Raw genomic sequence first — 54,500 nt, 5'->3', positions numbered from 1 at the left:
ACCTGATCCCATCCCGAACTCAGAAGTGAAAAGCGCCATCGCCGATGGTAGTGTGGGGGATCCCATGTGAGAGTAGGTCGTCGTCAAGCTTTAAATACTAAGAAGCCCTGATAGGTTATCCTGTCAGGGCTTTTTTACGTCTGTCGGAAAGTCAAACCTAGGATCTTGCAAGGGCTCAGTTCCCTAAGCCGCTTGCACAGGCAAGAACCAGATGATCCCAACCAGCGACGCCTTGCGTCACTGCCGTCGTCAGCGGCTTACGCTGCTTGGGATCTTGCTCATCTAGTCAGATGGGCGCAAGCTATCCGATATGATGTTTTGTCGACAAACCAAGTCTCTTGTTCCTTCCCCTTATGTCTTCAAGGGGAAGGTTAGGATGGGGTTAGTCCAGCAACCTCTATCCAATCAGATTAACTGCAAGACTTGGTTATTCTGATAGCCTAGCCCGTTTTGTTCTTTCCCAAACAGCAACCCCTTGCGTCACTGCCGTCGTAAGCGGCTTACGCTGCTTGGTATCTTGCTCATCTAGTCACATGCATAAGTCTTATAGGCTCAAGCTATCCGATATGATGTTTTGTCGACAAACCAAGTATCTTGTTCCTTCCCCTTATGTCTTCAAGGGGAAGGTTAGGATGGGGTTAGTCCAGCAACCTCTATCCAATCAGATTAACTGCAAGACTCGGTTATTTTGATAGCCTAGCCCGTTTTGTTCTTTCCCAACCAGCGATGCCTTGCGTCACTGCCGTCGTCAGCGGCTTACGCTGCTTGGGATCTGCCCCCTGAGATACCATCGACGATGGTAGTGTGGGCCTCATGATGAAAGGAAAGCATGTGAGAGTAGGTCGCCGTCAAGCTTTAAATACTAAGAAGCCCTGATAGGTTATCCTGTCAGGGCTTTTTTACGCCTGTAGGAAAATCAAACCTAGGATCTTGCAAGGAGTCAGACCCCTAAGTCGTTGGCAGTAGTAAGAACCTGATGTACGTATAGGGATCTGCCCCCTGAGATGGTAGAAGTAGAACTCGTTTGACTTTAAGTCTATCCCCTCAAAATGATTTTTAAATTAATAGAGACTTAAACATCCTCAAACTCTTAGCGCTCAATTTTTTTGTTTTATGTGGGCGTGATTACTGGCATACGTTTCTAGTGCTTTACAGGCATCCTTCCATATTTTCTCATCGTCGTATAAAGCCGATTTCAAATAAGCAGCAGTCATTTTTTGAGTGATGGCGAGACGATCAGGGTCTTCGTCATCGGTTTCTTTAGCATCATAACCTGCAACACCGCCTAGCCCATGTTTGCCGCCTATTAACGTCAGCAAAAAATTACTTCCTGGAGCAATGTAATATGGGTCCGCATGCCAATCAGCATCTCTTTCTGTAAAGTGGGGGCTAAGATCTTGATCACCATATATCACTAAATTTTTTGTGATCATTGATGAGTAGTCTGGATTAATTTCAGGGAACCTTTCTCTTGCTGATTCAACTAAATCATCTCCCCCTTTGCCCACAGCTGCTAACAGAGCTCCCACTTTGATGCGCTGATCTAATACGCTGCTTATATGTGGTAGCGTCATGCCCATTAGCATAGCTGCTGTCATCGCCCCTGCAGAATGCCCCACGATCGCGATACGCTCTTTATCTAAACGGCCAGAAAGACAGACGGTATCACGCTCAATTTGCGTCAAACTGTCTAATATCGTTTTTATTTCAAGCACTCTTTGATTAAGAAAGAGTGGCGCATCTGGGTGGTTATTGCCTAGACCTCCGACTTTTGAGCTTGCATGAGTTGGTTGTATAACGGCAAAACCCTGCTCTGCGTAATAGTTTACGAGAGGAGCATAACCATCTTTAGAGGGTAAGTACGACGACGGGCCATGACCATGAGAAAGTAAGATAACTGGGATGTTATCTCCACTTACAGGCAGTGTAACCCTTAGTTCAAGTGGTGTTTCACGGTCTTCAATAGTTAAGGTGATCGGACTAATAGACTGGGTAAGTTGTCGATTAGATCCTGGAATGTTTTTGGATTCAGTAACGAGATTATTCATAGAAGTTCCTCACATGGTTGAGGTGTTAACTCTATTTAAAGATGGCTGTACAATATATAATGTAAAGTCCATATTACATTATCAATAGTATTCAAATGATGGATCCTCTTTCGAGTATAGTGACCTTGTTAAAGCCCAAAGCGGATTTTTCCAAGGTGGTGCAAGCTGCAGGTACATGGCGAATTAGGCATGAAGAAATCGGCAACCCTTTTTTTTGTGTTGTACTAAAGGGAAGTTGTGAGTTCACCTTAAAAGGCGATGAACCGATTTGTTTAACCTCTGGCGATTTTGTTCTCGTTCCAGAAGCGCATGCTTTTATTGTAACAAGTAGCCAACCACCTTCGTTGGAAGAAGCTGATACTGTGCCCATTAAAACCGCGGCCAGTACCTATTTTGTCGGTGAAACAGAATGTGAGTTGAATGCTCATTTACTCATTGGGCATTGTCAATTTGAAGCGCCTGATTCAAAAATATTGGTATCGCTTCTCCCTAATCTTGTTCATATCCGTGAAGCTACAAGGCTCACTACCTTGGTCGAGCTTGTTATTGAGGAGTCCTTGACGCAGCGTCCTGGTCGAGAATCTGTCTTAGCTCGATTATTAGAAGTTCTGCTTATTGAAGCCTTTAGAACTAAGATGGATACACCGGATGTGCCTGGTTTATTGGTGGGTTTAGCCGATGAACGACTTGCTATCGCAATTCGAAAAATCCACCAAGATGTAAGTCAATCATGGACGGTTAATCAATTAGCAAAAGAGGCCTCGTTATCTCGTTCTACTTTTTTTCAACGTTTTAGTAAAGCAGTAGGTTGTACGCCAATGGAGTATGTAATTACATGGCGCATGGCTGTTGCAAAAGATCTTTTGCGGCGTCAAACCTATACTATGGCAACTATTGCGGAGCGGGTTGGTTATCAGTCTGCAAGTGCTTTTAGCACTGCTTTTAGCAAACATACGGGCCAGCCGCCATCGAAGTTTTTGCTTGAGGCTAACCTCGCCAGCAATGAATAACGGTTAACGGTAAGAAGATATAATCATTGCACTAAAGCAGGGGAGGATAGTATTTAAAGGCCCACCAGACCAGGTGTTAACGCCCAACAACGTTCAGAGCGTTCCTAACCATCCCTCCCTCACCACTATAAACTCAAAGCCAGACGGAAAAAGCATTCTTCATCTGGCTTCTAATCCTAAAAAACGCTCAAAACTTACCCCAACAAATGTTCCGCTAAGGTGTTACCGTGGTAGTCCTCACGAAACCAGCCTTGTTCCACGAGGGAGGGAATGATCTTTTCAAAGAATAATTGAGCGGATTGTATGTGGCCGCCGGGAATGGCGATGAAGCCGTCTGCAGCGCCAGCCGATAAACGCTCGATAATGCTGTCTACCGCATCTTCCGCTGTTCCGATGACTAACCAGTGAGATGAACCGCAGACTTCGGGGCGTTGTAGAAAGGTGTTTACACTGGGGTGTTCTCGGATGATGTATTGACGCATAAGGTTACTGTGGGTTTGGCTGCGGACTGGTCTGGTTAATTCAGGTAGATCGGTTTCCGTTAGGACATGGTGATCGTCATAGTCCCTCAGGTTTAAACCAATGGCTTCTTCAACATAAGCATAGCGACGCTCAAGGTCGAAACCAGTATGTGTGTCGCGGTAACAGTTTTCGGCTTCTTTGCGTGTTTCGGCGAGGTATAAGCTTAACCCAGGTAATACTTTGATTTCGTTTGGATCTCGGCCCAATTGTGCGGCTCTCTTCCTTAAGTCCTGTCGTAGTTCTATGCCGGCTTCTAAATCGGGTGTCGCGGCAAACACCGCGCTGGCGACTTTGGCAGCAAAGGCACGTCCTTCATCGGAGGCACCTGCTTGAAATAATGGAATGTCACCGAAAGGTGTGGCAGGTGTACTAAGTGGTCCTGCGACATGGAAGTATTCGCCAGTGTGCCGAATGGGGTGAATCTGTTCAATATCGGCAAATTGCTTGGTTTGTTTGTCCATTTTGAGGCTGCTATTTGGGTAGCTGTGCCAGAGTTTCTGAACCACTTTTAGATGTTCTTGCGCTTTTTCATAACGCTGCTTTGAAGGCGATAATGGGGTTTCACCGAAGTTTTGTTGTCCTTCAATGGCCGTGACGAGGTTCCAGCCAGCACGACCTTGGCTTAACCAATGGAGTGATTGTAATTGTCGTGCGACAACATAAGGCGGTAAGAAGGTGGTAGACGCGGTGGCGACTAAGCCGATTTTTTGAGTATGGCTGGCGATCGCGGACAGTAAGACAAAAGGGTCGAGATTGCTAAAGCCGGGTTCGGTTGCCAAAGGGGTAGTTTTTAAAAAGAGTGTATCGGGGCGAAAAACGAAATCGAGTTTGGCTTGTTCGGCTTGCTTAGCAAGATCAAGGTAAGGTTGGAGGTTGAATAGTTGCTCGACTTGGCTGTTGTCTCGTCGCCAGCCATTTGCGCTTAGCCAGCCCATGACTAAGGCGAGACCGATATGGATACTAGATTGACTCATAATGCCTTTATCGGTCTCATATTACCCTATGAGACCGATACCTTAGTGATTAAAATTGATAGCGGATAGTGGCTTTCGCGGCGCGCTCTGCCCCTGGGATATTGAATTGACCTGAATCACCAACGCGAGCGTAGTACTTCTCATTGAGTAGGTTATCAATATTTAGCTGTGCGCTTAGTTCTGGGGTGAATTGGTAGGACATCATGGCGTTGACCACTTCGTAAGCACTGGCATCAGCACCGGAATCGTTTTCGATTTTGCTTAAGGTGTTCAAACCAAGACCCACATTCAATTTTTCATTTACCTGATAGCTGCCCCATAGGTTGAACATGTGCTCTGGCATATAACTAATCAGTACGTCATATGAGCTTTCTTCAATAATGTCCGTATCAATGTAGCTGTACCCCGCAATGACTTTAAAGTCTTCTGTTACCTGACCAATGATTTCAATTTCAGCACCTTGCATTCGGCGTTTACCGGTTGCGATGAATTCTCGTGAAGAATTAACACCCCAGGCGTTTTTATCATCAATTTGATAGAGACTAAAGCGTGCTTGAATGGCGTCATCTAGATAGCTTGATTTGATGCCCAACTCGACTTGCTTGCCTTCACGTGGGTCAAGTACGTCGCCATTCGCATCGACATATTCTTGAGGAACGTACAATTCGGAAGCACTGGCGTATAGGCTATGAGAGTCATCGAGATCGTATACTGCACCACCGTACCAGATGGCTTTGTTGTCACTGCGTGTTGTGGTTGAGTCAGTGAGTTTGTTGGTGTTGGTAATGTCCCATTGGCTTGCTCTGGCCCCTGCAATGATAGCCAAATTGGCGATCGGACGAAGGGTTAACTTGCCATATAAGCCAGTCTCTTCTCGTTGAACATTGCTATAAGAGCTTGCACCATTGGTTGCTAGGATATCGTAATAAGCAATGCTACTGAGGTCTGACACGGCGTAAGTGGTGCCTGCTCGACTTTTGTATTCGCGTCGGTCATCTTCAAATTTTTTATAATCCGCGCCCATCACGAATTCGGAAATCGTTCCCATAAAGTCAAAGGGTTGGCTGTAGCTGGCATCGACAACAAAGGCTTTTTGTTCGACATCGCCTGCGTAAGGGAGCATGGAAACGGTATCTGTCGAGCTAATGGCGGAACCCGCATACATATAGTTCCAGTCACTGGTGTTTTCTCGGTAACGCATCCCCACTTTGCCATAGCCACCATTAGCAAAAGAGTGAGTGATATCGGCAAAGAAGTCATCACTTTCCATGGTGAAACTGTTCCAACTTGGGGCGTAGTAATCGTGATTTGGCAGGCTTAATAAATTGCCGTTTGCATCTAGTGGTAAGCCATTGTTGGGCGTAACATCGCGGGCTTGATGAAGGAATCCCAACCCCAATGTGGTGTTGTCGTTTAAGTCGATGTCGATCGCTGTGTACAAGGTTTCGTGATGTTCCGACTTGTCAGTTTCTTCCGGTGTTTCACCAAAACCGTTGATGACTAAGCGGCCACGGACGCTGCCGTCGTCATTGAGTGGTGACCCAATGTCCAGCCCTGCCTCATATTGCTCATTGGTGCCTAGGCTGACTTCAGCGTTGCCTTGAAACTCATCTGTGCCACGTTTTCGAATGAGGTTAATGATTCCCCCCATTTCTCCGCTGGCATCGAATAAGCCTGATGGGCCTCGCATAATTTCGATGCGATCAAACGCCGCTAGGTTAGGCATGGTTCCCAATCGGCTTTCCATCTGAGCGGGAAGACCGTCCACATTGTACTCAGAATATTTATAGCCACGCGCAATGACCGAAGAACGACCTCTTTCGTTAGGCAGCATTCGTAAACCAGGGGTGTTTTCGGCGATTTCTTCCAAAGTATCGGCATTTTGATCTTTGATACTTTGATGAGTAATGACGCTCACAGATTGAGGAATGTCACGTAGGGTAGCGGGGGTTTTGCTACCAACGGTTGCACCATCCACAGTGTAGGATTCAGACTCTTCGGATGCTTCTTCTTGGTAGAGCTCATTCCCTTCAACAGTCAGGGTTGATAAGCGAATTTGGTTTTCGGCCCAAGTAAATGAACTAAAGACCATGCAAGAGAAAAGCGTAGTAAATGCAAACTTAGGGTATTTTGACATTTTTATTCCTTGTATAATTTTTTCTCATTGCTAATGAGAAGAGTTATCGTTTACATTTATTATATGCCAAGTGAATTTTTGTCTGATGTCGAAATTTTGCCAATCTACTTGGAAAATCTGCCAACACCTTTAGAGAGGGGATAACAGTGTTCTATACTGGCTCACTGCACGATAATGATTCTTATGACGATGCGTTAATTCGTGACTATTACTCAGGGGATTATCGTTTTGATTCACTCAAAAGTGGTGTGGCGATTCATGGTGGGCGTAATACCTATCGTCGTAGTGTGGATAACACAGTGAATGTGAACCCGCACATTACCTTTGTCTTTTTGTTAAAAGGTGAGCTGCAGTTCTCCCTAGGGAAGCAGGACTACCACTTTTCGGCGACGGATCAAGGCCGCTGCATCATGATCAGTTTGAGTGACAAAACCTTGTTTCGCCGAGTGACGTTTGCGGGTCAATGTGATGAAAAAGTGGTCTTGCGAGGCATGGAGCGTTGGTTAAAAGATCATGATGCTCAAGGTACCTTGTCTGTTGATGTTTACCGTCAGGCAGTTAGGGATTGGCCTTTGACACTGGCGATGCAAACAGGCTGTGAGCAATGGTTAGCAGCGTGTGATGATGACAACCTTCTGCATAAAGACATGTTGGGGTTATTGTTATTAAATACCACGTGGCAACACTTTATGGGTTTAGAGCAAGGTAACACGACGCCATTACAGCAAAGTCTAGAACGACTTTTGGATCAGGGAATATTTGATATTCAAGCCATGGCGGAGGCGTTACATACGAGCGTTCGAACTCTCCAACGTCGTGCGGTTGAGCAGCTAGGAAGACCTCTGGGAAACTGGGTCACTGAACAGCGTTTAGCCCGAGCCAAAGTGATTATGTTAGAGCAACAGAAGTCCATTTCAGAAGCCGCATGGCTTGTGGGTTATCAACATGCTTCGAGTTTTATTCATGCTTTTCGTCGAGCTTATGGTATGACGCCAAAAGCATTCTTAGAAGATTATTTGGCGCAGACATAAATTTTGAATGATATAGGTATCAAAAAATGTGCTCAGCAATGCGTTTTAGCGTGATTTTTACGGTGTTAGTTTTAATGTCATTTAGTGTGAAAGCGACTGACATTGAGACGTATCGAGGTGTCGTTGATGTGGCCGGAACACCGCAGCGAATCATTGCGTTTCCGGCCGGTGTGGTGGATACACTGGATGCGCTTGGCGTTAAATTAGTCGGCATGCCAGCCGGTATACACCTCAATTACATAGACCAGAATCAGGCGTCAGAGGTGGGGACATTATTTACCGCCGATTTAGAAGCGATTCATCGTCTTCAGCCCGATTTTGTTGTCGTAGGAACGCGCTCCGCGAAACAATTTGAGTCGGTTTCTGAAATCGCCCCGACAGTGGACTTGTCTTTGGCCAGAGGCAACACATACCAAGCTGCCATTCAGCGGATGAACGATTTGGCACGGCTGTTTGATAAAGTTGAGCAAGCTAAGAGCATCGAACATGAGTTAACACAATTGCGTGATCAGGTCGCCGCCTCCGTGTCGAAGACAGGTTCTGTGATGGTGGTGATGGTGATTGGCCGCTCGTTAAATATGTTAACCGCGAAAACTCGCATAGATTGGTTTCAGTCCGAGTTAGGCATGACGCTAGTCGGTGATGACAGTAAGCAATTAGGTGAGTTAGCGCCCATTTCTTTTGAGTATATTTTGGCACAAAACCCAGATTGGTTAATTGTGATGGATCGTGACGCAGCGGTCGGGAAACCTTCTTCAAACGTTCAGCAGCAAATGAATAACCCTCTAGTGAATGCTACGGCGGCCGCTCGAAAAGGACAGATTGTGTATTTGGATGGTGTCGGGACATTGAATGCCGTCGGTGGTGTGCAAGGATTGAAAAACACATTACAGCAACTGGAACAGGTCTTTAACGATCCTTCCCGTTTTTAAAATGGTTGATGAATGAGTAATGGAACATGTTAAAAAATACTAGGATTGAAATCCCGCTTAAGCCACGTTCCGCTAAGGTGATAAGGATCATGGATATCTCACCCACTTTAAGACGCGTTAGACTGCAAGGGTCTGAATTGGAAGGCTTTGGCTTTCATCCTTTGGCACCAGAAGCACACGTGAAATTGTTTTTCCCTCAATCGCCCAACCACTTACGTATGCCGAATGTGATGGAAAATGGTTCGGCTGATTGGCAAGGGGCTAAGGAGGGGCGTTTTTCACCTTTTCGTGATTACACCATTCGTGCTTTTGATAAGCACACATGCACTTTAGACATTGACTTTGTTTTACACGACGAAGGTGTGGGCGGCCCTTGGGCAAAGCAAGCGAAAGTAGGGGACGTTTTGGGCATTTTTGGCCCTAGATCGGTTAAGTTGCCGCCGACCAATGCCGCTAACTATGTATTTTTTGTGGATGAAACCAGCTTGCCAGCTTTCGCGAGATGGTTGGAGATTTTACCAAATGATGCTCACATTGATGCTTGGATTGAAGTGGCCAGTGCAGACAGTGAAATTCCTCTTTCCCACGGTGATAATACAAAACTGAACTGGCTATACCGAGATTCAGACGGCGGTCAGCCGTATGGGGCTCTGTTATATCATGCGGTAGAAACCTTACCGATTTTGTCACTAAGTGATGCCACGTGGTTATGGGCCGCGACGGAAGCGCATGTCATCGCGCAAATGAAACGTCGTTTGATGACCTTGAAGTCGCTCATTAATCCTGCCCATCTTGATTTAGTGGCTTATTGGAAAACCTCTTCATGACACGGTTTGTTATGTTGATGTGTGTATCTTTGGAGCCGTATGAGGCCATTTAGTTATTGGCTCTTGGCGTTATTAAGCTTACTGATGCTAGCGCTTGTTAGTTTGTTGGTTGGGGCTTATGCCATCTCTTTGGAGGACATTTTTCGTCAACCCGACATGGCGAATGTGATGATGTCGAGCCGTATCCCAAGAACTCTAGCGGTGTTAATTGTGGGCAGTATTTTAGGCATCGTAGGTTGTTTGTCGCAATCGGTTATGAACAATGTTTTTGCTGAACCAACCACCTTAGGCACGCCCCAAGGCATTGCTCTTGGGTTATTGCTCACCAGCGTGTTCTTGCCAGAGGTTGGCTTGGTGGGGACCATGCTGCTTGGTGCAGGTATGGGGCTGTTGAGCTTGTTGGTGTTCTTCGCATTATTGCAGAAACTGACCTTATCGGACCCATTACAACTGCCTTTAATTGGTTTGGTTTACAGTGCCATTTGGGGGGCTGGCGTGACATTCTTAGCGTTTGAATTTGACCGCATGCAAATGCTGGCGGTATGGCTCAATGGTGACTTTGCGACCATTATCCAAGGGCGTTATGAGCTGCTATGGGGAGCCTTTATCATTGGCCTAATCGTGTATTGGATGGCGAATCAGTTCAGCATGTTGGGCATGGGGGAAGCGTTGGCGAAAACACTAGGCGTGCCATATCGTGCATTAGTTGTCGTTGCCTTGATGATGATTGCTCTGGCGACGTCTTTGGTGGTGGCAACGGTCGGTATGATCAGCTTTCTTGGACTGGTTATCCCGAACATTGTGAGACAGTACTGTGGTGATAACTTAAAGCATAGCTTGCCATGGTGTGCGTGGATGGGGGCCAGTTCGCTGCTGCTTTGTGATGTGATCGGTCGCTTGCTTACTCATCCATTGGAGGTACCTGCTAATTTAGTGTTTGCGGTATTTGCCGGCACTGTGTTTTTAGTGATGTTATGGCGAGGAGATCGCCGTGCTTTCTAATCGATTTCAGAAACGTGTTTTGCAAGGTTTAATCAGCGTTTGGTTATTGTCTTCTTTCTTGTTTATTACTTGGGGGTTAACACCAGATGATCACTTTTTTCTCGTGCTGCGTTTTGAAAAATGGTTGGCATTGAATGCCGTTGGTGTGTCAGTAGCCGTTTCTACTTATGTTTTTCAAACCCTGACTCATAGCCGTATTTTGACCCCATCAATTATGGGCTTGGACGCCATTTACTTATTGATTAGCCTAGTCATTATCTCGGTGTTAGGCACAGGAAGTTACTTAGCCATGAACGCCATTCATTTGTTCTTAATGAATAGTCTCGTGATGATTGGTTTTGCTTTGCTCATTTTTGGTGGGTTGATTCTGCGGTTTCATCGAGATATGAATCGATTGTTACTGATTGGCATTGTGATTGGTTTATTAGTACAAGCGTTGAATGAGTTTCTGGGGCGGATGATTTCACCAGAAGACTTCGTCGTGTTTCAAGGGGCCGCCTTTGCTCGATTCGATCAGCTTGATCGACAAGTGCTTTGGATTGCTGTTGTCGTATTGGCCGTCTGTTTAGGTTTGGTTTGGCGCTTGCACGCGGTTTTGGATATTTTCCGTTTGGGTCGAAATCATGTGATCAATTTAGGCATTGCTTATGTGCCAATGACCTGTTTATTTCTAATGCTAGTGGCAGCGTTAGTGAGTGTTTCAACCGCCTTGGTTGGGCCAATTTTATTTTTTGGTTTATTGGTTGTTGCCTTGGTACAACAATGTTTTCCCGATGGTAAGTCTGGTTATCATTTATTACTGGTGGCGATAGTAGGGGCGTTGATTTTGGTAGCTGGTCAGACTTTGTTTGAGCATGTTCTCTCAATGAAGGCAACATTGAGTGTGGTGATTGAAGTCATTGGTGGTAGTGTTTTTTTTATGTTGTTATTAAAGCGAGGTCGGCAGTGATTCAAATTCAAAATGTGAGTTTTGATCGAGCGGGGAAAAACATATTAGACGTTACTGAGCTCACACTGGAGGCGAAACAAACCATCGCGTTGATTGGCCCAAACGGGGCTGGGAAGTCCACTTTATTATCTCTTATGGCGCGTTTATTGCCTTTGCAAACTGGCCAGATTCGTTATGATTACTTAGATATTTCCAGCACATCTAGCCGAGTAATGGCTAGGAAAGTCGGTATTTTACAGCAGCATAGCCACTTTATGAGCCGGCTAACGGTGCAAGATTTATTGCTCTACGCGAGGTACCCATATCATAAGGGGCGACCGACGGCAGACGATCACAAGGTGGTGGAGCAAATGTTGGCGTATTTTGAACTGTTAACATTCCGCACAACTTTTTTGGATGAATTGTCAGGTGGTCAGCGTCAGATGGCATTGGTGGCCATGGTGTTTTGCCAAGGAACAGACTACATCCTATTGGATGAGCCTTTAAACAACTTGGATATGTATCATGCTCGACATTTGATGACGACACTAAGGCGTGCCATTGTTGACTGGAACAAAACCATCGTTGTTGTGTTGCATGATATTAACTATGCCAGTTTGTATGCGGATCAGATCGTTGCACTAAAGCAGGGGAGGATAGTATTTAAAGGCCCACCAGACCAGGTGTTAACGCCCGATAGTATCAAAGCACTTTATGGTGTTGAGGTGGATATTATCGAACATCAAGGTAAACGGTTGAGTTTGCATTTTTGAAGGCTTGGATTTGACGCTATGTTTTATGGTAATGACCTCTTATACAAGGCCATTACCCATTTTTACTTGATTTAGGCAAGATCAAACAACAGGGCTTTGACTCTTTTGTCTGATAACTTGGTAAAGTCTATTTGGCTAATGCTCTGTAATTTGGCACCGTCGCCAGGTTTCATATTAATACCATCTGCCAAGCTCAGTTCACCTTCAATTAAGTGAATATAGTAGCGTCGTTTGGCATCAGCTTGCCATGTCAACTGTGTTTGCTCTGACATAATAAGCTGGTGTAAACGCATGTCTTGTTTGATGGCTAAGGTGCCACTTTCACCATCCGGTGTGATGATGTTGGTTAAACCTTCTTCTTCTCCAAACGCTTTTTGTTGATAACCTGGCTCGCCACCCAAGCGATTAGGTTGAATCCAAATCTGCAAGAATTTTAGGGTTTCTTGGTCAGACGCATTAAATTCACTGTGATAAATCCCTTTGCCTGCCGACATTAATTGATATTCACCTGCAGGCAATTCTTCAATGTTGCCAGTGCTATCTTTATGGGCAATGGTACCTTGTAACACTAGGCTAAGAATTTCCATGTCTTTGTGGCCGTGGGTTTCAAATCCGGCGCTTGGGCTGACGGTATCATCATTAATCACTCGTAGATGAGAAAACCCCATATGCTGCGGGTCAAAATAACTGCCAAAGGAAAAGCTGTGGTAGCTGTTGAGCCAGCCAAAATTAGCATGACCGCGATCATTTGCTGAGCGTAACTGAATCATAATCTGTCTCCTAAAATGGTGTAGAGAAGTCTCTATAAGAATAGGGTCAGTTTAGATGCGGCTAAAAAGAAAGAAAATCGGAAGCTTTTGAGCTAGTATTTCAAAAAATTTGAATAAAAGGTGAAGCATGGCTCATGCCGTTACATTAGAAGCATTGCGAGTAATTGATGCCATTCATCAGCTTGGCAGTTTTTCTGCTGCTGCAGAGGCTTTGTTCAAAGTACCGTCAGCTCTGACTTATACCGTGAAAAAGTTAGAAGAAGATTTGGGGGTTGCCTTATTTGATCGATCGCGTCAAAGAGCGGTATTAACAACGGCTGGTCACATGGTGTTGGAGCAAGGTCGTAGCATTTTGGATGCCGCCACACGTCTAGAAGATTCCATCAAACAGATGGAATCTGGGTGGGAGCCAAGGTTGAGAATTGCTCGAGATACAGCAATTTTGTCAGCGCCACTAATGAGCGTAGTCGGCAGTTTTTTGGACCAAAATCGACCAGTCGAGTTAAGCCTGTCTGAAGAGGCCGTAGGTGGCGCTTGGGATGCTCTGCAAGATGATAGGGCAGATTTGGTCATTGGTGCGACAGGAGAGTTGCCAAAGGGGCAAGTACAGATTCGTCCGTTGGGTGAACTAGAATTTGTCTTCGCCGTTGCGCCGACTCATCCACTAGCCTTGCTAGATGGTAAGATCACCGCACAGCATTTACGCCAGTATCCCGCCATTGTTGTGGCAGACAGTTCAAAAATTTTGCCGGCTCGCAGTAGTGGTGTGTTTGACGCGCGTCAGGTGGTGCGTGTGGACTCAATGCAAAGCAAAATTGAGGCGCAATGTTTGGGGTTAGGGGTGGGGTATTTACCCAAACATAGAATTCAAGAAGAACTCAACAATGGTCGTTTAGTGATACGTCAGTGTGAATTACCAAGACCGAATCAAATGGCCTATTTAGCGTGGCGTAATGAACAGCCTGGACGTGGCCTTAGTTGGTTTGTTGAGCAATTAATGCTGCAAGATTGGCAGTTGGTTCCCAGTATATCGGTTGAACCCTAATTTAATAACACTAAGGAGTCTGTGTGTTTTCCATTTCACTTTCCATTTTACCGATTTTTGCTTTGTTAATGTTAGGTGCGTTTTGTCAGCGTTGGCGTTTCCCTATGGAAGGTTTTTGGCAAGGTGTGGATAAGCTGACGTATTGGTTGCTGTTCCCCGCTTTATTGTTTGCTAATACCTCTCAAATCGATTTTTCGAATGGTATGTTAGCCAGTTATGCCTTGATTTTATTGTTGGCTCTTGCGGTCACAGCGGTCTTTGTTTTTTCGATTACCTGGTTAATGCAGATTGAGGCGCCCACCGCCTCTTCTATGTTGCAAGCAGGCGTTCGCTTTAACACCTTTATCGTATTAGCTGTAGCGGGCAGTGTGTATGGCGATGAGGGTTTAGTGTTGGCGGTGTTAGGTGGCGCTATTCTGGTACCGTCGATTAATGTTTTTTTGGTGATTTCCATGGTGATTATGCATGGTTCCTCTTCAGGTAAAGATCATAGCTTGCCTAAATTATTAACTGGTGCCTTGATTCGTAATCCACTGATCCTTGCCATTGCTCTGGGTGTCAGTTTGAATTTAATGGGGCTAACGCCGATTTTAGTCATTTCTGATGTGGCGAATATGTTGGCAAAATCTGCTTTGCCTATGGTGTTGTTGGCGGTGGGTGCCAGTGTGAGAATGGATGCGATTCGTTCGGTAGGAGCGACTTTTTGGTTGTCAGCTGGTGCAAGATTTTTCGTTTTCCCTGCGAGCATTATTTTAGCGTGCTGGTGGTTAGACGTGACCGGCCTTCCTGCGCTAGTGGCTGTATTGTTTGGCTTTGTGCCAACCGCCACATCGGCATACGCTCTAGCCAGACAGCTGGGCGGCGATGCGGATAAAATGGCTGCTTATATTACGTTGCAAATTCTGATGTCAATTTTGACCTTGCCAATCTGTATTTGGTTGAGTCAGTTATTGATTCAATCCTAAAGGATGAAATAAGAGCGATAATAAAAAAAGCCAGTGCACTGTTTTTGTGCGCTGGCTTGTTTTGTCGTATTTAGCGGTTCTTTTTAGATTAGGACTCTGTTGGGTCTTTGTAGATGTTTTGGTAGCAGAAGTTGGTTGCATCAACGAAACCATCGACGCTACCACAGTCAAAACGTTTGCCTTTAAACTTATACGCTAAAACACAGCCTTCTTTTGCTTGTTGCATAATAGCGTCTGTAATTTGCACTTCGCCGTTACGACCAGGTGGCGTGTTGCGAATTTTATCGAAGATATCGGGAGTAAGAATGTAGCGACCGATAATAGCAAGGTTGGATGGCGCGTCTTCTTTCGCTGGTTTTTCAACCATGTCCGTCACTCGGAAAAGCCCTTCCATCATGGATTCACCTTTAATCACGCCGTATTTGTGTACTTCGTCTTCAGGTACTTCTTCAATCGCGACAATAGTACAACGGAATTGGTTGTAGAGTTTTACCATTTGCGCCATGACACCATCATCTTCACCGAAGCAAAGGTCATCAGCTAAGACAACGCCGAAGGCTTCGTCGCCGATTAAAGGTTCGCCGGTCAAAATGGCATGACCAAGGCCTAACATGTTGTTTTGACGTGTAAAAGAGAAGTTAACATTGTCGATAAGGTGACGAATGCCTTCAAGGTATTTTTCTTTGCTGGAGCCTGAGATTTGGTGTTCCAACTCGTAACTGATATCAAAGTGATCAGCAATGGCTCGTTTGCCTCGACCAGTAACAAAAGTCACATTGTTAAGGCCTGCTGCTGTTGCTTCTTCCACACCGTATTGCACTAGAGGTTTGTTAACAATAGGAAGCATTTCTTTGGGCATGGACTTAGTGGCTGGCAAAAAACGGGTGCCGTAGCCTGCAACAGGGAATAGACATTTGCGTATCATAGTTTTTCCTTAAAATGGCTGTGTAAAGTGGCTGTCCAAACGTGGGCATAGCCAGCCTGTTTCTCTAATGGCCTTTAGTATAGGACATCTTGTGTGACAGTTTTTATCACCTTAGTTAAGCGATCCAATATTGGGGCGTTAAGTTTGTACCAATGCCAATAAAGTGGCAAGGCGATTTTGTCACTTGGAAACAGGGAAATCAGCTGCCCGTTTTCTAACTGCTGTTTAACCTGGACACTAGGGACTAAAGCACAGACTGTGCCACCCATGACAAGTTCTACGAAACCGTGTGAAGATGGGTACCAATGACTGTTAATGACATCCGCTTTTATTTTTAAACATTCCGTTTGATAACGCTCCCACAACTCATCGTTTTCGTTATAGACCAGAGAAGGGGAGTTAGCAACGGAATGGACACTGACGTCACCGTGCAGATAGTCATTAATAAAAGATTGAGTTGCGACCAACTCGTAACTCATATTACCCAAAAATACCACATCACCACCTGCGACGGGTGTACCTACTTGGCTTAAACAAGCCACTACTTGCCCACTCTGCAGCATGCTGCGAGTTTGGAGTTGGTCAGCCGCTTTGATGTGTAATTTGGTGGTGCTGATGTTAGCAAACTCTTGCATTACCTGAATAAACCATGTGGCCAGCACGTCATTGTTGGTCGCAATATTAAGTGGTTGGTGACTAACTTCCCCTTGAATGCTCTCCTGTAAGCCCTCTTCTAGCAAACTCACCTTATTTAAATGGGCAAGAAGCTTTTCTCCTAACGGGGTTGCCACTACGGGTCTGGCGCGAATCAATAAAGGGCGCCCATACTCCAACTCTAGACGTTTGATGTTTTGCGATACCGCTGATTGTGTGATGTGAAGTGCCGTGGCTGCCTTGTCAAAGCTTTGGTATTTCACCACCGCCTGTAAGCTGATCAGTGCTTTATAATCGAACATAAGTTTTAGTAATGCAGTTTAAATTTAATTAATTTTAATTTAGTGGTCTCTTTGCATAAGATCAAGTCAATTATTAGGAGATGAACTTATGTTAGCTTTAATGAGTGGTGCAATCACAGGTGGTGGTTTGATTATTGCGGTGGGTGCGCAGAACAGTTTTTTATTAGAGCAAGCACTAAAACGTCATTATGCGTTTCCCTTGGCATTGTTGTTTATTGTGAGTGATGCGATTTCCATGATGCTGGGTGCCTTTGGGCTTGGGTTATTGTTGCAAACGCATGACTGGTTACTGGCGATTTCTCGTTGGGGCGGTGTCGCATTTTTGGTCTGGTTTGCTTACGGTAAATGGCGAGCGTCTTTTCTAGAAGAGCATTTAATTTTGGAGCTGTACACCAAAAAACTCGCTATTTGGCCTCTGTTTATGATGGCCTTAGCTGTGACTTGGTTAAACCCACATTTTTATTTAGACACTATGATTTTGATCGGCAGTTTGGCTAATCAATGGCAAGAAGCGAAATGGCAGTTTGTCATGGGTGGTGTATTGGCCTCCATTGCGTGGTTTCTATCCTTAGCGTTTGTTGGACGATTGTGTGCCGCCTTACTAGAGAAAGCGAGCTTTTGGCGTTGGTTTAATCGCATCAATGCGTTATTGATTTGGTTTATTGCCTTTCAAATTGCCACCCAGCCTTTATAAGGAGGGTGGCTTGAAAAAACGGAGTAGTTAGAGCTTGATTTCCACCTCGTGGCTTTTCTCTTCGGTTTGAATGGATGAGTCGGCTTCGACCAGCATCTCTGCGGTGGCAACGGACGATACGGTCAGCGCCACTGGAATCTGATCCCCTTGTTCTTCGATAACCATCGCAGGTTGCGCATTAATTCGGTACAAGGCCATTAGAATGACAAAAATATTCATGAAAGACACGAACCAGAAAAGCGCGTTTAAGCTGATCCAATCCATCAAAATAGCGGCCACCAAAGGACCAATCATCCCGCCGACGCCATTTAGCAAGATAATGCCGCTACTGGCAGATAAAATTTGCTCCGGTCTAAGCTGATCATTAATGTGTGATGATGCCAGTGAATACATGGGAAAGATAAAGGCACCAATCATAAACATCCCGACCATCATGATGATCTGGTTATCCATGTTGTAGCCAAACGGCACAATCAGCGCGGTTACGCCTCCGACAATGGCAACCCACAAAATGGTGACCCGTCGATCTTGTCGGTCTGATAATAAGCCAATTGGCCATTGTAATAACATGCCACCTATGTAGCTGGCACCCGTAAAAAGGGATATTTGGATGATGTTCATACCTATGCTTTTGGCATACAAAGCCCCTAAGCTGAGCATCGCCCCCGATGTAATACCAGCAATAGTGACTCCTGTTACACCCAGTGGTGCGGTTCGAACCAACCCCATGATGTTGAGCTTTTCTGGAATATCAATGGTCGGCGATGGGGTTCTGACCAATAATAAGGGGACCAAAGCCAAAGAAATCAATACGGACGTTAGAATGAAAAGTCCGTAACCTCCTGGCGAAGCAATGTTCAGCAGTGCTTGGCCAAATGTCTGGCAAGCCCAAATCTCAATAATATAAATGGAAAATAAGCGACCACGTGTGGTGTTGGTGGAAATTTCATTTAGCCAACTTTCGGTGACAATAAACAAGGCGGCGTAGCATAATCCAGTACACATACGCATAAAGATCCAAAACCAAGGGTTAACCAATACGGACTGCATAAGGATGGTGATTGAGGCGAGAGAAGCCACCGCCGCGAAAACTCGAATGTGACCAACGTTCTTGATCCAGTTTGGCACAATCAAGGAACCCACAATGAAACCTAAATAATAGGCCGACATGATTAACCCTGTCGCGGACGTATTGAACTCTTCAATGGACGCACGGATACCGATAAGCGAGCTTTGCAGGGCGCTGGCTATGGTTAAAATCGCAATGCCAAAGAGTAAGCTCCAGATAGGCAGCAGGGTTTGCTTTAACATGTCATGTCCTTGTTCATTTCACTGGAAAATCTGATAAAAAGCAGCTGGTTAATATTTCGGCAGACTATACCGATAGATTTCTTGAATGCAATGCTTATTCTTCGTGAGAGAAAGGTTTTTTGGTCTGCTCTAAAAGCATAATTAAAGTGCGGGAAGCGTGAGGACACAATACAAAAAAGCGAACCAGTTCGGTTCGCTTTTTTTAGTATAAATTAGAGGCTTTCATCTCGTCCGAAATGCTTGCCTAATAAGGCGTGATAGAAGTTGTGATCCTGCAACACACCAAGACATTGATCTCCTTCCATGAGAATCATAAATTGGTCTGCGTGATAACGAATTTCAACCGCTTCACGCATGGCAATGTTTGCTGGCACAAGGAAGACCGCTTCTTTTGGTGTATTGGCTAAAATGGTCTCAGGCGTCCAATCTACAGTCGCTATTTCACCATTATGATTATGAGCTTTGATTAGCTTACCACCATCCAATTCAATCCAAGCGTCATCATTGACCATGATACGACCATCTTTTACCGCTAATTGATCAATCGCTGTCATCAAAGAACGACCACGTAATACATTGAGTGGGTTGGTGTGCGCAACAAATTTCTCAACGTACTCTGTCGCTGGATTCAAGACGATTTGCTCTGGCGTATCTTCTTGGATAATACGAGCAGATTCCATGATGGCGATTTTTGTACCAATTTTAAGCGCTTCGTCTAGGTCATGGCTGACAAAAATAATGGTTTTATTTAAACGCTTCTGTAATTCGATTAATTCGTCTTGTAACTGAGAACGAATTAACGGGTCCAGTGCAGAGAAAGGTTCATCCATTAAGAGTACATCTGTGTCCATGACAAAAGCACGTGCTAAACCAACACGTTGACGCATACCACCAGATAGTTCGTCAGGCTTTTTGTCGGCCCACTGGTCCAAGCTCACCATCTTCAATTGCTCGCGAGCTTTTTGAAGACGTTCTTCTTTCGGCATGCCTTGCATCTCGAGTCCGAAAGCCACGTTTTCTAGTACGGTAAGCCAAGGCATCAGAGCAAAACTTTGGAACACCATAGAGACACGATGAGTACGCATATGACGTAGAGTGGTTTCATCACACTTCGCCATATCAATCATCTTATCGCCATCTCTAACTAGGCAGCGACCACGAGCAATTTTATTTAAGCCATTCACTGCTCGCAGAAGAGTCGATTTACCAGAGCCTGATAGGCCCATTAATACACATATTTCACCTTCATTGACTTCGATGTTGGCATTTTGCACACCAACTACATCGCCAGACATGCCTAGAATTTCATCACGGCTGTGACCTTTGTCCATTAAGGGCAAGGTTTTCTCTTGATTGTCGCCGAAAACAATGTCGACATTTTCAATGGATACAACAGTCATGAATTAAACCTCGTTCTTAACGGATGGGGTTTTACAAATACGGTCAAGAATGATGGCCACCAAGACAATGGCAACACCCGCTTCAAAACCTTGAGAGATGTTTACGGTGTTCAGTGCACGTACAACCGGTTTACCGAGTCCGTCTGCGCCAACGAGAGCGGCAATGACCACCATAGAAAGAGACAGCATGATACATTGAGTTACCCCTGCCATAATGCTTGGCATGGCTGCTGGTAGCTCAACTTTGTAAAGCAGTTTAGATTTGGTACAACCAAAGGCTAAGCCCGCTTCTAATAATTCATTTGGTACCTTGCTAACGCCTAGGTAAGTCAGGCGAATCGGTGCGGCAATGGCAAATATAATGGTTGAGATCAGACCCGGTACATAACCTAATCCAAATAGAATGAGTGTTGGGATGAGGTAAACAAAGGTTGGAATGGTTTGCATTAAATCCAACATAGGGCGTAATAAAGTATACAGCCAAGGTCGATGCGCTGCTGCGATGCCAATTGGCACACCGATGAGTACGCTTATCGCGGTAGCAGACACAACCAGCACTAGGGTTTGGATGGTCTCAACCCAATAGCCCATATTAATAATGAGTAACAAAGCGGCGGCAATAAAAACCAGCAGGCCGATACTGCGATGAAGGAACCATGCACCGGCTAACACAACGCCAATGACAACTAAAGGATGAAGCCATTCAATGGCATCAACCATAGAAATAATCATAGTTTCTAGTGTGATTGAAACTAGGTCGAAAAAAACGGAAGCCGCATCAACTAGCCAATCGACAAAGTTTTCCATCCAAGCGCCAAGAGGAATTTTATTATCCGTCAGCCAATTCATATAAGTGTTCTCCCGAAGATTAAATAAGACATGTTATGCAGCCGAGTGGACTGCATAACATGGTGAGGTGTGACAAAGAGGGTATTAAAGCCCTAGGTGTGCTTTAACAGCACTTAGGCCATTGCTACCAGAAGTCGTGTTAACGCCTTCTAACCAAGCATCAAGAACGCCTGGGTTCGCTTTTAACCAATCACGAGCAGCAACATTCGGCTTCTTACCATCGTCAAGAATGGCGCCCATGACTTCGTTTTCCATTGGCAATGAGAATTTCAGGTTAGTGAGCAATTTACCAACATTTGGACATTCTTCTAAATAGCCTTTACGGATATTAGTGTGCACGTTTGCACCACCGAAATTAGGACCGAAATAATCATCACCACCTGCTAGGTATTCCATATCGAAGTTGGCGTTCATTGGATGTGGTGCCCAACCTAAGAATACAATCCATTTACCACGGCGAGTGTTACGGCTTACTTGTGACAACATGCCGGCTTCACTGGACTCAACCAATTGGAAGTCACCAAGACCAAACGCGTTTGAGTCGATCATGTCTTGGATGATGCGGTTACCGTCGTTACCTGGCTCAATACCATAGATACGACCAGAGAAATCTTTACGGTGTTTGGCAATGGCTGCAAAATCGGTGACACCAGCTTCATAAGCATTTTTGCTAACGGCCAATGTGTATTTAGCGCCTTTTAGGTTTGGACCAAGGTCTTCAACTGTGCCGGCTTTTAGGTAAGGTTCGATATCCGCTTGCATGGTTGGCATCCAGTTTCCTAAGAAAACATCGATGTCACCGTTAGCAAGTGAAGTGTAAGTGACCGGGACAGAAAGCAATTGAGTTTTGGATTTGTATCCTAGGCCTTCTACCACTTCGCTCGTAATGGCAGTTGTTGCTGTAATGTCAGTCCAACCTACATCAGAAAAACGTACTGTTGAGCAGCTGGCTGCCATTGTGAAGCCTGACACACTAGCCAAACTAATGGCGATCGCGGTTTTTGTTGCTTTGTTTAACATACCTTACCCTCTCTTTTGTGATAATCAAAAATTGATTAGTGCTATATTGTCATTGCAATATAGAGCTTTCTACCTTGCTCCATGGTGTATTATTCGACCATTTTTAGCATTTACTGTTACTTAATGTGAGTGATAGCCTCTATCAGGCATGACCAAATCTAAGTAATCTTCTATCAGTTTAGCTGATGTTTCTTTGTGGATACCGCCAGCCAAAGATCCTTGTAACCACATACCATCAATCATCGCCGCTACAGTGCAAGCTACATTACGAGCTTGCGCCACTGGAAATTCGGTTTTTAATACATGCACCAAAGCGCTTTGAAGACGCTTAGAATAAACACGTTGTAAACGAAACAGTGACGGAGTGTGCATGGCTGACGCCCAAAAGCCCATCCAAGCTTTGACCACTTGGGGATGGGTTTGAGATTGACTAAAGCCTGCTTTAACTATAGCCATCACTTTATCTTTAGCGGGTTTATCTTTCGATTTCATGACTTCGTCAGATAAAACTTCAAAAAATTCACGAATCAAGCTTTTCATGGTCTCTTCAAACAGACCGTCTTTGCCACCAAAGTAATGGTTAATAATGGCAGGTGAGACGCCTGCTTTTTTGCCAATAACACTGACGGTAGCACCAGAAAAACCATATTTATCAATGGCTTTAATGGCGGCCTCGATGAGCTGAGGCTTACGTATTTCGGGCATTCCTACTTTGGGCATTGATGAACCTTTTTATTAAACAGCTGTTTAACGAAAACTATACTAGGCTGATTGTGCAATTTAGGTCAACCCTTGACAATTCTAAATATTAGTACTCTAAGCAATTTAACTATATGATTTAATTGGAAAAAATATGCTTTTAAATTTTTTTGAGGTCTTTTTTGAGAAGTCTTATGTCGGTTTGGGATAAAAAATAAGCAAGAGGTTGCATTTTTTGGTCAAATTTCCCATGAGAAACGGGTTATTTAGTTGGAATTTTTAATGACGGTTTTGTGTTAGATATTGTGAGATGAAGGCCATAGGGGGCTCACAAGTTCTCGTTATTTATCAATGAACTGGGTATGATGAAGGTTAAACTGATGAGTGGAGCTTTGTCTGATGGATGTATCTTCTTCTGTATTTGACCGTGTTATTGATCGTTCTGAAATGAGTAGTGATAAGTGGGCAAAGTACCCTGAACAAGTGATTCCAATGTGGGTGGCTGACATGGATTTTGATGCGCCTGAGTGCATCAAAACGGCTCTTAAAGATCGAGTTGAGCAAGGTGTATTTGGCTACACACATACTCCGAACGCTTTAGTTCTGGCTATTCAGAATCATCTTAACGCTCGTTATGCTTGGTCCATTTCTGGTAACCATTTAGTGCATCTGCCAGGATTAGTTTGTGCTCTACATTTAAGTGTTCAAATCTTTTCAGAGAAAGGTGATGGTATCGTCGTGCCTGGGCCGGTTTATTATCATTTGACTAAGGCACCAGAGCTCGCTGGTCGTGAATTACACAAGATTGACATGATATTGCAGGATGACCGCTGGTTGCCTGATATGCAGGCCTTTGAAGCAGCATGTGCTAAGCAAAACAGTAAAATGGTGCTGTTATGCAATCCTCATAATCCTGGTGGTACGGTATTTCGTCGTGAAGAGTTGCTTGCTATCCACTCGATTGCTGAGAAATATGACTTAGTCGTGGTCAGTGATGAGATTCACTGCGACCTTATTTTGGATGATTTACCTCATATTCCTTTTGCTAGCCTAAATGAGGATGCGGCTCAACGTACGATTACCTTAATGGCACCAAGCAAGACCTTCAACATCGCTGGATTAGGCTATGCCTTTGCGGTGATAGAAAATGCCAAGTTGCGACAAAGATTCAAGCAAGCAAGAGCTGGCTTAGTGGCTTCCCCAAATATGTTGGGTTTAATTGCTGCCACGTCAGCGTATGAGGATGGACAGCAGTGGCACCAGAGTTTATTGGAGTATTTGCGCCAAAACCGCGATTACTTGTCTCAGCGCTTGGCTGATACGCCACTGAAGATGAATCATTTAGAAGGAACCTATCTTGCTTGGATTGATGCCTCTGACTTGCCTGTTGAAGATCCATATGAATTTTTCTTAAGCGCAGGCGTAGGTGTGTCATCGGGTAAGGACTTCGGCAATGCCTCATTTGTTAGACTAAACTTTGGTTGTCCGATGAGTCTTCTTCAGCAAGCTTTAGATCGTATTGAGGCGGCCTTAGCAAAGGTTGTTTGATGCATGAAGAGGTACCTCACGTTATGAGATGGGCATGTTTGTATTGATTACTATGTCATCGGGCCTGTTCTAAGGAACTTATAACGTGAGTGTCAGTCATATTGTATTGTGCATTGCAGGAGTGCAATTCACTCATTCATGATGGTCTTTGACATAGCGGGATGCACTGCTTTAAGTATCAACTTGCTTGTGTGCTAAATGATTGATTTTTCTGTTCGTTTTGGTTTTTTTGCGATCATTTTGGTGTGCCTAATTGGTTGGCAATGGTGGCAACCGAGAAGTGCCTTATTATTGTGGCGTAAACGTTGGCCACATAATTTATTCTTGTTAGCTTTAGGGGCGATTTGCGTTCGTCTCATTCAGCCTCTTTTGTTGTCGTTTATTGCTTTATTAGGTAACGATGTCGGTTTATTCTCTCAATTGTCTTGGCCAACTTGGCTGACGATTTTATTAAGTATTGTTTGTCTGGATTGTTTGATCTATTGGCAACATAGGCTTTTTCACCGAATTCCTTGGTTATGGCGCATTCATCGCGTTCACCATTCCGATCCTGAGTTAGACGTTAGCTCGGCGGTACGTTTCCATCCTATTGAAATCATTTTGTCTTTGGCGATTAAAGCGACGGCCGTTTATCTGTTAGGGATTCCTGTTATTGCCGTTTTGCTGTTCGATATTTTATTGAACGCGTCAGCCATGTTTAATCACACTAATGCTCGTTTACCACATCCAGTGGAATCGATCGTCCGGCGTGTTCTTGTGACACCAGACATGCACCGCATTCATCATTCGCGTCGAGACATTGAAGCAAATCGTAATTTTGGTTTTTTTCTGAGTATTTGGGATGGGATATTTGCGACTAAATGTCAGCAGGCGCTTGGAGGCGATGCGGCTATCCGCATTGGCTTACCGAATACTAAAACATATCAACCTAATTCGTTTAAAGCGCTATTAATCATGCCCTTTAAATTGGTCATTCGTAAACAAAAATAGGGAATATTATGAGCTACCATGAAATTAATTTTATCGAAATGCGCGTTATTGGTTGCCTCATTGAGAAAGCCATTACGACTCCAGAATATTATCCATTGAGCCTGAATTCATTACAAACCGCTTGTAACCAAAAGTCTAATCGTGAGCCTGTGATGACCTTGTCAGAGCAAGACGTTCAGGATGCAGTGGACTCCCTTGTTGAGCGTGGATTGATAACAGAAGTGGCTGGTGGCCACAGCCGTGTAAGCAAATATCAACATCGATTCTGTAATACTGAGTTTTCGGACCTGAAATTCGATGCCGCACAAACCGCGGTGATTTGTTTGCTATTTTTACGAGGGCCACAAACACCAGGTGAGCTGCGTTCTCGAAGTGGGCGTTTATATGATTTTGACTCAAGAGAGGAAGTGGAAGCCGCTCTGGAGGCTCTGAAAAACATGGTAGGTGGTCCTTATGTTGAAGTCTTACCCAAACAAGCGGGCAAGCGAGAAGCGCGATTTCAAGAGTGCTTTTGCCTAGATTCTGAACGAGTCACTGTCTCAACTAAAGAAGAGGCATATCCAATGAGTAATGCTTCTCTTGAAAGTAGAGTCAATGAATTAGAGTCTCAGGTATCGAGTTTAATGGAGCGAATTCAAGCGTTAGAAAATGCCAGTGGACTATAATGACCTTTAGGGTCAAACTTAGGGCATTTTTTACGGCTCGGTTGTTTCGTCTGAAATGACCGCATTTGGTTAGGTTGAGGGGGAAGCGATGAAGACATTACGCTGGGGAATTATCGGTACAGGGCAAATCGCCAATGCATTTGCGAGTGATTTCCGTTATGTGAAGTCGGGAGAGCTTACGGCGGTCGCTTCAAGGAGTAAAGCGTCTGCTGATGCCTTTTCGGCGAAATATGACATAGAGCTGGCGTTTGTGGATTACTTCTCCTTGATCAATAGCCATGAAGTCGATGTGATTTATATTGCTACTCCACATGTACATCACTTTGACCTAGCGAAAGCCTGTATCTTAGCGGGTAAAGCGGTATTGTGTGAGAAGCCTTTTACCCTAAATGAGGCGCAAGCGAGCGAGCTTTATGAATTAGCTGAGCGACATGAAGTTTTTGTTATGGAAGCCATGTGGACCCGTTTTAACCCTGTGATTGAGCAGGTATTGGAATGGGTTGAAGAAGGAGAAATTGGCCATTTACAAAGCATTCAAGCGAGCTTTAACTTTGTCGCACCAACCGATCCGAATCATAGGCTAATGAATCTTGAAATGGGTGGTGGGGCTTTGTTGGATGTGGGTATTTACCCTGTGTTCTTAGCTCAGCTGTTCTTTGGTAAGCCGGATTTTGTTCAAAACCAAGCCGTCATTGGTGACACGGATGTGGATGTATTTGAGCAAATTTTGTTGGGGTGGGAAAACGGGCAGCTGGCGTCATTGGAAGCGTCCTTGATTTCTTGTCATCCGAATCGTGCGATTCTATCGGGTACAAAAGGCTATATCGAAATTGATTCTGAATGGTTCTGTGCAAAGTCGTGCCGCATAGTGGATGAGGCTAAAAATGAACGTGCTGTCGAATTTGATTTCCCTGGTATGGGCTATCAATTTGAAGTAGATGAGGTCAACCGTTGTTTGGAAGAAGGTCTACTGCAAAGCCCCAATCATAGCTGGCAAGACAGTTTGGCATTATTAGCCACACTCGATGAAGTACGTCAGGATATGGGCTTGTATTACCCAGCAGAAGAACAGCCGTCTCATGAGGACTTAGAGCATCATCATCATGAGCATAGCCATCATAAGCATTAAACAGGCGGTCCTTGATAATAAAAAGCCTCGTGACCAAATCTTGGTAACGAGGCTTTTTTGTGTTCAATATAGAAAAGCTTAATTAAGGTGTTTGTTTAGTACAGGTAATAACACTTTAAATAAGCGTGGCGCAGCACAAAGCACGTCACCTTTTTCCAAACTTGGAGAACCATCAAACGCCGCAATTAAAGCACCAGCTTCTTTGGCGATAAACAGAGGTGCTTGCATTTCCCATTCTTGTAACTTAATGCCCCAAGCACCGTCTAAGCGGCCTGCCGCAACGTTGGCTAGCATCAGTGCTGGCGCATCTTGCATGACAACGCGAGCGCCTTGTTGAGCGACATCAGAAAGTACTGCCAATTGGCCTTCAAGGTAGGTTGATGTGCGATCTGTTGCAGGGAATTGAGCGGCCAATGTAGTGCCTTCTAGTGCACGAGCAGAACTGCTGCGGATTCGAGAATTATTCAAGTAAGCGCCGCGGCCTTTACTTGCGTAGAATTCATCTCGAGTGTGAGGGTTAAGCACTAGGGCGTGCTCTACTTTACCGGCAACCACATAACTGATGGTAATCACATGACCTGCTAACCCACGTGTGAATAGGTGTTGTCCTTGAATCGCATCGATAATCCATTCGCCTTCTTCGCCAGTTTGTACTGAACCTTGTAAACGAGTGGTGATGGTATCCGCTGGGTAAGCTTTTTCTAGATGGTAAACAATGCTGCGCTCAGCACCAGAACAAACGGCAGCGTAAACTTCCGCAGAGGATTTACCTTGTTCCTTATCAAATAATAATTTCTCTTGAGAATGAACTATGTATTCTGCAGCGGCACGAGCTGCTTTTATTGCGACATTGATTCTAGGTTGCATAATTTACCGTCATTAATTCGTCATTAAACATGTACTGCTCACCCTTTGTGAGGGAGAGCCAGTTGCCAGATAAAGTGTTAAAGAGCGGGCGTGCCAGATGCGAGATCTGGGAGCCAAAATTTGAGCGCGAATTCTAGCTTAATAATCCCACATTAGCCAGAGAAAAGTTGACGAAAAACTAACCAATCAAATGAATCTCAAAGAATATCTGTTAACATGCGTGGGTTTATATTATTTCTTAGCTGGTATCTAACATCATGCAAAATAAAGTTCGCATCGTTCTCGTGAATACGTCTCATCCTGGCAATATAGGAGGCGCTGCTCGGGCGATGAAAAATATGGGCTTGGCAGACCTTTATCTAGTGGCGCCAAGAGATTACCCAAGTCAAGAGGCGGTGAGTCGAGCGTCTGGGGCGACCGACATTTTGGAAAATGCCGTGGTCGTTGACACCTTAGAAGAAGCCCTAGCGGATTGCCAGCTAGTTATTGGTACCAGCGCTCGTGAACGTACCATACCTTGGCCACTGGTAGATCCTCGAGAGTCTGCTGACTTGGTATTTAATGAAGGTTTAGAAACGGCTTTTGTATTCGGCCGTGAAGACAGAGGTCTGACAAATGAAGAGTTGCAGCGTTGTCATTACCATGTGCACATTCCTTCTGTTGCCTCTTTTAGTTCATTGAATCTCGGCGCCGCGGTGCAGGTGATTGCTTACGAGTTACGCATGAAGTTTCTTGCTACACAAGATGCACCAGCAGTACAGAATAAATGGGATGTGCCAGCGGCTACTGTAGAGCAAGTGGATTATTTGTTAGTGCATTTAGAAAAGGTCTTAGTCGACATTGAGTTTCTGGACCCAGAGATGCCGATGCAGGTTATGACGAGATTTAGACGTTTATTTCAACGCTCCCGTCTCGATCAACAAGAATATGGTATGTTGCGTGGTATGCTGACGTCGATGGAAAAACAAGCCAAGTCTTAATATCCTGGCTCTGTTATAAAATTGACAAGGGCAGAGACAAAAAAACCACGATTTCTATCTATTGAAAATCGTGGTTTTTTTTTCACCTAAGCAGTGATTTAGGCTTTACGTTCAGGGCGACCACTTTCTTGCCAGAAAGTATGATATTTCTGACCTGGTTCGCCGTCGACTCTTTCGTATGTATGAGCACCGAAATAGTCACGTTGAGCTTGTAGTAAATTCGCTGGAACCACTTCAGAGCGGTAGCCATCAAAGTAGGCCAGTGCTGAGAAAAATGATGGTGTCGGAATGCCAGATTGTGCAGCCAGAACCACAGCTTTACGTAAGCCTTTTTGTTTGCTTGCCATCGCGTCTGCAAAGTAATCGCTCAACAACAAGTTTTCCAACTCTGGGTTGTCAGTAAAGGCGTCTGCGATCTTTTGTAGGAAAGAGGCTCGAATGATACAGCCTCCGCGCCAGATCTTCGCGATGTCACTGAAGTTAAGTGTCCAGTTATACTCTTTTTGTGCCGCTCGCATAATTTGAAAGCCTTGAGCATAAGCACAAATCTTCGCACAATACAGTGCTTCTTCAATGGCGGCTTCTACTTCGCTGGCTTCAATTTCACCACTTTCCACATCCGCAACCAGCTTGTCAGCCGCTTGCTCACGCTCAGCGGTTAGCGTGCTTAGGGCTCGTGCATAAACCGATTCACTGATGATGCCCGCAGGCACGCCCATTTGTGTGGCGCTAATTGAGGTCCAGCGACCTGTGCCTTTTTGCCCCGCACTGTCTAGAATCATATCCACCAATGGTGCGCCAGTTTGATGATCGTATTGCTGTAGAATGTCCGCAGAAATTTCGACTAGGTAACTGTTAAGAACACCTTGGTTCCATTTCTCGAATAACTTACCAATTTCTTCTGGCTCGTATCCCAGCAGAGAACGCAATAGGTGATAGGCTTCACAAATTAATTGCATGTCAGCGTATTCAATGCCGTTGTGAACCATTTTGACATAGTGTCCTGCGCCATCAGGTCCAAGGTAAGCGGTACAAGGCTCTCCTTCCGTAACCGGTTTACCAGGTGTATTGCTAACAATTGGGTTACCGTCTTGATCGACTTTAGCCGCTACGGCTTCCCACATAGGTTGTAAATATTTCCAGGAATCGGCATCCCCACCAGGCATTAAAGACGGGCCAAATCGTGCACCAACTTCACCACCAGAGACTGCGGTACCAAAGAACTTAAATTGCTCCTTGTATTCCGCTTCGCGTCGAATGGTATCTGTCCATTGGCTATTGCCACAGTCGACGACAATGTCATCTGCTTCTAAACCGGCTTTGATTAGGTTTTGGCAAACCGCATCAACCGGTTTTCCAGCTGGCACCAAAACCACAATAACGCGGGGTTTAACTAAATTAGATAGCATGTCTTCCATGCTGTCGCAGCCGATAATTCGAGCTGGAGCCGAAGGGTCAGGACGTTCGGCTGCTTCGGTCGCCAAAACATCTTTTACTTTATGTGTGTCAAGATCAAAACCTGCAACTCGGTAGCCATGATCAGCTAAGTTTAAGGCCAAGTTTTTTCCCATGACACCCAGGCCGACAAATCCAATATTGCAGTTCTGATTTGTTTCTAACATAAATATCGATCAACCTTTTGAACAATTGGGGGAATTGAGGAAATTATCTTACCATGAAGAGATGAATATCAGGAGGTAATAAGGGCCGGAAAAATTCAAAAAAGTAGATTTTTTTATACTTTTTTATCAGAAACCTTAGTCTTTATGGGGGATTTCATCAGTAAAAAGCGCATATTATGACCTTATCTTTTGTGAGGTATTTTTTTGGTAAGTGATTTTCTGGTTAGTAGAAAGACTACTAAAAAGAAAGAAAACTACAAAAAAATCGTTCAAATATTCATCAGAAGTGCGGCTTTTAGCGTGTTTTGTTACTGTTTTTTTCATTATTTCTATATTTTTCAAATGGTTAGGTCTTATTGTTAGCTTTCAAAATGGTAATAAAATAACAGTTCGTTATAACAATATGTTTTCTTAGAATGTTTTGTTACTATCGATTTTACAGAGTTAATTCATTTCAAAATTATAAAAAAATATCAGTCAACCCTTATCGTACAGAGGATTTAGCGTAATGAACTCCGCATCGGAAGTAACTAGAATTCACAAGAACCTAACTACACCTCAATTGGTGGAAAAGGCATTGCAAAATGGCGAAGGGGTTCTAGCCGATAATGGCGCACTTGTTGTTGAAACAGGCGCTCGTACAGGTCGTTCTCCAATGGATCGTTTCATTGTAGAAGAAGCATCTAGTAAAGATAATATTCATTGGGGCCCGGTTAACCGAGCTTTTCCAGAAGATAAGTTTGCACCATTGTGGGATCGTGTAACGGCTTATTTGGATAATAAAGAGTCTTATGTTTCTAATATTCATGTCGGTGCGGGCGATGAATATTATCTACCTGTGATCATGCGTACTGAAACGGCCTGGCATCACTTGTTTGGACGTAACTTGTTTATTCGTCCAGAAACATACAACCCGACCTCTAAAGGTGAATGGCAGATTTTGAATGCCCCGAACTTTGTGTGTGAGCCGGAGCGTGATGGTACTAATTCTGATGGTTGTGTGATTTTAAACTTTGCCGAGCGTAAGGTTTTGATTGCTGGTATGCGTTACGCTGGCGAAATGAAAAAAGCCATGTTCTCTGTGCAAAACTACTTATTGCCAGCATACGATGTATTGCCAATGCACTGTGCGGCAAACGTTGGAACAGACGAAGATGTGACTTTGTTCTTTGGTCTATCTGGAACGGGTAAAACAACCTTATCAGCAGACCCAGAGCGCTTCTTGATTGGTGATGATGAGCATGGTTGGGGTAAAGATACTGTCTTTAATATTGAAGGTGGTTGTTACGCTAAAACCATTGATCTATCGAAAAAGAATGAGCCAATCATTTGGGATGCGATTAAGTTCGGTACTATTGTAGAAAACGTGGTACTAGATCCTGAAACGCGCGTGGCTGATTACACAGATACTTCTTTAACACAAAATGGCCGTGCTGGTTACCCGCGTGAGCACATTGAGAAGCGTGCGCCAGAGAATCGCGCTGGTGAGCCAAATGCCATCATCTTCTTAACGTGTGATTTAACTGGCGTATTGCCTCCTGTTTCTATTTTGAGTAAAGAAGCGGCCGCTTACCATTTCTTGAGTGGTTACACGGCATTGGTTGGGTCTACCGAAATGGGAGCAGGTACAGGTATTAAATCCACTTTCTCTACTTGTTTTGGTGCGCCTTTCTTCCCGCGTTCGGCAGATGTGTACGCAGACCTTTTGATTAAGCGTATTGAAGAATTCGGCAGTAAAGTTTACTTGGTTAATACCGGTTGGACTGGTGGTGCTCATGGACAAGGCGGTAAGCGTTTCAGTATTCCGACAACCCGAGCTGTTATTTCTGCTATTCAATCAGGTGCATTAGTTGATGTGGAGACCGAGCATTTGGGAGATGTGAATTTGGATGTACCGACTCAGGTTCCTGGTGTTGATAGCGTCTTATTGAATCCTCGTAAGACTTGGTCTGATCAAGCAGCTTATGAAGCACAAGCCAAGAATTTGATTGCTCAGTTCGTGGAAAACTTTAAGAAGTTTGATACCGTGTCTGAGGCAATTGTGAAAGCAGGTCCTGCTCTCTAATTGCTTATTTCATAAAGTTTTTTTAAAAAGCCGCGACTCTGTCGCGGCTTTTTTGGTTGTTGGCTTAAAAAAAATATTTTTGATTAAAATTTAAGCTAGCCATTAATGTTATAAATAATGTAATCTTTTGTATATGTATATAGATACTCATTGCCATCTTGATTTTGATGTGTTTGACCAAACTCGGGATGAGTTGATGCTGAGCTGTGACGCTGTTGGGGTGAAAGGTTTTTTAGTGCCAGCAACGACGGCGGCTTCTTGGCGAAAGTTGAGTCATTTAGCGAAGCATTATCAACAATGGCGCATAGCTTATGGTTTGCACCCTTATTTTTTGCAACAAGCAAGGTTGGAAGAATTGGATGCGCTAGCCGAGCATTGTGAAACAGACTCTGTATTAGCCATTGGTGAAATAGGTTTGGATAATTGGCCCGGTTCCTGTGATATGGGCATTCAAAAAACGTTTTTTGTGCGCCAATTGCAGTTGGCGAAAAGTTTGCATTTGCCTGTGGTGATTCATGCTCGGAAAAGTTATGACCTGGTCTATCAATGCCTTCGTCAAGTAGGCTTGAAAACAGGTGGCACCATTCATGCTTTTAATGGCAGTTATGAACAGGCGCAGCGGTTTGTTGAGTTAGGTTTTGTTTTAGGGATGGGTGGTACGGTGACGTACCCAAGGGCGAAAAAGGCTCAGCGTGTTTTACAGGCTTTGGACCGTCAGTCGTATGTGTTGGAAACGGACTCTCCCGATATGCCTTTGTATGGATATCAAGGTCAGGTGAATACTCCCTTGTCGATATTAAAGGTAGCAAAGAGCGTTGCCACTATTCGGAATGAAGAAGTAGAGCAGATTGCTGTTGATAGCTATGATAATCTACTACGAGTTTTTCCTAAGTGGCATGAGGTCATACTTTGAATAATAAACAAGATATTAATGCGCCGATCCGTATTTTGCTGCTGGGTTCGGGAACAGAAGTCGGGGCGGCTTTTTTAAAGCTAACCCAAGATAAACCAGAATTTGAATGGTTGTGTCCAGACGAAGCTCTATTGTTGGATGCAACGCGACGCGATGAATTTAAAGCCATGGCCTTTGATGTGGTTATCGATGCTTTGAGTTTACGTCATGCTCTGCAATCGGACTATGATAAGTTTTTGGGCACCTTGACCTTTTTAAGTCAAGAGGCGTTTGCGCCACTGATTATGTTAAGCAGTGCACGGGTGTTTTCGGGTAATAAGGGGTTAGCTTACTCGGAGAAAGATGAGCCTGATGGTACTAGTAGTTATGCGAAAGCGTTAATCCGGGCCGAAACTGAAGTATTAAATCACCCACAAAATATTGTGTTGCGAACGGGGTGGTTGTTCAGTGGTCAGGGGGATGATTTTGTTTGTCGTACACTGGAGTCAATCCAGGGTGGCGTTAATCTTGCTTACAAAGATGACTTGATTGGCAGTCCGACCCCAGTCTCTGATTTAGTGAGAGTGGTGTTGTCCATGCTTAATCAAGGTCATTACGGTGCAGAGAATAAAGGGATTTATCATTATTGCTGTGCTGAGGAAATTAGCTGGGTTGGTTTGGTTGAAGCGATATTGGCAACGGCGGCTCAATACGACTCAAGAGCGCAAGTCGATGTTGAAGCGCAATCGGATACCGTAGAAGGTGTGCCGCAAGTTGCTATGAAGCGACAATCTCTGTCTTGTCGAAAGGTGTTTAATCATTTTGGCATTAAGCAGCGACCTTGGCGATCAAAACTAAGAAGTCTGGTAAAGGAATTGTATCAAGTTAGTTGATAAAGGCATGAACGGTTGAGGGCTCTTTTGTGAATCTGAGACTCGCTCATGCCTTTCAAGGTCAATGGTTGACCTTTGATATGCAGATAGAGCAGGAGTTGACGTGCATAAAATGAATCTTAAAGCCGTAATGGTCGTGTTTTTCTTCCAAGTGTTGGTAGGCGTTCTTTGGTATGCATCAACCCCAACGCAATTCTTGGGTCGCCCTGTGTGGCAGGATGCAGCAGAACTTCCAAGCTGGGATGTGCTGGTGATATTTCTAATTTCAAGCTTCGTGTTCTTGTGGTTCACGGCTTGGCTGATGTTAAGAGTGAGAAATTTAACGCGCATCGGACAATTCTTTTTAGCCATCTTTATATGGCTTTTGATTGTGTTGCCAAACTTCTTGATCGTGTCATTGCATTTAGAATTGGAGCATGAAGATACACTTTATTTGCTGTCTTATAGTGCTGTGCATTGCGCCATAATGGCCATTATTCTGCCATTATGGCGTCCTTCGCGTTCTATTTTTAAAGACTAGTAACGGTCTTTAAATTAGTAGAGGCTGCTTTCAGGCCATACTAACCATAAGCAAAAGCCACTAACGATAATACTTAGTATGGCTTGGCAAAGAATGGTTGGTATGGCTTTTTGCGTTAAGTGGCGAACGATTGGAGTAACAAAACAAGAAGCCGCGATTAAAGTCATAACACTAAGAGGGATGTCAGCTAAGACATGGCTTTGACTGATTAGGCCTGCTAGTAGGATGATGGCTGGCGTGCTGCTAAAAGCTTGTTGGTTTGATGTGATAAGGCTTACCAGTAGGTAACCAGCACTGGCGGCGGCAAAAGCACCAAGTAACTGACCTATCAACAAGCTGCCACCAATCGAAATAACAGGGGCGGCACTGCCAGCAACAATCATTAAACCAATCATAGGGGTGTGAGGTTCTAGTTTTTCTAAGCCTTTCCGTTCTGTGCTGTTTGGTCCTGTCTGTTGACTTAGCGCAATATACATTAGCGTGGCAACGGCACAAGCAACAGACCATATTAGGCTCATATGGAGTCCCGAATGTTTTAGTACCGGGTTAAGCAAAAGATAGAAAGACAATCCCGTTAATAAGGCACAAAGGCCATACTTTAACGCTGTTGAGTTGCTAATGAGATGTAAACTGATAAAAACAAATGTGCCAATAAGGGCACTGATACTGTAATAATCTATCGCTTGTTTTGGTGGCAAGCTCAAGCCTGAATGGATCAGGCTGAGCCCTACAATAAAACCACCAAGATAGCCTAAAAAAGACGATGTACGCAGTAATTTGCCAGTAATAAAACTGACTATCAGCGCGGCGATAAAGGGGTAAATGGCCGTATGCAATAGCATGATTAGATTTGAGTTACTGGCTTCTTCGTACATGTCTCTTCCTTAAACTGTCTTATTGGCGAATGCCTTCCACGTATACTTCGATCTCTGTTGCATCAGTGACGCCTGGAATGAAGTAAGTGATGCCGAAATCACTACGGTTAATGGTTGTTGTTGCTTCAAAACCAGAACGGTAGCCGCCCCATGGGTCTTTGCCTTCGCCAACTTTTTCAACATCAAATGTTACGGACTTGGTGACGCCATGCAAGGTTAGATCACCAGTTAATGTGTTGCCATCAAATTGCTTGCTGGTGAACGTTAAAGTTGGGAATTGTTTAACGTCTAGGAAATCTGGGCTGCGTAAGTGCTTGTCACGTGCATCGTGGTTGGTATCAACGCTGTCAGCTTGAATGGTCAGTGTTGCTGAACCAGATTTACCGTCGTCGGCGTATGAGAAGTCACCGCTGAACTCGTCAAAACGACCCACTGTGGTACTCACACCCAAGTGGCCAATTTTAAAGATAACAGCAGAGTGAGCTGTATCGACTTTGTAATCTGCTGCGAAAGAAAGGCTAGAGGCAAGGGCCAAAGCGCTAATTGCTAATGCTTTCATGTGTGTTCTCCTTATTGATATGAATGTATCCGTACAGTTTAGAGTCTTTTTTTTAATAAATAATCAGCTAAAAAAACAATTCAATGTTAACTATAATGAAATAATAAAATGGGAACTTTTTTAATGTTAGGTGAGTGAAATGGATAAGCTTCAAGCAATGAAGGTGTTTTGCCGAGTATACGAAGTGGAGAGCTTTAAGCTGGCCAGTGATTCGCTGGGTATATCAAGGCCAATGGTGACTCGTTATATTAACTTTATTGAAGATGAATTGGGAACTAAGTTACTACAAAGAAATACTCGTAATATTAGCGTGACTCACGCTGGCCAAAAGTATTATCAACATTGTGTATCTATCTTGGATGCCTTAGAAGAGGCTGAGAGTGAAATAGGAGACTTGGCACAAAAGCCAAAAGGATTACTGAAAGTCAGTGTACCAATGGACTTTGGCTTGACGCATTTGGTGCCGTTGCTCGACAGCTTTACACGCCTGTACCCACAAATTGAATTGGATGTAGATTTTAGCGATAAGCGTGTCGATATGACAGAATCTGGTGTGGACTTAGCGATTAGAGGAGGGCTTTTAGGAGGAGATCAATTTGTTGCTCGCAAACTTTGTACCGCTGGTTCTTATGTGTGTGCTTCCCCTGAGTATCTTGAGCGTTATGGTGCGATCACGTCTTTAGAGGATTTGCAGCGTCATAATTGTTTGCTCTACACCAATACTGTGACCTCTGATCATTGGCAATTTACGAATGAAAAAGGCGAACAAGGCTCCGTTGTAGTATCCGGAAATTGTCGTGCTAATAATGGTGGCGCATTGGCTCGTTTGGCCTTAGAAGGGGTTGGCGTTATTTACCAGCCAGAATTTTTGCTATCAAAATATTTAGAATCAGGGGCGTTGGTCAATGTTTTACCACAATGGAAAGGGTATGAAATTAGCTTTCACGCAATTTATCCGCAACGTAAATTGATGTCGCAGAAGACGCGATTATTGCTCGAATTCTTACAAGAGCATCTGTAAATCTGAGTTACCACTTGGACGGTGTGCAGAGCCATTCAAGTGGTAACTCAGTGCGGTATTTGATTAGCTTAGATCGTCAAAATCGTTATCGATGTGAAGGTCAACCGGAAGGTCATAGCCAGGCAGTTTGATGTGTTGATTGGTGATGTCTAATTCTTCACCCCCTAGCACATTAAAGCCAAACTTGTAGGTCGGTAAAACTTCACCGCGAATAGCGGCTTGATTGTATTCGGTTGCGCTTTCAGCGACGGCGACTTTTCTTTGCTGGTAATCCGCCAGTTGCTCCGCTGAGTAGCGTTTTGATAGCATTTTCATAGCCTGTTGAGGGGAAAGCAGTACTGCTGTGGCATTGTTACCACCGAAGCCTTTCGAGTTTAACAAAGCCGCATCAAAATACTCAGCACCATAATGCTCGTGTTTTAATTGGAACTTTAAACCGTCTTGATAGACATCATCAGCGATGGCTTTCGAGGTGGTGATACCAGGTAAAATACCATCTTGCCAAACACCTAATGAAAGATGCAATTGATCACCACCGGCCGTGCCTTGTGAATGACCCAAAAAGGCTTTCATAGCAACAACAGGCATATCTGTTGCACCAAAGCTGGTGGCGGCTTTGCTCAGTACATGTGATTCGGTAATTCTATTCTGAGGTGTGCTGGTGCCGTGAGCCTGAATAAAGGTGCGTTTAGTCAAGCCTTCATTGCCTATGATATTTTCTAAATAAGCCATGGCTTTGCTCATGGTTAAATAGTTACCAACTCCCGGCGCAGAGATGGATTTTTTATGGCCATCTGCATGGGAAAATACTGCTGGGATAGCACCAAATATTTGCGCGCCAAGTTCAATCGCGAGTTCATCATCCATCAGTAGTGTCCATTGGCTGGATTCGCCAATGGTGAAGCCACAGTTTTCGGCAAAGGGGCGACAGCTGCGAGTATGATCTGGCTCATCATGTTGGCTTAATTTGTCTAAAGCCAGTAATGAAACGTCTTCCGCCAATGCTCCCATGGTACGGAAACCTTCAATGATCTCAGGCGTAATGGGCGCATCGCTACCACCGACCATGGCAACGCGGAATTTACCGGATTTTATGCCGTCTACCGCACGCTCTAAATTAAAGAAATAAGTTGCACATGCACCAATGGCTGTTCCCACATTGCCTACGCTTCCTAGTAAGTAAGCATTAACAAAGTCAGCGGGCATCTGAGCATAGCCCAGCGGTAAATGTTTTGAGGTTGTGCGCTTGCCCATTAGGGCTGATTTCAACATGCCTCCGAAGCCTAAATCATCCATTTGTCCAATGGAATTAGCCGCGTAAACAGCCATTTTGTCAGGGGAGACTTTGCTGCGAATCAATTCCCAATCAATACCACTGCTCTTAATCGCATCAGATGCACCGTAAACTGTCATTTGCAAACCGCGCGGATGGTTACGGCTCTGGTAAAGTTTACCTGCGTCAAAACCTGTTGGTAGTTGTCCCGCTGCTTTTACGGCTAATGGTTTGGTGTCTTTTACGAAGGTTTCTAGGTTTCCATCGACCGTGATTTCACTAATGGTGTCGGAGACGGGAGTCACCTTCCAGTTTGATGGCTTATTTTTGGGTAAAGAGCGTGTTTTCGCTCGGAAGCTAAAGTGCTCTTCAGTAGAAGTCGCTTGTAAGGACGCTGCTTTATGGATGGTGACATGGTCAACATCAAATAGGCTTGGGTGAATGCGGCGAATCAGTGTTTTTGCCAGAAGTTCTTCACCAATGCTATCGACTAAGGTTTCTGCATCCAGTGTTTCCCCTGATTGGGTGTGCCAAAGTCCATTTTTATGCTCCGCCATATTCGTTAGCGTGGCAAGATCCAATAACACATCCTGCTGGATTGAGCTTGGTAGAAGATCGAAAACGATTCGGCGATAAGCTTGATGAGATGAAGTACGACCAGCCGAATTAATTCCGCCAAAGCCAACAATAACAGGTAAACGGGCCAATTGAATTTCCTCGTTTTATGAATGAGTAAAATATTACGGTATTGTAATGAAGGGGATGACGCTTAGCCACCCCAGACAGAGTTATTTAGTAACGTAAAGTTGCATTTTATTACATTTTTTCCAGCTTGGATTAGGAAAAAAGTGCAACAAAAAATAGTTACTCATTATTTGCTTGCATGCGATTAAAACGCCATAGCTTGTTGTAGTTAATCAAGCTGATGATTTCCTTCACGTAAGCTTGGCCTCGTTGTGAATAGTGCTCTAAACCTTGTGCTAATGCTAAACCAGTGATGACGTCACCTTGTTGTCTAAGATTGGCGCGAGTGTTGCGGAGCTTTTTATACGCGGAGTTGGTATTCAAGTTATCAATGTAAGCAAATACAGACTCACGAGCGTCGTGGAATTTACGCACTTCATGATCGGCATCGTTATCACGAGACACAGGAACTAGGCCGCACCCCTTGCGAAAACACCATTGTCCAAAGTAATTGTTGCCTTGGGTAGCGAAACGAGAGGTGCCCCAAGCGGATTCATTGGCAGCTTGTGCCAGAACCAGTGATGTGGGGATGATATCTAGTCTAGATAATAGGGCTTGAAGGTCTTGTTTGGCGTATTGAGTTAACACTTTAAGCTTGTTGTCTTTGCGCAATTTTGAGACCCAAGCCACCTCTTTTTTAGAAAGTTTGCCGGCTTTTTTGAGAAGAGCCGTTAAGCGTTCTCGATCGGCTAAGATCAAGTCATTTTTTTCTTTGGCAAAGGGCGATAAGTATTCGAAGAAGGCTTTCTTACGTGCCTTAACATCCGTAATTGCTTGAAAATCAGGTGCTTGAGCTTGAATCGGGTGAGACTTAAAGTAGTCTTTTTCGTCCTGTGTTGCTTCGCCAGATTCGTCTGCAGAAGTCACTTCTTCTGCTGTGTCTGCATCTGTTACATCGGCTTCATCCTGAAATGGGTCGGTTTTAATCCATAAAACTAAAAATAGTATTATTGTGATAACCCAGAGTATTTTCTTTTCCATAAACAACCACAACTCTCAACTGTAACATAAGGGTTTGCTTTACTTTGCTCAATGTTGAGCCATCATCGAAAAGCAAAAGAAACCTCATTATCCTTAAAATACATCCAATTTAACAGTCTTTAGAATATTTGCTGACGATACCATGACATTTTGAATGCCTTGGTATCGTTTCATTTGCCAATATTAGGGTAGAAATAACTGTTTAGGGCCAACAGGAACTACTTGTGTTGGGTTGATGTTCTTGTGGCTGTAATAATAGTGTCGTTTGATGTGATCCAAGTTGACCGTTTTTGCGATGTCTTGATGTTCATACAAAGATTGTAAGTAGCGGTTAATATTTGGGTAGTCGAGAATGCGCTTTAGATTGCATTTGAAGTGACCAAAGTACACTGCATCAAAACGAATCAAGGTGGTAAATAGTCGCCAGTCAGCCTCAGTTTGTTGATCGCCCATTAGGTAACGACGACCTTGCAATCTGTCTTCTAGATAGTCCAGGGTGTCAAACAAGGGGATTAAAGCGTCTTCGTAAGCGGCTTGAGTTGTCGCAAAACCGCACTTATATACGCCATTGTTTAAGCTATGGTAGATTCTGTCATTAATCTCGTCGATTTCCTTTGCCAGCTCTTGCGGGTAGAAATCTAAGGTGTTTCCAGTGAGCTCATTGAAGGCGCTATTAAACATGCGAATAATCTCAGCAGACTCATTTGAGACAATGGTATGCGTTTGTTTATCCCACAAGATGGGGACCGTAACTCTTCCGCTGTAATCTGGTTTCGCTTTGGTATAAATTTGATGCGCAAATTGAAATTGATGTAATGGATCGCCAATGTCCACATGCGCATCTTGAAAGTCTGGGTCCTGCTTGAATTCCCAACCATTTTCTAACATGTCAGGGTGGACACAACTGACACTGATGATGTCTTCTAATTGCTTGAGGTGACGAAATATCAGAGTACGATGCGCCCAAGGGCATGCTAAAGAAACGTACAAATGATAACGTCCAGATTCGGCCTGGAAATGTTCGGTTTGGTTGGCATCGTACTGATCGCTCGGATAAATCCAGTTTCGAAAAATGGCTTCGCTACGAACGAATTTACCTTGTGATTTTTTTGTGTCGTACCATTGGTCAACCCACTTGCCATCTACTAATAATCCCATTGTCTTTTCCTTATCTTGTATATTTCTACATATTATTAATGAAACCGAATGCGTTTCGGGGCAATATATTGGTCGTATTTAATCGAATGATTCGATGGGTTTGTTTGTCCTATGTCTGAGCGTTTTGGTTCCTTATTCGCACCATGTTGTATCCTGCTCTTAAGTGTTTATGGCAGCTTATATGTTGGTTTACTGCCGCCCGTTTGGGTGAGTATTTTGCCATTGATGCCTTTGATTCTAGCAGGTGTGGCTATTTTGCTAGCCTGGCACTTTAATAAAGGTCGCGTTTTTATTCTGGTGCTGCTGTTGTTGATCCCCAAATTGTATGGAGGGTCAAATCAAACCGCTTCCATTACCGCGTATTTGGTGGTGTCTTGTTTCTGTGTGGCGTTATTGGCCTTTGTTAAGGAAAGGGGCTTTTTTAATCGCTTTGCGGTTAATCGCTTATTGTTTGTCGCTATGCTGGTCTGTTGGTGCTACGCCGTTGAGCGCCATTGGGTGTCTTTTGCCTTTCTTGATCAAAGCGTTTTCCAGTTATCGCTTACTTGGTCTGATTTATTACTTTGGTTTGGCCTAGTCGTCAGCATCATGCTGATGGCCATTGCGTGGTGGCTAAGTAATGATGCTTTTCATGCCAGTGGTTTAATTAGCATTCTTAGTTTGATCATCATTTCTCGTTTTAGTGTTTCTGGTGTGCAGTACGATACGTTGTTGTCGGCACAATGTTTATTGTGGATATGGTTCCTATTAATGGAAAGTTATCGCATGGCGTATTTAGACGACATGACACGCTTACCTGGACGTCGTGCCTTGAATGAGCAATTAGTGGGGTTGTCTAAGCATTATGCTATTGCCATGGTCGACGTGGATCATTTTAAGAAATTTAATGATACCTATGGTCATGATATGGGAGACAAGGTGCTTAAAAGCGTCGCCCAACAATTAAAGTTGTTTTCTGCTCCGGGACGAGCTTTTCGCTATGGTGGAGAAGAGTTTACCGTGGTGTTTCGACGAGCTCAGGTCAAAGACGTTGAAGCTGTGTTGGAGTCGGTACGTGAAAGTATTGAAGAGGCTCAAGTTGAGGTCTTTGATCCTAAAAAGAAAAAAGACGTCGAAGTGAATGTGACAGCGAGCATTGGTGTGGCGTTCGCATCGGCTGGTGAGGTGCCAACAAATGTTCTCAAACGAGCTGATGAGGCACTGTATCAGTCGAAAAAGAAAGGTCGAAACCGAGTCTCTAAGTCGCTTCCAGCAAAAAATTAAACCGAAAACTAAAAAAATTGACCGTTTGTTCAATTTTTTTAGTTCAAACTATTGCACTGTTACATCAGCTGTCTATAATTAATCTCAGAATTCAAGAACATTAAGGCGCATGCTGTTTTCATGAGCCTTAATCACAGCGCCAACGTGGTGTAACAGTTAGCTTAAATAATGAATGCCTATAGTTATTTAAGTCTCTGTTACGAGGGGAAATGGGGAGCTTCGGCTCCCTTTTTTTATGCCCGAAATTCAAGTGTATCTCCGCTTTCCTTTAGTCTTTCTGTTAATCTCTTTTTATTTCTTTAGGGTGTTGTTGAATGGATCAACGCGCATATTTTGTGTTCGGTCAGCTTCGTGACGGCGTCAAAGAGTGTTATTCTTATGCTCTCTCTGAATCGGATCATCAGAGTTCCCCCCCATTATTTATTAGACAGCAGCGAGGCTAGACTTTGAGCGACGCAAAACGACCTAAAGATCAGCTGAAAGCGCACATTAGAGCGCAGAATCAAACCCTTATATTAGAAACATCGGAGCGCGTATTTGCTCGTCAAGGTTTGGCAAAGACCACGACTCAAATGATTGCGGACGAAGCTGGCTTACCTAAAGCCAATGTGCATTATTATTACCGATCGAAAAAAGATTTATTGGAAGCTGTATTAGAGCGTATTTTGGAAATGTGGCTTCATTCTGTCAGCGAATTTAATGTTGAAGAAGGCCCAAAGCAAAACTTAACTCGATACATTAGTGAGAAAATTGACCAGTCTCGTGATAATAAAAATGCCTCTAAAGTCTTTGCTATGGCGTTAATCGGAGAAGAGTCTTTCGTACTGGATTATTTGCGTCGTTTGTTTGTCACCGAATTGAGCCGTGAAAAAGCCACGATTGAAACTTGGGTTAATAAAGGCTTGATGGACCCTGTGCCAGTCGAACATTTATTTATCAGTATTTGGGCCATGACGCAGACTTATGCAGATTTTGATGCACAGGTACGAATTATGTTGCAAAAAGATGCCTTAGAAGAGAGTGATTACGAAGAGGCAAAGGCCTTTATCACGCGCATGGTATTAGCGGGTTGTGGTGTGAAGGCATTGTCATGACAGTCGAAAGCAGTCTTACCTTTTTTGTTGCTATTTTTATTTTCAGTATTACACCTGGTCCGGGTGTTTTTGCCATCATTGCACGCAGTATGACCCAAGGTGCTAAGGCCAGTGTGTCATTAAGTGCTGGAATGGCGGTCAGTGATATTCTTTATTTAATCATGGCGTGTTATGGGTTGGCCGTTATTGCGCAAACCATGGAAGGTGTGTTTTTAGCCATTCGTTATCTAGGGGCCGCTTACTTAATTTATCTTGGCTGGAAGATGTGGACCGCTTCTGTTTCTAATAGTGCTGAGTCAGATTTAGGAGGCACACCCAAGAAAGAAGTGGCGAGCTTTGTGCAGGGTTTTATGATTTCTGCTTCAAACCCAAAAGTCATTTTGTTTTATGTGGCTTTTTTGCCGACTTTTATGGATCTAACAGTGCTGACTAGTTGGGATATTGCTTGGGCTTCTATGCTGGCTTTTGCCGCTTTAATGATGGGCTTAACGCTGATCGCTGTGAGTGCTTCTCAAGCTCGTAGAATGATGAAGTCTCCAAATGCTATGTCATCTCTTAATCGCGTAGCTGGTGGTGTGATGATTAGCGCGGGTGGTTTTTTAGCGTTACGGAGTTAGGTATCGTTTTGGTAAAGGTTGTTTTTTTACTAAAGCTGCTGACAGGGTTGAAGGGTTTTATCTTCTTGTTGTCAGCAGCTTACATAAAATTTAACGAGTACCGTAAATTCGATCGCCCGCGTCACCGACCCCAGGACGGATATAAGCATGGTCATCCAAGCCACGATCAATGGCGCCAATGTACATCGCTACATCTGGGTGCGCCTCTTTAAATGCTTGAATGCCTTCTGGTGCGGCAAACAAGCAGATGAAACGAATGTCAGAAGCCCCCATCTCTTTCATTTTCTCGATCGCCATGATGGCAGAGTTGCCCGTTGCCAACATAGGATCTACCACAATAATGGTGCGTTCATTCACAGAATGAGGCATCTTTAAGTAGTACTCAACTGGTTGTTTGGTGTCTGGATCACGGTATAAACCGACGTGGCCAACACGGGCTGAAGGCGACAGTTTTAGTACGCCCTCGGCTAGACCATTGCCGGCACGCATAATGGTCACGATGCACAGTTTCTTGCCTTTAAGAACAGGGCACATGGCTTTTTCAAGCGGTGTTTCTACTTCGATATCCATGGTATCCAGGTCACGAGTGGCTTCGTAACCAATCAGTGTTCCTAGCTCTTCTACCAGCATTCTGAATTCACGAGTGCTCGTGTTTTTGTCGCGTAGACTGGTGAGTTTGTGTTTCACGAAAGGGTGGCTGATGACAAAAATGTCGTTGTATTTTTCAAGAAGTTGTTCGCGAGTCATGCGTTTTTCCTTTTCGTTGGCGGGCTTGGGTGTTGCAATCATTGCCTTGCAAAATATGTGCTCATAATACCACTAAGTGGATTTCAGCTGAATCATTAATCTTGTCCTTCTGGTTAGTAGTGGTCTGGGTTAGGTTGGGGATTGTTTTCTTAAAGATCGTCACTACATAAACAAACATTAGATTGGCTACATTAGCCGCGAATGTGTGGGGGCAAGTCTCCCAAGAAAGAATTGGATTGAAGAATGAGTAATGACGATTTTTTAGACAACCAAGAAGATAATGATGTCATGGCCGACGATGAAAGTGTGGTGATCAGTGATCCCAAAGCGTTGGCTTTGCCAGACGATGTGTTGCCAGAAACACTGTATATCTTGCCGATTTCCAGTCGACCTTTTTTCCCTGCGCAAGTGCAGCCTGTGATGGTTGACGCCGAACAATGGGAAGACACGGTTGAGCGCATTGCAGAGCATCCGCAAGCAGCGGTTGGCTTGGTGTACGCTGAAAAAGTGGGTAAAGGTGCGCCTCCGGTAGAAGTTTTTCGTTCAATCGGTTGTGCAGCTCGGATTCATAAGGCCGAAAAACAAAACGATAAGCTGACTTTCCTCGCACAAGGGGTAAAGCGTTTTGAGGTGGTCGAGTGGTTAAGTGACACGACGCCCTATTTGGCGAGAGTGCGTTACATCAATGATGCCAAAGCCAGTGACGATGAAGCAAAAGCCTATTCCATTGCTATTCTAGATGCCATTAAAGAGTTGATTCGACTTAATCCATTATTCAGTGAAGATTTGCGTCAGTATTTGGGGCGTTTTTCTTTCAATGAATCTGGTTTATTAGCGGATTTTGCCGCTTCTATCACGTCGGCAGAGCCGGAAGAGTTATACGATGTGTTGGCCACAATACCGGTGCAGGCGCGGATGCATTTGTCGTTAACTTTGTTGCGTAAGGAGCTGGAAATTGCTCGTTTGCAAAATGAAATCAGCGCTGAAGTAAACGATAAAATTGGGAAGCATCAACGGGACTTTTTCTTACGCGAACAATTGAAGGTGATCCAGAAAGAGTTAGGGATTTCAAAAGATGATCGTACCTCTGATGTGGAAACGTTTGAAGAGCGGTTGCAAGGAAAAACTTTAACTTCGTCAGTAGCGGATAAAATTCAAGAAGAACTGCATAAACTGAGTATTCTAGAAACTGGATCCCCTGAATATGGTGTGACGCGTAACTATTTAGATTGGGCGACTTCTTTGCCTTGGGGTGTGCATTCTGACGATAACTTGGACATTAAATCCGCTCGTGAAGTATTAGAGTCTCACCACGCTGGTTTGAGCGATATCAAAGATCGTATTGTTGAATTCTTAGCACTAGGCGCCCACCGTGGTGAAATGGGAGGATCAATCTTGTTGTTGGTTGGCCCCCCTGGCGTGGGTAAAACGTCTATCGGTAAATCTATTGCTGAATCTCTCAATCGTAAATTCTATCGCTTTAGTTTGGGTGGGATGCGTGATGAAGCCGAGATTAAAGGCCATCGTCGTACCTATATTGGTGCTTTACCCGGTAAGTTTGTGCAGGCGTTAAAAGATGTTCAAGTCGAAAACCCTGTCATCATGTTAGATGAGATAGATAAAATCGGTTCCTCATTCCAAGGTGATCCAGCGTCTTCTCTACTGGAAGCATTGGACCCTGAGCAAAATAGTGAGTTTCTTGATCATTATTTGGATATGCGAATTGATTTGTCTAAAGCCTTGTTCATTTGTACGGCCAATCAGCTGGATACCATTCCTTCGCCGTTATTAGATCGTATGGATGTAATTCGTCTGTCGGGCTACATAGCAGATGAAAAGCTCGCCATTGCAAAGCAGCATTTATGGCCTAAGTTACTGAAGAAAAATAAGCTGCTGAAAAAACAGCTTAATATTACGGATGCGGCATTGCGTCATTTGATTGAACACTATGCACGTGAAGCTGGCGTGCGAGGTATGGATAAGTTACTGCAAAAAATACTGCGTAAATGTGTCGTAGAACTCATGACGGGTGAGAAAGAACACATTAATGTGGGTGTTAAAGATGTAGAAAGCTTATTGGGCATGCCTTATTTCCGTCCCGAAAAGACTCTTCAAGGGGTTGGTGTTGTGACAGGTTTAGCTTGGACTTCTATGGGGGGAGCGACTTTACCCATTGAAGCGACCAAAGTGCATGAACTTACCCGCGGTTTGAAGTTGACTGGCAAGTTGGGTGACGTGATGAAAGAGTCAGCAGATATTGCTTACTCATATGTGTTTTCTCATACCAAGAGCTATCAGCGATCCCCTGAGTTTTTTGATAAGTGCTTGGTGCACCTGCATGTGCCTGAGGGCGCAACACCAAAGGATGGGCCAAGCGCTGGTATTACTATGGCAACCGCTTTAATGTCATTGGCAAAAGGAGAGCCTGTACGTCGTGGTTTAGCGATGACGGGAGAGTTGACTTTAACAGGGCAAGTACTAGCAGTTGGTGGTATTCGTGAAAAAATCATCGCGGCTAAGCGTAGTAAAATTAACGAAGTGATTTTACCTGAACCAAATCGACGAGACTTTGACGAATTACCTGAATCGGTCAAGGATGGCATGACAGTGCATTTTGCTGAACGTTTTACCGATGTTGAAAAGGTGGTTTTCAATCGTGATGTGAGTAACCTTCATTGATATTCACTAATTTGTCCACAAACTAGGCATTCTCTTCATGGCCGAGTCATGAGAAAATGAACTAACCGGGTGAGCTTTGGCTTGCCCGGTTTTTTTATATTTAGGTTGCTAGGGGAAATGAATGCCTAATTCGGCAAAACTCACACAAGGCTCAACGTTTAAACACGTGGTAACTATGTCGGTTACTAGTGCGTTGGGGTTGATGTGCATGTTTTTGGTGGATTTAGTCGATATGCTTTTTCTCTCCATGTTGGGGGAAAAAGAAGCTGTCGCGGCAGTGGGTTATGCCAGCACCATTATGTTCTTTACGGTTTCGCTAAGTATTGCCATATCCATCGCGGCGACCGCTTTGGTTTCACGGGCCATTGGTGAACATAACCTTGAACTGGCAAAACGTAGAGCTGTTAATGTACTGGCATTTGGTATTCTATTTTCATCCCTCGTTGTTTGGTTTTTATGGCCAAAAATCCCACATATTTTGCTTTTTATTGGTGCCACAGGTCGGGCACTTGATCTGGCGACTGGTTATTTACAGATTCTGATATTAGGGATGCCTGCTGTGATGATTGGCATGATTGGTTCCGGGATTATGCGTGCCTTGGGCGATGCCAAGCGTGCAATGTACGCGACTATGGTTGGTGGCTTGGTGAATGCCGTTCTAGACCCTATTTTTATTTTTGCTTTTGGTCTCGGGGTCGATGGTGCGGCGATTGCGTCTTTATTAGCGCGTTGCTCTATGGTGATAGTGGCTTATTATGGCGTGGTTCGAGTTCATAAAATGCTGGGTGAGTTTGATCTTATGGATTTTTTCAAAGATACACGAAGCATTGCTGTGATTGCTGTCCCAGCCATGCTCACGAATATGTCTTCGCCTCTGGCGAACGCTATTGTAATGGAGCATACCGCGTCTTTTGGTGATGATGCGGTCGCAGCGGTGGCCATTATTGGTCGAGTAATACCTGTAATATTTGGTGGTTTGTTTGCGCTGTCTGGTGCGGTAGGGCCAATATTAGGGCAAAACTATGGGGCGGGGCGTTTTGATAGAATGCATCAAACCATTTCAAGTGCAGTAATTTATGCCTTGGGATATTGTCTTTTGTTATGTTGGGCTTTGTATGCGCTGCAGGATTGGCTGGTGGTGGTGTTTAATGCGTCTCCCGCCAGTGCGGATCTCATTCGCTTTTTTGCGACCTTTGTGTCGTTCAGTTTTTTCTTCCAGAGTTTGTTGTTTATCGCCATTGCTACCTTTAATAATCTTGGTCGTCCTCTTCACAGTACTTTGTTGAACTTTGCTCGAGCAACCCTAGGAACCTGGCCTTTGATTATTGTTTTTTCTTGGTTTATGGGAGCGGAAGGGATTTTGTTTGGGCAGGCCGTTGGCTCAGTGATTTTTGGCTCACTAGGTTTTTATATGGCAAGAAATTACATCGTTGAATTGGAGGAAAAGGAAGCGAAAGAAATACTACCTTCTGGTGCTTCCACAGGCTTTGATGAGATGATTTAAACGGTATTGATTATGGTTTTTTGACCGCCCATAGTAAAAACTCACGATTACCATCGCCACCTTTGATTGGGCTTTCAATGTAACATTGCACTTGGAATCCTAAAGCAGAGACAAAGGCTTTGATGTCTTTGGTTAATTCCGAGACTCTTTTTTCATCTTTCACTATCCCTCCTTTGCCCACAAATTCTTTGCCCACTTCAAATTGAGGTTTTACTAGAGTAATGAGGTGTCCTCCTTCTCTAATTAGCTCAGGGAGCTGTGGTAAGATTTTTGTTTGTGAAATGAAGGATACGTCCATTACAGCAAGGTCAAAACCCGTTTCTGGCAAGTGGTTTTGCAAGTCTTCTGTCGATAAATGTCGTGCGTTTATGCCCTCTAAACAGACAATCTGCGGATGATTTATTAAGCTTGAAGCCAGTTGTCCATGACCAACCTCAATGCCCACGACCTTATTTGCGCCATGTTGAATGGCGCAGTCGCTAAAGCCTCCGGTAGATTGACCGATATCTAGTACTTGAAAGTCTGTGATGTCTAAGTTTGTGTGAGACAAAGCTCCTTCAAGTTTAAGGGCGCCTCGAGAGACATATTTGTCAGTGTCTCTTGGAGTGATGTTTAACTTGGTGTCCGTTGAGAGTTTTAAACTGGCTTTGGTGATGGGATGCCATTGATCATTTAGTAAATAAGACACTCTGCCCTCACTGATAAAACTTTGTGCCTGTGAGCGAGACTTGGCTAGACCTTGTTCGGTCAGCAGAAGATCAATGCGTAACATAATAAAACCGTTAATGACAATATTAGCTGCTATATTATCAAAATTAGACCAAGCAAAATAGGTTAGTGAATGGTGCTGTAGCATCCATCTGAGGAGAGCCCGTGATACCGACAACCTTGATAACCACAGAAGAATTAGAGTCGCTTTTAGATTCGCCAAATTTAGTTGTATTAGACTGCCGTTTCTATTTAACGGATTTGGCTAAAGGAAGTTTGCTGTATCAGGACGGTCATATTCCCAATGCGATTTTTGTCGATGTGCATCATCAGTTAGCAGCCTCTGAAAGCGAGATGTCTGGACGCCATCCTTTGCCACCGGAACAGAGCTTTTCTAAGCAGTTGCAACTGTGGGGGATTGATAAGCAAAGTGATGTGGTTGTATACGATGATATGGGCGGTGCCATCGCTGCTCGAGCTTGGTGGATGATGGTGCAACAAGGCCTTAAAGTGCGAGTGTTGGATGGCGGTTATCCTGCTTGGTTGAGAGAGGATAAAGAGGTTTCATTTCAACAATCTACAGGCACGAAAAGTAATGAAGTTATGGACGTTTCATTCCCTTGGGCCATAGACGAGCAAAGTGTCGTTGAGAACTTTGAGGCGAATCAATTTCAATTAGTGGATGCTAGAGCAGCGGATCGTTTTCAGGGTGAGAATGAGACCATAGACCCAGTGGCAGGACACATTCCTGGCGCGATCAACCGCCCCTTTATGGATAATCTTGATGAGCTTGGTTATTTTAAACCTGCGGAGCAGCTGCATGTAGAATGGCAGGATTGGATTTCTGAGGACGAAGACAGTTACGTGTACTATTGCGGTTCCGGAGTAACGGCATGTCACAATGTATTGGCATTAAATTATTCCGGCATTGAAGCAAAGCTTGTGTATGTTGGTTCTTGGAGTCAGTGGGCCAAACGCATGTTACGTTTGACTAAGGCACAATAATTTTTCATTTAAAAGTAAAGAAAAGTTAGATTAGGCATTTTTAATTCATTCTCAAACTGTAAAATAGGGATATATTTCAAAATGTAACAATTTGGTGAAAGGTAGAGTTTGATGAAAATTGCGGTGGCTGGAACTGGCTATGTAGGGATTTCTAATGCTTTGTTGTTGGCTAAGCATAACCAAGTGGTTGCGCTCGATATTGTGCCTGAAAAAGTGGCCATGCTAAATGCCAAACAATCTCCTATTGAAGATGATGATATAGAGCGCAGCCTTGCTCAAGATGAATTGAATTTTAAGGCTACACTGGACAAAGAAGAGGCCTATGTTGGAGCAGATTACATCATTATTGCGACACCAACAGATTATGATCCAGAAACAAATTATTTTAATACCCGCCACGTTGAGTCCGTTATTGCTGATGTATGTCGTTTAAACCCAAATGCAGTGATGGTGATTAAGTCGACTGTTCCCGTTGGCTTTACAAAGTCCGCACAAGAGCAATTCGCCACGAACAATTTAATTTTTTCTCCTGAGTTCTTGCGAGAAGGTAAAGCCTTGCATGATAACTTATACCCTTCTCGCATCATTGTTGGAGAAGAGTCAGAGCGAGCACGTATTTTTGCTAACTTGCTTGTACAGGGAGCATTAAAAGAACAAGTAGATGTGTTACTGACTGGTTCTACTGAGGCTGAGGCGATTAAATTATTCGCGAATACATATCTGGCTATGCGAGTTGCCTTCTTCAATGAACTAGACAGTTATGCAGAATCTCACCAATTAGATAGCCGTCAAATTATTGAAGGGGTGGGATTGGACCCTAGAATTGGCAAACATTATAACAACCCATCCTTTGGTTACGGTGGTTATTGCTTACCGAAAGACACCAAACAGCTTTTAGCCAATTATGATCAGGTACCCAATAACCTGATTCGCGCCATAGTAGATGCCAATGTGACACGTAAGGACTTTATCGCGGAATCCATCCTTAAACGCTCTCCTAAAGTAGTGGGTATTTATCGTTTGGTGATGAAATCAGGGTCTGATAATTTTCGAGCATCGGCCATACAAGGTGTGATGAAGCGAATTAAGGCTAAAGGTGTGGAAGTAGTGGTTTATGAACCCGCTTTGGACGAACCACAGTTCTTTAACTCTCGTGTCATTACTGATTTGGCAGAGTTTAAGCGTTTATCTGACGTTATTGTGGCAAACCGTTTAACCGATGATGTAATGGACGTTGAAGAAAAAGTTTATACCCGAGATCTCTTTGGTGGCGATGCTTGAAAATGAAAAGAAAAAATTGGGAATATTACAAAAATCGTTGGGCTAAGATTCGCTATTATATTAGTGAAACTCTATTGTTAAAGAAACCTGTTAAAAGTGCCCATGATATTTTGAATTCTGCGGTTGTTACCGAGCAGATGCGCGAGAGGGCAGATTATTGCTGTAAGCTAGATAGTAGTTTTAGTCCCTCAGAAAACTCTGTTTCTGTTGGTGAATTTAAAAAGACAAAAAGCTTTGTATATTTTGCTGATACGAAACGAGTTGTGAGTCATTTCCCCAAAGATAAACGATTTGATTATGTATTTGGCGATGTGACGCATGTCCCTGATGTGCCATCCTTTGTTAAAAGTCGTCCTATTATCGATAACAATCAAAACTCAGTGTTATTGAAGTTGAACGCTATTCGTCATTATCAATTTGTTGACGATAAAGTTTCTTTTGAAGATAAAATTCCCATGGCTGTATGGCGAGGAATGGTGCATCACCAACATCGACAAGATTTCGTTGAGCTTTATTATAAAAGCTCTTTAGCCGATGTGGGACATAATGATGTAGGTAAAAAGGGGGATGGGTACAAAGGTTACTTAACTGTATCCGAACAGCTGAAGTACAAATATGTTGTTAGCATAGAAGGGAAAGATGTAGCTACCAATCTAAAGTGGGCGATGAATTCAAACTCTTTAGTTATGATGAGGAAACCTCGATATGAAACATGGTTTATGGAGGGTATGTTAAAGCCTGATTATCACTATGTGTTGTTGAAAGATGATTTTTCCGATCTAGAGGAAAAGATACTTTACTATAATGCTCATCCTGAAGAAGCAAAGACAATAATTCAAAATGCTAATGAATATGTTATAGATTTTAAGGATGATGAAAAAGAATTATTAGTATCATTGTTGGTAGCAGATAAATATTACCGTCTGACTGCCCTTGGATGAAACGCTCTATTGTTTTCTTAAGAATTTTTTTGAAACCCTCTCTTAAAATAGACCAATATTTTGATCGTGATAAAGCTGCTTTTAGCTCTTTTCTGGTGTTTTTCTATTGTCCAATAAGAAAAAATTGACCTCCCTTTAGGGAGCTATTTTGTATTTTCTTCTACTTTTTTATAGATTAACGATCATTTTTTAAAGGTTGCCTTAATGTTTTATGCCCTTAGAAATAGCATTTTTATATGTATTATTTTCATATCTCTTGTTTTTTTATCTTAGTCTTTTAGTTTTATGTTTTTTTATGTCTTTTGATTTTGGTGTAATGATAGTCTTCTCGTTTTTATTTTTGTGCAAAATTAATTAATACCTTAATTACTTTACATTTTTTAAAAAAATTTAAGAAATTATTTTCTGACCGTGTGGTTATATTTTATGTAAAGCTTCCATTTTATTGAATAAGGTAAAAACATAAACAAAAAACTTTTTGGCCTTTCCGCCTTGCTACTCAGTAGTGTCAGCTTCGCTGCAGATTATTCTGATGATATTCATAAAAATGATTATTCTTGGAGACAATTTAATCTAATGTATGCTTTTGATGAATTGCCTGGTGAGTCAAGCCATGATTACATGGAAATGGAATTTGGTGGTCGCTCAGGAATTGTGGATCTATATGGTTATTTAGATATTTTTAACCTAGGTTCTATTGAGAGTAGTGATAAAGCAGATTCAGACAAAATGTTTCTGAAGATTGCACCTCGGTTTTCGCTTGATGGTATTACGGGAAAAGACCTTTCATTTGGGGGTGTTCAGGAGGTTTATGTGTCGACTTTATTTAGTTTAGACGGTGGTGAAGATGGTACAAATAATTCGTTCTTTGGCCTAAGAGCAGATGTGAATGTACCTTGTTTGGATAAGGTTGGTGTAAACCTTTACGCTTTATATGATAAAAGCTTTGGTAACCGTGATGGGTTGTGTAATCCCCCCATTTTTAACAGGGGTGAAAAGTAGAGCCTAAGCTGCCTTCATAAGCCATTTAGGTGGAATGCCACCAATGGCACTGTTTGGCC

The 54,500-nt window shown here is 43.7% G+C and carries 49 protein-coding genes and 1 rRNA gene; 30 read left to right on the top strand and 20 right to left on the bottom strand.

Annotation, left to right across the window (positions count from 1 at the left end):
- A 5S ribosomal RNA gene (gene rrf, locus DFP76_RS17300) occupies window positions 1-89 on the top strand; the annotation flags it as partial.
- Between the two features lie 1,008 nt (window positions 90-1,097).
- Here rrf and DFP76_RS17295 read toward each other — a convergent pair.
- Window positions 1,098-2,048, bottom strand: coding sequence for an alpha/beta hydrolase family protein (locus tag DFP76_RS17295; protein WP_113875811.1), 951 nt, complete (start codon window positions 2,046-2,048; stop codon window positions 1,098-1,100).
- A 95-nt stretch (window positions 2,049-2,143) separates the two neighbouring features.
- Between DFP76_RS17295 and DFP76_RS17290 the strand changes: the two genes are divergently transcribed.
- Window positions 2,144-3,058, top strand: a complete 915-nt coding sequence (locus DFP76_RS17290; protein WP_113875810.1) for an AraC family transcriptional regulator — start codon at window positions 2,144-2,146, stop codon at window positions 3,056-3,058.
- Between the two features lie 194 nt (window positions 3,059-3,252).
- Here the strand turns inward: DFP76_RS17290 and DFP76_RS17285 are convergent, their stop codons facing one another.
- Entirely contained in the window at window positions 3,253-4,554 is a 1,302-nt protein-coding gene (locus DFP76_RS17285; protein WP_113875809.1) for an NtaA/DmoA family FMN-dependent monooxygenase, read from the bottom strand.
- A gap of 49 nt (window positions 4,555-4,603) precedes the next feature.
- The gene (locus tag DFP76_RS17280) at window positions 4,604-6,691 is read right to left on the bottom strand and encodes a TonB-dependent siderophore receptor (protein ID WP_113875808.1); all 2,088 of its coding nucleotides are present in this window, start codon (window positions 6,689-6,691) and stop codon (window positions 4,604-4,606) included.
- A 146-nt stretch (window positions 6,692-6,837) separates the two neighbouring features.
- On the opposite strand from DFP76_RS17280, the gene DFP76_RS17275 reads away from it, so the two are divergent.
- The 6 genes from DFP76_RS17275 (at window position 6,838) to DFP76_RS17250 (ending at window position 12,184) form a co-directional block, all read left to right on the top strand.
- Window positions 6,838-7,722 (top strand): helix-turn-helix transcriptional regulator, encoded by an 885-nt coding sequence (locus DFP76_RS17275; protein WP_113875807.1) that lies wholly within the window; start codon window positions 6,838-6,840, stop codon window positions 7,720-7,722.
- 74 nt (window positions 7,723-7,796) lie between these two features.
- Window positions 7,797-8,654 carry an ABC transporter substrate-binding protein gene (locus DFP76_RS17270; protein WP_181799876.1) on the top strand — a complete coding sequence of 286 codons (858 nt, stop codon included), beginning with the start codon at window positions 7,797-7,799 and terminating at the stop codon, window positions 8,652-8,654.
- A gap of 26 nt (window positions 8,655-8,680) precedes the next feature.
- Window positions 8,681-9,481 (top strand): siderophore-interacting protein, encoded by an 801-nt coding sequence (locus tag DFP76_RS17265; RefSeq protein ID WP_113875805.1) that lies wholly within the window; start codon window positions 8,681-8,683, stop codon window positions 9,479-9,481.
- Between the two features lie 39 nt (window positions 9,482-9,520).
- Complete coding sequence (locus tag DFP76_RS17260) at window positions 9,521-10,483, top strand: iron chelate uptake ABC transporter family permease subunit (RefSeq protein ID WP_113875804.1); 963 nt, start codon at window positions 9,521-9,523, stop codon at window positions 10,481-10,483.
- On the top strand, window positions 10,473-11,432 hold the full coding sequence (locus DFP76_RS17255) for an iron chelate uptake ABC transporter family permease subunit (RefSeq protein ID WP_181799874.1): 960 nt from the start codon (window positions 10,473-10,475) through the stop codon (window positions 11,430-11,432). Before DFP76_RS17260 ends, DFP76_RS17255 begins: the two co-directional genes overlap by 11 nt.
- Window positions 11,429-12,184: an iron ABC transporter ATP-binding protein gene (locus DFP76_RS17250; protein WP_113875802.1), complete on the top strand. Its 756-nt coding sequence runs from the start codon at window positions 11,429-11,431 to the stop codon at window positions 12,182-12,184. The genes DFP76_RS17255 and DFP76_RS17250 overlap by 4 nt, the downstream gene beginning before the upstream one ends.
- 71 nt (window positions 12,185-12,255) lie before the next feature.
- Here DFP76_RS17250 and DFP76_RS17245 read toward each other — a convergent pair whose 3' ends face one another.
- Window positions 12,256-12,954 carry a pirin family protein gene (locus DFP76_RS17245; protein WP_113875801.1) on the bottom strand — a complete coding sequence of 233 codons (699 nt, stop codon included), beginning with the start codon at window positions 12,952-12,954 and terminating at the stop codon, window positions 12,256-12,258.
- 127 nt (window positions 12,955-13,081) lie between these two features.
- Between DFP76_RS17245 and DFP76_RS17240 the strand changes: the two genes are divergently transcribed.
- Entirely contained in the window at window positions 13,082-13,999 is a 918-nt protein-coding gene (locus tag DFP76_RS17240; protein ID WP_113875800.1) for a LysR family transcriptional regulator, read from the top strand.
- A 23-nt stretch (window positions 14,000-14,022) separates the two neighbouring features.
- Entirely contained in the window at window positions 14,023-14,964 is a 942-nt protein-coding gene (locus DFP76_RS17235; RefSeq protein WP_113875799.1) for an AEC family transporter, read from the top strand.
- Between the two features lie 88 nt (window positions 14,965-15,052).
- Here DFP76_RS17235 and galU read toward each other — a convergent pair whose 3' ends face one another.
- Together galU and DFP76_RS17225 are read right to left on the bottom strand one after the other, a co-directional pair.
- Window positions 15,053-15,889, bottom strand: coding sequence for a UTP--glucose-1-phosphate uridylyltransferase GalU (gene galU / locus DFP76_RS17230; protein ID WP_113875798.1), 837 nt, complete (start codon window positions 15,887-15,889; stop codon window positions 15,053-15,055).
- Between the two features lie 74 nt (window positions 15,890-15,963).
- Window positions 15,964-16,845 (bottom strand): ArgP/LysG family DNA-binding transcriptional regulator, encoded by an 882-nt coding sequence (locus tag DFP76_RS17225; protein WP_113875797.1) that lies wholly within the window; start codon window positions 16,843-16,845, stop codon window positions 15,964-15,966.
- Window positions 16,846-16,933: 88 nt separating this feature from the next.
- Here DFP76_RS17225 and DFP76_RS17220 point away from each other — a divergent pair, with 88 nt between their 5' ends.
- Window positions 16,934-17,539: a LysE/ArgO family amino acid transporter gene (locus DFP76_RS17220; protein WP_113875796.1), complete on the top strand. Its 606-nt coding sequence runs from the start codon at window positions 16,934-16,936 to the stop codon at window positions 17,537-17,539.
- 27 nt (window positions 17,540-17,566) lie between these two features.
- Here the strand turns inward: DFP76_RS17220 and DFP76_RS17215 are convergent, their stop codons facing one another.
- From DFP76_RS17215 to betI, 5 genes are all read right to left on the bottom strand, one after another.
- Window positions 17,567-18,850 (bottom strand): MFS transporter, encoded by a 1,284-nt coding sequence (locus DFP76_RS17215; protein ID WP_113875795.1) that lies wholly within the window; start codon window positions 18,848-18,850, stop codon window positions 17,567-17,569.
- Between the two features lie 212 nt (window positions 18,851-19,062).
- A complete protein-coding gene (gene choV, locus DFP76_RS17210; RefSeq protein WP_113875794.1) occupies window positions 19,063-20,250 on the bottom strand; it encodes a choline ABC transporter ATP-binding protein in 1,188 nt (395 codons plus the stop codon).
- Window positions 20,251-20,253: 3 nt separating this feature from the next.
- Window positions 20,254-21,099: a choline ABC transporter permease subunit gene (gene choW / locus DFP76_RS17205; RefSeq protein ID WP_113875793.1), complete on the bottom strand. Its 846-nt coding sequence runs from the start codon at window positions 21,097-21,099 to the stop codon at window positions 20,254-20,256.
- Window positions 21,100-21,183: 84 nt separating this feature from the next.
- Window positions 21,184-22,119: a choline ABC transporter substrate-binding protein gene (locus DFP76_RS17200; RefSeq protein ID WP_113875792.1), complete on the bottom strand. Its 936-nt coding sequence runs from the start codon at window positions 22,117-22,119 to the stop codon at window positions 21,184-21,186.
- Between the two features lie 120 nt (window positions 22,120-22,239).
- Entirely contained in the window at window positions 22,240-22,839 is a 600-nt protein-coding gene (betI, locus tag DFP76_RS17195) for a transcriptional regulator BetI (RefSeq protein ID WP_113875791.1), read from the bottom strand.
- Between the two features lie 378 nt (window positions 22,840-23,217).
- Here betI and DFP76_RS17190 point away from each other — a divergent pair, with 378 nt between their 5' ends.
- From DFP76_RS17190 to DFP76_RS17175, 4 genes are all read left to right on the top strand, one after another.
- Complete coding sequence (locus DFP76_RS17190; protein ID WP_113875790.1) at window positions 23,218-24,366, top strand: MalY/PatB family protein; 1,149 nt, start codon at window positions 23,218-23,220, stop codon at window positions 24,364-24,366.
- 198 nt (window positions 24,367-24,564) lie between these two features.
- On the top strand, window positions 24,565-25,356 hold the full coding sequence (locus DFP76_RS17185) for a sterol desaturase family protein (RefSeq protein WP_113875789.1): 792 nt from the start codon (window positions 24,565-24,567) through the stop codon (window positions 25,354-25,356).
- 8 nt (window positions 25,357-25,364) lie between these two features.
- Entirely contained in the window at window positions 25,365-26,021 is a 657-nt protein-coding gene (locus DFP76_RS17180) for a YceH family protein (RefSeq protein ID WP_113875788.1), read from the top strand.
- 88 nt (window positions 26,022-26,109) lie between these two features.
- A complete protein-coding gene (locus DFP76_RS17175) occupies window positions 26,110-27,150 on the top strand; it encodes a Gfo/Idh/MocA family protein (RefSeq protein WP_113875787.1) in 1,041 nt (346 codons plus the stop codon).
- A gap of 78 nt (window positions 27,151-27,228) precedes the next feature.
- On the opposite strand, the gene DFP76_RS17170 is transcribed toward DFP76_RS17175, so the two are convergent.
- Window positions 27,229-28,017, bottom strand: a complete 789-nt coding sequence (locus DFP76_RS17170) for an inositol monophosphatase family protein (protein ID WP_113875786.1) — start codon at window positions 28,015-28,017, stop codon at window positions 27,229-27,231.
- Between the two features lie 257 nt (window positions 28,018-28,274).
- On the opposite strand from DFP76_RS17170, the gene trmJ reads away from it, so the two are divergent.
- Window positions 28,275-28,997 carry a tRNA (cytosine(32)/uridine(32)-2'-O)-methyltransferase TrmJ gene (gene trmJ, locus DFP76_RS17165; RefSeq protein WP_113875785.1) on the top strand — a complete coding sequence of 241 codons (723 nt, stop codon included), beginning with the start codon at window positions 28,275-28,277 and terminating at the stop codon, window positions 28,995-28,997.
- Between the two features lie 98 nt (window positions 28,998-29,095).
- Here the strand turns inward: trmJ and gndA are convergent, their stop codons facing one another.
- Window positions 29,096-30,619, bottom strand: a complete 1,524-nt coding sequence (gene gndA / locus DFP76_RS17160; RefSeq protein WP_113875784.1) for an NADP-dependent phosphogluconate dehydrogenase — start codon at window positions 30,617-30,619, stop codon at window positions 29,096-29,098.
- Window positions 30,620-31,127: 508 nt separating this feature from the next.
- Between gndA and DFP76_RS17155 the strand changes: the two genes are divergently transcribed.
- From DFP76_RS17155 to DFP76_RS17140, 4 genes are all read left to right on the top strand, one after another.
- The gene (locus tag DFP76_RS17155; RefSeq protein ID WP_113875783.1) at window positions 31,128-32,684 is read left to right on the top strand and encodes a phosphoenolpyruvate carboxykinase; all 1,557 of its coding nucleotides are present in this window, start codon (window positions 31,128-31,130) and stop codon (window positions 32,682-32,684) included.
- A 133-nt stretch (window positions 32,685-32,817) separates the two neighbouring features.
- Window positions 32,818-33,597 carry a TatD family hydrolase gene (locus tag DFP76_RS17150; RefSeq protein ID WP_113875782.1) on the top strand — a complete coding sequence of 260 codons (780 nt, stop codon included), beginning with the start codon at window positions 32,818-32,820 and terminating at the stop codon, window positions 33,595-33,597.
- Entirely contained in the window at window positions 33,594-34,469 is an 876-nt protein-coding gene (locus DFP76_RS17145; RefSeq protein WP_113875781.1) for an SDR family oxidoreductase, read from the top strand. The genes DFP76_RS17150 and DFP76_RS17145 overlap by 4 nt, the downstream gene beginning before the upstream one ends.
- 112 nt (window positions 34,470-34,581) lie before the next feature.
- Window positions 34,582-34,989 (top strand): hypothetical protein, encoded by a 408-nt coding sequence (locus tag DFP76_RS17140; protein WP_245931968.1) that lies wholly within the window; start codon window positions 34,582-34,584, stop codon window positions 34,987-34,989.
- Window positions 34,990-35,003: 14 nt separating this feature from the next.
- On the opposite strand, the gene DFP76_RS17135 is transcribed toward DFP76_RS17140, so the two are convergent.
- Window positions 35,004-35,864, bottom strand: a complete 861-nt coding sequence (locus DFP76_RS17135; RefSeq protein ID WP_113875779.1) for a hypothetical protein — start codon at window positions 35,862-35,864, stop codon at window positions 35,004-35,006.
- Window positions 35,865-35,883: 19 nt separating this feature from the next.
- Window positions 35,884-36,423, bottom strand: a complete 540-nt coding sequence (locus DFP76_RS17130; RefSeq protein WP_113875778.1) for a YceI family protein — start codon at window positions 36,421-36,423, stop codon at window positions 35,884-35,886.
- 139 nt (window positions 36,424-36,562) lie between these two features.
- Here DFP76_RS17130 and DFP76_RS17125 point away from each other — a divergent pair, with 139 nt between their 5' ends.
- Window positions 36,563-37,444 (top strand): LysR family transcriptional regulator, encoded by an 882-nt coding sequence (locus DFP76_RS17125; RefSeq protein ID WP_113875777.1) that lies wholly within the window; start codon window positions 36,563-36,565, stop codon window positions 37,442-37,444.
- 63 nt (window positions 37,445-37,507) lie between these two features.
- Here DFP76_RS17125 and DFP76_RS17120 read toward each other — a convergent pair whose 3' ends face one another.
- From DFP76_RS17120 to DFP76_RS17110, 3 genes are all read right to left on the bottom strand, one after another.
- Window positions 37,508-39,424, bottom strand: a complete 1,917-nt coding sequence (locus DFP76_RS17120) for a beta-ketoacyl synthase (protein ID WP_113875776.1) — start codon at window positions 39,422-39,424, stop codon at window positions 37,508-37,510.
- A 157-nt stretch (window positions 39,425-39,581) separates the two neighbouring features.
- Complete coding sequence (locus DFP76_RS17115; RefSeq protein ID WP_113875775.1) at window positions 39,582-40,442, bottom strand: glucosaminidase domain-containing protein; 861 nt, start codon at window positions 40,440-40,442, stop codon at window positions 39,582-39,584.
- Between the two features lie 183 nt (window positions 40,443-40,625).
- On the bottom strand, window positions 40,626-41,600 hold the full coding sequence (locus DFP76_RS17110; RefSeq protein ID WP_113875774.1) for a glutathione S-transferase family protein: 975 nt from the start codon (window positions 41,598-41,600) through the stop codon (window positions 40,626-40,628).
- A 111-nt stretch (window positions 41,601-41,711) separates the two neighbouring features.
- Between DFP76_RS17110 and DFP76_RS17105 the strand changes: the two genes are divergently transcribed.
- From DFP76_RS17105 to DFP76_RS17095, 3 genes are all read left to right on the top strand, one after another.
- Window positions 41,712-42,863, top strand: a complete 1,152-nt coding sequence (locus DFP76_RS17105) for a GGDEF domain-containing protein (protein ID WP_113875773.1) — start codon at window positions 41,712-41,714, stop codon at window positions 42,861-42,863.
- A gap of 446 nt (window positions 42,864-43,309) precedes the next feature.
- Complete coding sequence (locus DFP76_RS17100) at window positions 43,310-43,957, top strand: TetR/AcrR family transcriptional regulator (protein ID WP_113875772.1); 648 nt, start codon at window positions 43,310-43,312, stop codon at window positions 43,955-43,957.
- Window positions 43,954-44,574, top strand: coding sequence for a LysE family translocator (locus tag DFP76_RS17095; RefSeq protein ID WP_113875771.1), 621 nt, complete (start codon window positions 43,954-43,956; stop codon window positions 44,572-44,574). The genes DFP76_RS17100 and DFP76_RS17095 overlap by 4 nt, the downstream gene beginning before the upstream one ends.
- Before the next feature lie 90 nt (window positions 44,575-44,664).
- On the opposite strand, the gene upp is transcribed toward DFP76_RS17095, so the two are convergent.
- Window positions 44,665-45,321 carry a uracil phosphoribosyltransferase gene (gene upp, locus DFP76_RS17090; RefSeq protein ID WP_113875770.1) on the bottom strand — a complete coding sequence of 219 codons (657 nt, stop codon included), beginning with the start codon at window positions 45,319-45,321 and terminating at the stop codon, window positions 44,665-44,667.
- Window positions 45,322-45,564: 243 nt separating this feature from the next.
- On the opposite strand from upp, the gene lon reads away from it, so the two are divergent.
- Both lon and DFP76_RS17080 read left to right on the top strand, forming a co-directional pair.
- Window positions 45,565-48,000 (top strand): endopeptidase La, encoded by a 2,436-nt coding sequence (gene lon / locus DFP76_RS17085; RefSeq protein WP_113875769.1) that lies wholly within the window; start codon window positions 45,565-45,567, stop codon window positions 47,998-48,000.
- A 121-nt stretch (window positions 48,001-48,121) separates the two neighbouring features.
- Window positions 48,122-49,504: an MATE family efflux transporter gene (locus DFP76_RS17080; RefSeq protein ID WP_113875768.1), complete on the top strand. Its 1,383-nt coding sequence runs from the start codon at window positions 48,122-48,124 to the stop codon at window positions 49,502-49,504.
- A gap of 10 nt (window positions 49,505-49,514) precedes the next feature.
- Here the strand turns inward: DFP76_RS17080 and DFP76_RS17075 are convergent, their stop codons facing one another.
- Complete coding sequence (locus DFP76_RS17075) at window positions 49,515-50,276, bottom strand: TlyA family RNA methyltransferase (RefSeq protein WP_113875812.1); 762 nt, start codon at window positions 50,274-50,276, stop codon at window positions 49,515-49,517.
- 101 nt (window positions 50,277-50,377) lie between these two features.
- Between DFP76_RS17075 and DFP76_RS17070 the strand changes: the two genes are divergently transcribed.
- The 4 genes from DFP76_RS17070 to DFP76_RS17055 all read left to right on the top strand — a co-directional run bounded on the left by DFP76_RS17070 (window position 50,378) and on the right by DFP76_RS17055 (window position 54,441).
- On the top strand, window positions 50,378-51,217 hold the full coding sequence (locus DFP76_RS17070; RefSeq protein WP_113875767.1) for a sulfurtransferase: 840 nt from the start codon (window positions 50,378-50,380) through the stop codon (window positions 51,215-51,217).
- 111 nt (window positions 51,218-51,328) lie between these two features.
- Entirely contained in the window at window positions 51,329-52,498 is a 1,170-nt protein-coding gene (locus tag DFP76_RS17065; protein WP_113875766.1) for a nucleotide sugar dehydrogenase, read from the top strand.
- A 2-nt stretch (window positions 52,499-52,500) separates the two neighbouring features.
- The gene (locus tag DFP76_RS17060; RefSeq protein ID WP_113875765.1) at window positions 52,501-53,439 is read left to right on the top strand and encodes a glycosyl transferase family 90; all 939 of its coding nucleotides are present in this window, start codon (window positions 52,501-52,503) and stop codon (window positions 53,437-53,439) included.
- Window positions 53,440-53,931: 492 nt separating this feature from the next.
- Window positions 53,932-54,441, top strand: a complete 510-nt coding sequence (locus tag DFP76_RS17055) for an outer membrane protein OmpK (protein ID WP_245931967.1) — start codon at window positions 53,932-53,934, stop codon at window positions 54,439-54,441.
- Window positions 54,442-54,500: the final 59 nt, after the last annotated feature.

This window comes from Marinomonas aquiplantarum, assembly GCF_003314975.1.
GTDB classification, from domain to species: Bacteria; Pseudomonadota; Gammaproteobacteria; order Pseudomonadales; family Marinomonadaceae; genus Marinomonas; species Marinomonas aquiplantarum.
Note: the sequence above shows the minus strand (reverse complement) of the source record. Positions and strands in the feature narration are given on the sequence as shown.

What these genes read in the sequence shown, in the direction of transcription:
- DFP76_RS17200 (WP_113875792.1), bottom strand. Translation starts at nt 22,119, where the DNA reads ATGTTAAACAAAGCAACAAAAACCGCGATCGCCATTAGTTTGGCTAGT.
- DFP76_RS17225 (WP_113875797.1), bottom strand. Translation starts at nt 16,845, where the DNA reads ATGTTCGATTATAAAGCACTGATCAGCTTACAGGCGGTGGTGAAATAC.
- DFP76_RS17215 (WP_113875795.1), bottom strand. Translation starts at nt 18,850, where the DNA reads ATGTTAAAGCAAACCCTGCTGCCTATCTGGAGCTTACTCTTTGGCATT.
- DFP76_RS17285 (WP_113875809.1), bottom strand. Translation starts at nt 4,554, where the DNA reads ATGAGTCAATCTAGTATCCATATCGGTCTCGCCTTAGTCATGGGCTGG.
- betI (WP_113875791.1), bottom strand. Translation starts at nt 22,839, where the DNA reads ATGCCCAAAGTAGGAATGCCCGAAATACGTAAGCCTCAGCTCATCGAG.
- gndA (WP_113875784.1), bottom strand. Translation starts at nt 30,619, where the DNA reads ATGTTAGAAACAAATCAGAACTGCAATATTGGATTTGTCGGCCTGGGT.
- DFP76_RS17135 (WP_113875779.1), bottom strand. Translation starts at nt 35,864, where the DNA reads ATGTACGAAGAAGCCAGTAACTCAAATCTAATCATGCTATTGCATACG.
- DFP76_RS17105 (WP_113875773.1), top strand. Translation starts at nt 41,712, where the DNA reads ATGTCTGAGCGTTTTGGTTCCTTATTCGCACCATGTTGTATCCTGCTC.
- DFP76_RS17295 (WP_113875811.1), bottom strand. Translation starts at nt 2,048, where the DNA reads ATGAATAATCTCGTTACTGAATCCAAAAACATTCCAGGATCTAATCGA.
- choW (WP_113875793.1), bottom strand. Translation starts at nt 21,099, where the DNA reads ATGAATTGGCTGACGGATAATAAAATTCCTCTTGGCGCTTGGATGGAA.
- lon (WP_113875769.1), top strand. Translation starts at nt 45,565, where the DNA reads ATGAGTAATGACGATTTTTTAGACAACCAAGAAGATAATGATGTCATG.
- DFP76_RS17245 (WP_113875801.1), bottom strand. Translation starts at nt 12,954, where the DNA reads ATGATTCAGTTACGCTCAGCAAATGATCGCGGTCATGCTAATTTTGGC.
- DFP76_RS17190 (WP_113875790.1), top strand. Translation starts at nt 23,218, where the DNA reads ATGGATGTATCTTCTTCTGTATTTGACCGTGTTATTGATCGTTCTGAA.
- trmJ (WP_113875785.1), top strand. Translation starts at nt 28,275, where the DNA reads ATGCAAAATAAAGTTCGCATCGTTCTCGTGAATACGTCTCATCCTGGC.
- DFP76_RS17280 (WP_113875808.1), bottom strand. Translation starts at nt 6,691, where the DNA reads ATGTCAAAATACCCTAAGTTTGCATTTACTACGCTTTTCTCTTGCATG.
- DFP76_RS17265 (WP_113875805.1), top strand. Translation starts at nt 8,681, where the DNA reads ATGTTAAAAAATACTAGGATTGAAATCCCGCTTAAGCCACGTTCCGCT.
- DFP76_RS17075 (WP_113875812.1), bottom strand. Translation starts at nt 50,276, where the DNA reads ATGTTACGCATTGATCTTCTGCTGACCGAACAAGGTCTAGCCAAGTCT.
- DFP76_RS17260 (WP_113875804.1), top strand. Translation starts at nt 9,521, where the DNA reads ATGAGGCCATTTAGTTATTGGCTCTTGGCGTTATTAAGCTTACTGATG.
- DFP76_RS17125 (WP_113875777.1), top strand. Translation starts at nt 36,563, where the DNA reads ATGGATAAGCTTCAAGCAATGAAGGTGTTTTGCCGAGTATACGAAGTG.
- DFP76_RS17065 (WP_113875766.1), top strand. Translation starts at nt 51,329, where the DNA reads ATGAAAATTGCGGTGGCTGGAACTGGCTATGTAGGGATTTCTAATGCT.
- DFP76_RS17220 (WP_113875796.1), top strand. Translation starts at nt 16,934, where the DNA reads ATGTTAGCTTTAATGAGTGGTGCAATCACAGGTGGTGGTTTGATTATT.
- DFP76_RS17140 (WP_245931968.1), top strand. Translation starts at nt 34,582, where the DNA reads ATGAATCTTAAAGCCGTAATGGTCGTGTTTTTCTTCCAAGTGTTGGTA.
- upp (WP_113875770.1), bottom strand. Translation starts at nt 45,321, where the DNA reads ATGACTCGCGAACAACTTCTTGAAAAATACAACGACATTTTTGTCATC.
- choV (WP_113875794.1), bottom strand. Translation starts at nt 20,250, where the DNA reads ATGACTGTTGTATCCATTGAAAATGTCGACATTGTTTTCGGCGACAAT.
- DFP76_RS17170 (WP_113875786.1), bottom strand. Translation starts at nt 28,017, where the DNA reads ATGCAACCTAGAATCAATGTCGCAATAAAAGCAGCTCGTGCCGCTGCA.
- DFP76_RS17130 (WP_113875778.1), bottom strand. Translation starts at nt 36,423, where the DNA reads ATGAAAGCATTAGCAATTAGCGCTTTGGCCCTTGCCTCTAGCCTTTCT.
- DFP76_RS17175 (WP_113875787.1), top strand. Translation starts at nt 26,110, where the DNA reads ATGAAGACATTACGCTGGGGAATTATCGGTACAGGGCAAATCGCCAAT.
- DFP76_RS17155 (WP_113875783.1), top strand. Translation starts at nt 31,128, where the DNA reads ATGAACTCCGCATCGGAAGTAACTAGAATTCACAAGAACCTAACTACA.
- DFP76_RS17095 (WP_113875771.1), top strand. Translation starts at nt 43,954, where the DNA reads ATGACAGTCGAAAGCAGTCTTACCTTTTTTGTTGCTATTTTTATTTTC.
- DFP76_RS17150 (WP_113875782.1), top strand. Translation starts at nt 32,818, where the DNA reads ATGTATATAGATACTCATTGCCATCTTGATTTTGATGTGTTTGACCAA.
- DFP76_RS17115 (WP_113875775.1), bottom strand. Translation starts at nt 40,442, where the DNA reads ATGGAAAAGAAAATACTCTGGGTTATCACAATAATACTATTTTTAGTT.
- DFP76_RS17240 (WP_113875800.1), top strand. Translation starts at nt 13,082, where the DNA reads ATGGCTCATGCCGTTACATTAGAAGCATTGCGAGTAATTGATGCCATT.
- DFP76_RS17080 (WP_113875768.1), top strand. Translation starts at nt 48,122, where the DNA reads ATGCCTAATTCGGCAAAACTCACACAAGGCTCAACGTTTAAACACGTG.
- DFP76_RS17110 (WP_113875774.1), bottom strand. Translation starts at nt 41,600, where the DNA reads ATGGGATTATTAGTAGATGGCAAGTGGGTTGACCAATGGTACGACACA.
- DFP76_RS17270 (WP_181799876.1), top strand. Translation starts at nt 7,797, where the DNA reads ATGTCATTTAGTGTGAAAGCGACTGACATTGAGACGTATCGAGGTGTC.
- DFP76_RS17185 (WP_113875789.1), top strand. Translation starts at nt 24,565, where the DNA reads ATGATTGATTTTTCTGTTCGTTTTGGTTTTTTTGCGATCATTTTGGTG.
- galU (WP_113875798.1), bottom strand. Translation starts at nt 15,889, where the DNA reads ATGATACGCAAATGTCTATTCCCTGTTGCAGGCTACGGCACCCGTTTT.
- DFP76_RS17060 (WP_113875765.1), top strand. Translation starts at nt 52,501, where the DNA reads ATGAAAAGAAAAAATTGGGAATATTACAAAAATCGTTGGGCTAAGATT.
- DFP76_RS17180 (WP_113875788.1), top strand. Translation starts at nt 25,365, where the DNA reads ATGAGCTACCATGAAATTAATTTTATCGAAATGCGCGTTATTGGTTGC.
- DFP76_RS17290 (WP_113875810.1), top strand. Translation starts at nt 2,144, where the DNA reads ATGATGGATCCTCTTTCGAGTATAGTGACCTTGTTAAAGCCCAAAGCG.